This window comes from Corynebacterium kozikiae (assembly GCF_024580965.1).
GTDB classification, from domain to species: domain Bacteria; phylum Actinomycetota; class Actinomycetes; order Mycobacteriales; family Mycobacteriaceae; genus Corynebacterium; species Corynebacterium kozikiae.
The window spans coordinates 56,840-114,510 of record NZ_JANIKJ010000001.1 but is presented as its reverse complement, the minus strand read 5'-3'; the positions used below and the strand labels follow the sequence as shown (position 1 = coordinate 114,510).

The following is a 57,671-nucleotide window of genomic DNA, read 5'->3' as shown; positions in this document are numbered from 1 at the left end:
CGTGGACCTGCAGTATGTCCCGGAGCCGGAGAGTCTGCATGCGCAGGTGCGGCGCTTGGAGTCGGGCTGCTACGCGATCGTGAAGCCTGAAGCGACTGCGGGAGCGGGTGCGGGAGCTCGTATGAAGGTGCAGCAGACGCGATACTTCCGCCCGCAGTTCCCCGCGCAGCCCGTTCCCAAGGGCGCCGAGCAGGAAGTCTTTGACAGGATCGCACGCGCGCTGGAGGACAGCGTGGAAAAGCACATGCGTGCCGACGTCACCGTGGGGTCCTTCCTCTCCGGTGGCATTGATTCCACCGCAATTGCCACCCTGGCAAAACGCCACAACCCAAACCTCATCACCTTCACCACCGGTTTTGAGCGCGAGGGCTACTCCGAGGTGGACGTCGCTGCGGAATCCGCCGAGGCGATCGGCGTGGAGCACGTGGTAAAGATCGTTTCCCCCGAGGAATACGCCAACGCCATCCCCAAGATCATGTGGTACCTGGATGACCCGGTAGCCGACCCCTCACTGGTGCCACTGTATTTCGTGGCGCAGGAGGCCCGTAAGCGGGTAAAAGTGGTCCTCTCCGGCGAGGGTGCTGACGAACTCTTTGGCGGCTACACCATTTATAAGGAACCACTCTCCCTCGCACCCTTTGAGAAGATCCCCTCCCCACTGCGCCGCGGTTTGGGCCAGATTGCCAAGGTGTTCCCGGAAGGTATGCGCGGAAAGTCGTTGTTGGAGCGCGGCTCGATGACCATGGAGGAGCGCTACTACGGCAATGCTCGTTCCTTTAACTTTGAGCAAATGCAGCGCGTGATCCCCTGGGCCAAGCGTGAGTGGGACCACCGCGAGGTCACCGCACCGATCTACGCCCAGTCCAAACACATGGACCCCGTGGCCCGGATGCAGCACCTTGACCTGTTCACCTGGATGCGTGGTGACATCCTGGTGAAGGCGGACAAGATTAACATGGCGCACTCGCTGGAGCTGCGCGTGCCATTCCTGGACAAGGAAGTGTTCAAAGTGGCGGAGACCTTGCCTCACGACCTGAAGATCGCCAACGGCACTACCAAGTACGCCCTGCGGAAGGCCATGGAACAGATCGTCCCAGCGCACGTGTTGCACCGCAAGAAGCTGGGCTTCCCCGTGCCAATGCGGCACTGGCTGGCCGGCGACGAACTGTTTGGATGGGCGCAAGACACCATCAATGAGTCCGGCACCGAGGAAATCTTTGACAAGGCAGCAGTGCTGGCGATGCTCAACGAGCACCGCGACGGCACCTCCGACCACTCCCGGCGCCTGTGGACTGTGCTCGCGTTCATGGTGTGGCACGGCATCTTTGTGGAAAACCGCATCGATCCCCAGATTGAGCAACGCGACTACCCAGTGCGGCTGTAGCAGATACACACCAACGCCCCCTTGAGGCCCCATGGAGTTGGGGTCTGAAGGGGGCGTTGCTGTTTTTGGGCTTAGTTGAAGGAGTCACCGCAGGCGCAGGAGCTGCCGGCATTCGGGTTATCGATGGTGAAGCCCTGGGACTCGATGGTGTCCGCGAAGTCAATGCGTGCGCCGGTGAGGTATGGGACGCTCATCTTGTCTACCACCAGGCGGACGCCGCCAACGAGGTCCTCTTTGTCCCCATCCAGGGTGCGGTCATCAAAGTACAACTGGTAACGCAGACCTGCGCAACCACCGGGCTGCACGGCGATGCGGAGTGCAAGATCGTCGCGGCCCTCTTGGTCAAGCAAGGACTTTGCCTTCTGAGCTGCTGCGTCGGTAAGGATAACGCCGGTGTTCGTAGACGGTGCAGTCATTCTGTGCTCCTTTTGCCAGGTGATCTGGTGCTCCGAAATTGAAAACTGAAAAAAGAATTATGTGGTGCGAGTCTACCGCGCCATCGGACATGTTGCCCACAAGAGTGTTTATGGGCAACACCTAGGGGCTGCAACCAACAAACGCTTCGAGTTATTCCCAATCTGCTTCCCGTGCAGATTCCCAATCTGGGGCAGGAAACTTGTAGCCTATAGTGCGAGGAAATTAAGTATTGAACGAGCGAGCAGACAACGAGCGAGGCAAGAGCGTGTCCCAAACGTCATCGGATTCTTCTACTTCCGGAAATCCACAAGAGACTTCAAAGGCCTACACCCCCAAGAAGGGCAAGGCCACGCCAAGCCGCAAGCAGGCACAGGCGCAGCCAGGCACGTTTGAGTCCCGCTTCTCCCCCGGTGAGTCCTATGGTGATGTGCGCAAGCGCCGCAAGGAGCTCAAGGCCTCAATGAGCAGTGAGCAGTGGAAGGAATACAAGCGCGCCGAAAAGGAACGCCGCCGCTCCAAGCAGCGCGAGGCACAAGCCGCAATGGATCGCGGCGAAGAGCAATACCTCCTGCCCCGCGATAAGGGCCCGGAGCGCGCCTTCATCCGCGACTTTGTGGATTCCCGCCGCTACCTCAACAACATGGTGATGCCAGTGGCCATGGGCTTGCTCATCGTGATGCTCATCGGGCAGTGGGCGCCCACATTCGCCTCTGTGGTGTCCATGGTCGCTATGGGCCTTATCCTTTTGTTCTTCATTGAAGGCATCATCCTTGGCCGTCGCGCTGCAGCGGCAACCCGTCAGAAGTTCCCCAACACACAGGAAAAGGGCTTCGCTATGGGCTTCTACGCCTATGGTCGCGCCACCCAACCCCGCCGTTGGCGCACCCCGAAGCCACGGGTGAACCTTGGCGACGAGGTCTCCTAACCCATGAGCCAGCGCCCCCAGCATACGTTGGTGCTCGGCGGTGCCCGCAGCGGCAAATCTCAATTCGCGGAATCGTTGGTGCCGGTAAGTGGCTGCACCTACCTTGCCACCGCCCGGCCGTATCCGTCGGAGGACGGGGGGCAGTTCGACGCCGACTTCGCGGCGAGAATCGCAAGGCATGCCGCGCGCAGGCCAGCCAATTGGGTGCTCGACGAACACACGGACCTCATCGACGCCCTGAACTCACCCATCCCTGCCCACGGTAACCACCTATTTGTGGATGATCTGGGCACCTGGCTCACCCACAAATTGGACCTGGTGGGTTGGGAGGGCCAGCGGGGCCAATTCTCTGAACTCTTTGAGCAAGTGGTACGGGGAATTGCCAAGTGTGAATCTTCCCTCACCATCGTGTCTCCAGAGGTTGGGATGGGGGTGATCCCGGAACACCCTGCTGGCAGGCTGTTTCGGGATGAACTGGGCACACTGAACCAATTGGTCGCACAACAATGTGACCGGGTGCTGCTGGTGGTGGCGGGCCAAACCCTCACGCTGAAGAGCCCGTAACGGTCCGTCGGACTTTTCAGGCGCTAAAGTAGAGACGTTCTCAAGTTCTTCGTTACTTCACGTATTGGAGCGCACCGTTTCATGCAGCCTTCAGATTTTTTCCCAAAGGTCGAACGCCCCAGTCAGGAGGCGGAGAAGCAAGCCCGGCAATTCCAGCTCAACCTCACCAAGCCCACGGGTTCGCTGGCCCGCCTGGAGGATCTGGGGGTGTGGCTTTCCGCGTGCCAGGACCAAGTGCCGCCACGCAAGATCACCCGGCCGAGGCTGGTGGTGTTCGCCGGTGACCACGGTATTGCAACGAAGAACGTCTCTCCCTACCCCATTGAGGTTTCTATTCAGATGGCGGAGAACATTCGCCAAGGTGGGGCGGGAGTCAACGTCATTGCTAATCAGTCCGGAACGGGCGTGCGAGTGGCGGACATCTCCCTCAACCACGACGCCTGGGGGGATGAGCGCGTGAGCAAATCTTGTGGGTCGATTGACCGCGAGGACGCCATGACGGAGGAACAACTCATCCGCGCCATCGAGATTGGCAAGCGTATTGCCGACCAGGAAATTGATTCTGGCGCTGACCTCCTCATGGGCGGTGACCTGGGCATTGGAAACACCACTCCTTCTGCCGTGATCATTGGCTTGCTCACCAACCAGGAGCCAGTGGTAGTGACCGGCAGAGGTTCTGGCGTGGACGACGAAGGCTGGAAACGCAAAGTGGAAGCGGTGCGCGACGCCATGTTCCGCGCCCGCAAACACCGCGGCGACGTACTCACCATGATGCGCATGGTCACCAGCCCGGAACTCGCGGCAATGGCGGCGTTCATCGCCCAAGCTGCGGTGCGCCGCACCCCAGTGCTGTTGGACGGCGTGGTGGTCACTGCAAGCGCGCTGCTCGCAGAACAGATGGCTCCGGGCGCGCGCCGTTGGATGCAGGCGGGCCACCAGTCTGCGGAACCCGCACACCAATTCGCGCTGGAATACCTGGGTCTCACCCCGCTGCTCACCCTGGGCTTGCGTTTGGGTGAAGGATCCGGGGCGGCTGCGGCAGTGCCTTTGGTGAAGATGGGTGCGGACATCATGAACGACATGGCCACCTTTGAATCCGCCCAGGTCTCCGGCAAAGACGCGGTGCCAGAAGGCCGGATGTAGTGTCTGGCAAAGCGGGGTTTGTAGAAGGCGAGCACGGCCCAGCCATCCTGGAGGGCCCCGCCACTGCGCTGAGTTGGACCACCATTTTGCCCTTGCGCGGCGCCACGGCCTTTGACCGCACCACGGGCGCCCGAGTGCTAGCCAGCCTGCCTGTGGCAGGAATCGCACACGGTCTTGGGGCAACCACGATCGCGGGCACCGCAGCCTTCCTAGACACGCCCGCAATGCTCACGGCGGTGCTCATCACCGCGTTCATGGAGCTGTTCAGCAGGTTCATGCATCTTGATGGGCTTGCCGACGTAGCCGACGCCCTAGGTTCCTACGCCCCGCCCGCCCGCGCGAGGGAGATCTTGGCCGACCCCGCAACGGGGCTGATCGGCATGGCTTCAGCACTGCTTTCACTGCTGGCACAAATCGCCGGCATGGTAGCCCTGCTCGATCTGGGCTGGTGGTGGATGATGTGGGCGCCGGTGGTGTTGGCCCGGATCGCCGCGATGGTGAACTGCCACGCGCACTTTCACCCCATGTCCCCCAAAGGGTTCGGCGCCCTGATGGTAGGGACAGTCAAGACGTGGTGGATCGTGGCTTGGTCGCTGGCCTACCTTGCCGCGGCAACTCCCCTGGCTTTGGTGATGGGTGCGGGCGCTGGGGGCGTCGGCACGCTTGGTTGTGGCCTCGCTGTGCTGGGTCTGGCTGTGCTGCTCGCGCGGCACTGTGACCGCCGTTTTGAGGGCCTGAACGGCGATACCACCGGATTCATCATGCATCTGTGTGGTACCGCCGCGTGGCTGCTCATGGCCGTAGTAGCTGGAGTTATTGCGCAGGTATAAGGGTGTGCATCCAGCCGTGGGTGTCTTCCACAGAGCCGCGCTGAATGCCTGTGAGGATTTCGCGCAGTTCCATGGTGATTGGGCCGGCCTCGCCGCCGTGGATCGAAAACTCGCCGTGGTTGGAGAGCGCTCGGCCCACTGGGGTGATCACGGCGGCGGTGCCACAGGCGAAGGTCTCGCTCATTTCGCCGCTAGTGGCTTTTTGCTCCCACTCGGCGATGTCGATGCGGCGTTCCTCGGTGGTGTAGCCGCGGTCACGGGCAACCTGGAGGAGGGAATCCCTGGTGATGCCAGGCAGGAGGGAGCCGGAAAGCTCTGGGGTGACCACGTGCGCATCCGCACCTTCGCCGAGCACAAAGAACAGGTTCATCCCGCCCATCTCTTCCACGAACTTGTGTTGGATGGCGTCCAGCCAGACCACCTGATCGCAGCCCTTCTCCGCTGCCTGAGCCTGGGCGAGCAAGCTGGCGGCGTAGTTTCCGGCAAACTTCGCGTCACCCGTGCCGCCCGGAGCAGCGCGCACATAGTCCTCACACAACCACACGGAAACAGGCTTGACGCCACCGGAGAAGTAGGCGCCTGCCGGGGAGGCAATCACCATGTAGGTGTAAGAACTTGAGGGGTGCACGCCCAGCGTAGACTCCGTGGAAATCATGAATGGGCGCAGGTAGAGGGACTCCTCGCCGCCAGCCGCGGGTACCCACGCTTCGTCGATCTCCACCAACTGGCGTAGGGACTCAATAAACAGCTCCTCCGGAAGCTCCGGCATCCTGATTCGCGCTGCTGAACGCTGCAGGCGCTGTGCATTCGCCTCCGGACGGAATGTCTTAATGGAGCCATCTTCTTGGCGGTATGCCTTAATACCCTCAAAGATCGCCTGGCCGTAATGGAACACCGAAGTGGAAGGGTCAAGGCTTAGCGGAGCGTAGGGGCGAACTTTCGCATCATGCCACCCCTTCTCCTCCGACCACTCGATGCTCACCATGTGGTCCGTGAAGTACTGGCCAAACCCGGGGTTGGCCAGGATTTCCGCCAGGCGCTCCGGTGGTGTTGGGGAGGATGTGCGTTCTACAGAAAAGGGAAGTGAAGTCATGCAAATAAACGTACACCTGTAGCGCGACAGAAGATCAACTTGCCACATTTCAGTAGGCTTGCCTCAAGGCTGCGTTCCACACCCGGAACCGCATTCTTGTGTTCTTGTGTTTAGCAGAAAGGATCATTGCGTTGAGTCAAGCTTCTTCATCCCCAAAATCCGCAAATGTTGCGATGGGGGCACTTCCAGCCACCGGCGTTGCCACTGAGCTGGCGCTGGTGACCTCCACCAAGAAACTGCCGCAGGATCTCACCGCATTGCTCATCCCCGTTTTCAAGGGCGAGGACGGCCTTGAGCTCGCGGCGCCGGAGTTCTTCGACGAGGAAACCGCCATCGCCGTCTGGGAACTGCTCAGCGCGGTAGGCGCCACGGGCAAAGCACAGGAAGTCACGCGAATCCCCTCCGTTGAGGGTGTTGAGGCAGACTTCATCGCCGCCGTTGGATTGGGCTCGGATGAGGAGCTTGACGACGAAGCCCTTCGCCGCGCAGCCGGCGCCGCCGCCCGCGCTCTGAAGGGCACCAACCATGTGCTCACCACATTGGGAAGTTTTGGCCTCGCGGCAGCAGTGGAAGGCATTGGCCTCGGCGCATACCACTACGTGGGTCAAAAAAGCGCTGAATCAGTACACGATGCCCCGGTGGAAAAGGTGACCTTCTTGGTTACTGGTGACAAAGAAAAACTTGCCCGTGATAAGGAAGAATTCTCCCGCGCAAGCATCACCGTGCAGGCAGTGGCCACCGCACGCGACCTGGTGAACACCCCCTCCTCGCACCTCTACCCCGCCAGCTATGCGGAGTTCATCCAGGCCCTCGGCAAGGAACACGGAGTGGATGTGGAGGTGCTGGACGAAAAGGCACTGAAGAAGCAGGGCTTCGGTGGCATCTTGGCGGTGGGCACCGGCTCTGCCCGCAACCCTCGCTTGGTGCGCATGAGCTACTCCCCCGCCAAGCGGGCAAAGAAAGCACCGAAGGTTGCACTGGTGGGCAAGGGCATCACCTTTGACACCGGCGGCATTTCCATCAAACCGGCCGCCACCATGGACCACATGATTTCTGACATGGGCGGCTCCGCCGCTGTGGTGGCCACCGTTATCGCCGCAGCCCGCCTTGAACTCGGCGTGAACGTGACCGCGACCATTCCACTTGCAGAAAACATGCCCGACGGCGAAGCATATCGCCCAGGCGACGTGATCACTCACTACGGCGGCACCACTTCCGAGATTCTGAACACTGACGCCGAGGGCCGCCTGGTTCTGGCCGACGCCATGGCCCGCGCGAGCGAAGACGCCCCCGACTACCTCGTGGACGTGGCCACGCTGACCGGCGCACAAATGATCGCCCTGGGCACCCGGACTACCGGCGTGATGGGTGCAGAGGACTTCCGCGACAAGATTGCCGCCGTGGGCAACGCCGTGGGTGAAGGCGCGTGGCCAATGCCGATCCCTGAGGAAATCGCGCAAGACATGAAATCCCCCGTTGCGGACCTGCGCAATATCGGCACCAGCCGCTACGGCGGCATGATGGCCGCGGCGGCGTACCTCCAGGCATTTGTGGGCAAAGGCATTAAGTGGGCACACTTGGACATCGCTGGCCCGGCATTCAACACCAGCAGCCCATGGGGATACACCCCAGGCAGGGGTACTGGTGTGCCAGTGCGCACGTTTATAGAACTGCTCAGCCAGCTCGCTGGTGACGTCGAAAATGCCCCCAAAAAGTAGGGTCTGACTGGCCCTAGGACTCCTCGCCGCTGCGACGTTGCTCAAACTCGCGGCGGCGTTGCGCTTGTTCAGCGCGCTTACGCAAGATGCGATCCCGCTCGATCTTGGTGCGCATTCGCTGCGGGTAGCCGGTCTCCTCAACGTCATAGACCGGAACACCGAGGGTGCGGGCGATGACATCAATGCCCTTCGGGCCACCAATCCTGCGTCGCGTAAACTCGCCCGAGGCATCCACCAATACCACGGACATCTCATTGACCAGCGTCTCCGGCTCAATGTACGCCTCCACCAACGCATGATCACGAACCCAAGCCTTCAGGTAGGCCAGATCATGCTCGCGCACGGTCTCCCCTGGACCCCGGGCGGGCTTCAAGTTGGATCGCGGCGTTTTGCGGCCAAAGAGATTAAACACGGCCCCGATTCTAGCCACATCTTTGCGGGGTGAGGCAGCCGTAGCTCCCGACACCGCATCACAGAGTCGGGGGCAAAAGAGGGAAATATCAAGCAGGCATCCGGGGGAAGCGCTACCCTTTGGGAGTACGAACCTTTTGGACTACCCGATTCGCCCCACACCGCGGCGTATTAATTGCCACATTCCCAACTTGTGGCGGTAGTCTCTAGTGATACAAAGCAAATCGCGTGACTTACTAGGAGTTAAAACAACAATGGCACACTCCGTTGTGATGCCCGAGCTGGGCGAATCCGTAACCGAGGGCACGATCACCCAGTGGCTGAAGTCCGTTGGCGACACCGTTGAGGTAGACGAAGCCCTGCTCGAGGTTTCCACCGACAAGGTAGACACCGAGGTGCCATCTCCAGTAGCCGGCACCATCCTCGAAATCCGTTTCGAAGAAGACGACACCGTTGACGTGGGCGAGGTCATCGCCATCATCGGTGAGCCAGGAGAAGGCGGTGACACAACCGCGGCGGAGGAAACCAAAAGTGAGTCCGCTGAGCCAGCCGAGTCTGCTGAGCCAGCCGAAGCAGAAGAGCCTGCGGAGGCTGCTGCGCCGCCTGCTTCTTCCGGGAATTCCACCGACGTCGTGATGCCTGAGCTCGGCGAGTCCGTCACCGAGGGCACGATCACCCAGTGGCTGAAGTCCGTTGGTGACACCGTTGAGGTAGACGAGGCCCTGCTCGAGGTTTCCACCGACAAGGTAGACACCGAGGTGCCATCCCCAGTGGCCGGCACAATCCTGGAGATCCTTTACAAGGAAGACGACACCGTTGACGTGGGCGAGGTCATCGTGCGCATCGGTGAGCCAGGTCAGGGTGGTGCTGCTGCGAAGCCTGAGGCTGAAAAGGCTGAGGAGCCGAAGAAGGAAGAGGCAAAGCAGGAAGAACCCAAGGCTGCTGCCTCCGCTTCTGGTGCTGGCGCTGGTAAGTCCACCGATGTTGTGATGCCTGAGCTCGGCGAGTCTGTCACCGAGGGTACGATCACCCAGTGGCTGAAATCCGTTGGTGACACCGTTGAGGTAGACGAGGCCCTGCTCGAGGTTTCCACCGACAAGGTAGACACCGAAGTACCATCCCCAGTGGCCGGCACCATCCTCGAAATCCTCTACAACGAAGACGACACCGTAGACGTAGGCGAAGTTATTGCACGCGTTGGTGAGCCGGGAGATGGTGACGTCGAAAGTGCTCCAGCCCCAGCCCCAGCCCCAGCCCCAGCGGAAGCAGAAGCGGAAGCACCTGCCGCCGAAACCGAGGAACCGAAGAAGGAAGAGCCAGCGGAGAAGCCGGCAGAAAAGCCTGCTGCAAAGCCTGCAGCGTCCCAGCCTTCCGGCGACAACCTGCCTTACGTCACGCCACTGGTCCGCAAGCTCGCTGACAAGCACGGCGTGGATCTTTCCACCGTGAAGGGCACCGGCGTTGGTGGCCGTATCCGTAAGCAGGATGTGCTGGCTGCTGCTGGCGAAGGCGAGGCCCCAACCGCAAGCGCTGCTGCTTCCTCCGGTACCCAAACTGCGAACCCTCGCGCCAACTGGTCTACCAAGTCCGTGGACCCTGCAAAGGCTGAGCTGATTGGCACCACCCAGAAGGTGAACCGTATCCGCGAGATCACTGCTGCCAAGATGGTGGAGGCTTTGCAGACTTCTGCACAGCTCACCCACCTGCAGGAAGTGGACATGACCAAGATCGCGGAACTACGCAAGGCCAACAAGCCTGCCTTCCAGGAGAAGCACGGCGTAAACCTCACCTTCCTGCCGTTCTTCGTGAAGGCCACCATCGAAGCACTGGTCTCCCACCCGAACGTCAACGCGTCCTACAACGCAGAGACCAAGGAGATGACCTACCACGCAGACGTGAACGTGGCCATCGCCGTGGATACCCCACGCGGCCTGCTCACCCCTGTGATCCACAAGGCGCAGGAGCTGAGCCTCGTGGAGATCGCCAAGGCCATTGTTGAGCTCGCTGACAAGGCACGCAACAACAAGCTCAAGCCGAACGACCTCACCGGCGCAACCTTCACGATCACCAACATCGGCTCCGAAGGTGCACTGTCCGACACCCCAATCTTGGTACCACCACAGGCCGGCATCCTCGGCACCGCCGCAATCCAAAAGCGTGCAGTAGTGGTCTCTGAGAACGGTGCAGATGCAATTGCCATCCGCCAGATGTGCTACCTGCCATTCACCTACGATCACCAAGTAGTTGACGGTGCCGACGCAGGCCGTTTCACCACCACGATCAAGGATCGCCTGGAGACCGGCAACTTTGCCGATGAGCTCGAGCTCTAGGGTGATTTAAGGCCTAGGGCCGTGCGCGCCACCCCCGGGGATTGAGAACACATGTTCGAACAAATCCCTGGGGTGGCGCCTTTTTCATGGGCTTTTCATACCAACTTCCGATTGTGGAACAAACAGGGGTGATTATCGATGTGGCATGTCCGGGGTTAGTCCTATAATCGCGTGCAGAAACCAAAAGACCCGTACACCCATTTGGAGCGGAACAACTCATGTCGCTTTCCTCAGCATCAGCAAGCTACCTCAGCCGGCACATCGGCCCTGACCGCACAGAGCAGGAGGTGATGCTCAAACGCATTGGCTTTTCCAGCCTGCAGGACCTGGTAGCCGCTGCAGTCCCAGCGGACATCAAAGATGCCGAGGCCCCATACCTGGGCGAGGCTTTGAGCGAAGAGGAGTCTCTGGCAAAGCTGCGTCATTACGCCAAGCAGAACGTGGTGCTCAAGGCGTTTTACGGCCAGGGATTCTATGCCACCAACACTCCCCCAGTAATTCGCAGGAATGTTGTGGAAAACCCCGCGTGGTACACCGCCTACACACCGTATCAACCGGAGATTTCCCAAGGCCGTCTTGAGGCCCTTCTCAACTTCCAGACCATGGTGGCGGAGCTCACCGGACTCGAGGTAGCAAATGCTTCCCTCCTCGATGAAGCCTCGGCTGTCGCAGAAGCCGTGGGGCTCATGGCACGCACCAACAAGAAAGGCCACCGGGTGGTGCTTGACCAGCGCCTCCACCCACAAGTGTTGGCAGTGGCTGCGGAGCGGGCCCGCGCAACTGAACACGAAGTGGAAATCGCGGACCTCAGCCAGGGCCTTGTTGGCGATGACCTCATTGGCGTAGTGCTCGCCTACCCCGGCACCGAGGGCGACCTCATGGATATCCGCCCACTTATCGAGGACATCCACTCCCGCGGCGGCCTTGCCACCGTGGTCACCGACCTCCTCGCGCTCCAACTTCTCACCTCCCCCGGCGCGCTCGGCGCAGATATCGCGGTTGGTTCTTCCCAGCGCTTCGGCGTGCCGCTGTTCTTTGGTGGCCCTCACGCGGCTTTCATGAGCGTGCATGACAAGTTGAAGCGCCAACTACCCGGCAGGATCGTGGGCGTCTCCGTGGATGCTGCGGGCTACCCGGCGTATCGCCTGGCTCTACAAACCCGCGAGCAACACATCCGACGCGAACGCGCTACCTCGAATATCTGCACTGCCCAGGCATTGCTGGCAGTGTGCGCCTCCATGTATGCGGTGTGGCATGGCCCCGAAGGCCTGAAGCGGATTGCTCTGCACGTGCACGGGCTGGCCGGTGCCTTTGCTCAGGCGTTGAAGTCCAGCGACTTCTCGCTGGCGCATGAAGACTTCTTTGACACGGTCACCGTACTGACCCCCGGCAAGGCTCAGGAAATCACCGACGCCTTGGCCGAGCAAGGCTACCTGGTGCGCCCAATTGGCGCAGACAAAGTTTCCGTGGCCTTTGGTGAGTCCGCGAACGAGCAAGACGTGGTCACCCTCGCCGCTGCCTTTGGTGCCAAGGTTGAGGTGGAGGATGTGCGTGCAGCCGCTGAGCGCTCTTTCGTCCCCGAGACGCTCGCCCGCACCGAGGCCACACTCACCCACCCGATCTTTACTTCCGTGCACTCGGAAACTCAGATGCTGCGCTACCTGCGCAAGCTCGCGGATAAAGACCTCGCATTGGATCGCACCATGATCCCGCTGGGCTCCTGCACCATGAAACTCAACCCAACCGCGGGTATGGAACCCATCACCTGGCCAGAGTTCGCCAACATCCACCCATACGCCCCCGCGAGCCAGACCAAGGGCTGGCAGCTCCTCATCGAGGAACTGGAAGGCTGGCTTGCCCAGATCACCGGCTACGCAAAGGTGTCGGTGCAGCCTAACGCGGGTTCCCAGGGCGAACTCGCAGGCCTACTGGCAATCCGCCGCTATCACCTCTCTCGCGGTGACCATAACCGCGACATCGTGCTTATTCCGCAGTCCGCGCACGGCACCAACGCAGCCAGCGCCACCTTAGCCAACCTGAAGGTAGTTGTGGTTGCAACCGCCGCCGATGGCTCCATTGATGTGGCCGACCTCGATGCCAAGTTGGAAAAACACGGCGAGCACGTAGCTGGCATCATGATCACCTACCCCTCCACCCACGGTGTGTATGAGGACACCGTGCGCCAGGTGTGCGCAAAAGTGCATGAGGCCGGCGGACAGGTCTACATCGATGGCGCAAACCTGAATGCTCTGGCAGGAATCGCCCGCCCAGGACACTTTGGTGGCGACGTCTCCCACCTCAACCTGCACAAGACCTTCACCATTCCGCACGGCGGTGGCGGCCCAGGCGTGGGGCCAGTGGCAGTGGCCGAACACCTGGTGCCATTCCTGCCCGCGGACCCGGTAGCCACCGACCCAACAACGGCAATCGGCGCGGACTCTGGTGTCCCGATCTCCTCCACCCTCTACGGTTCCGCAGGCGTGCTTCCCATTTCCTGGTCCTACATCGCAATGATGGGCGGCGAAGGCCTCGCTCAAGCCACCGCCAGCGCAATCTTGGGCGCCAACTATCTAGCGCATGAGCTACGCGACTCCTTCCCAGTCCTCTACACCGGCGCACAGGACTTGGTTGCACACGAGTGCATCCTGGACCTTCGCGCACTGACTGACGCAACCGGAGTGAGCGCCGCCGACGTAGCCAAGCGCCTCATCGACTTCGGCTTCCACGCGCCAACGCTCTCCTTCCCCGTCGCAGGCACCCTCATGGTGGAACCCACCGAATCTGAGGACTTGGCGGAACTGGACCGCTTCATCGAGGCAATGCGCACAATCCGCGCAGAGATTGCGGAAATTGAGCGCGGGGAAATCGCGCACGACGATTCCGTGTTGGCCCACGCCCCATTTACCGCCGACGCCGTCTCGGCTGATGAATGGCCATACGCCTTCCCCCGCTCCAAAGCTGCGTACCCCGTGCCCGGGTTGCACCACACCAAGTACTTCCCACCGGTGCGCCGCCTTGATGAGGCATACGGTGACCGGAACTTCGCCTGCTCCTGCCCTCCACCGGAGGCATTCGAGTACCACGAAAACGACCCAGTGTAGGCCCAGACGCCCCAATTTTGAAAGGTATCCACATGACTGACGCTGCATCCCAGGGAGCGCTGCGCCGCTCCCCCTTGCACCAAGAACACGAGGCCCTCGGCGCTACCTTCACCCCCTTCGGACAGTGGGACATGCCACTCAAGTACGGCTCCGAGCTGGAGGAACACCGCGCAGTACGCACCACGGTAGGGCTTTTTGATCTCTCCCACATGGGTGAAATCAGGGTCACCGGCGCCCAGGCCGGCGAGTTCCTGGACTACGCGCTGATCTCGCAACTTTCCACCATCAAGGTGCACAAGGCGAAGTACTCGATGATCGTCAACGAACAAGGTGGGATCATCGACGACCTCATCTCCTACCGCCTCGGTGAGCAGGAATACCTAGTGATCCCAAACGCGGGCAACGCGGAGACCGTATTCGCTGCATTCAACGAGCGCGCCGCAGACTTCCGCGCACAGGGCAACGATGTGCAGGTGGCAGACGAATCCGCAGAGACCGCACTCATCGCCGTGCAAGGGCCACACGCGGAGGCGCTGCTGCTCACCCTCGCACCGGAAGCCCACCACGCAACTATCACCGACATGGGCTACTACGCCTGCGCACCCGCACACATCGCAGGCCACGACGTGCTGTTGGCCCGCACTGGATACACCGGTGAAGACGGCTTTGAGCTCTACATCGGCAACGCAGACGCCCCAGACCTGTGGCAGGCAATCTACACCGCTGGACAGGCAGAAGAGTTCGGTCTGAAGCCAGCGGGTCTCGCTGCACGCGACTCCCTACGCCTGGAGGCCGGCATGCCGCTGTACGGCAACGAACTCAGCCTGGATCACACCCCCTTCGATGCCGGCCTCGGAGTACTCATTGGCAAGAAGAAGGAAGGTGACTGGGTGGGCAAGCTCGCCCTCGAACATGCACCAGAAAGCGCCCGCGTGCTCGTTGGCCTCACCTCCCAGCAGCGCCGCGCAGCACGCGCAGGCGCGGATCTGCTGAATCAAGATGGCCAGGTGGTGGGCACGGTGACGTCGGGACAGCCCTCCCCAACTTTGGGCATTCCGGTGGCGCTCGCCTACGTTGACCGCGCGCTCAGTGAGCCCGGCACCGAGCTGATCGCCGACATCCGCGGCAAGCAATACCCGTTCACCGTGGTAGCACTGCCGTTTTACTCCCGCAGCAAGTAGCACAAGCGTTATCATTGCTTGCAGCACCAACCCGTTGCGCCAAAAGGCTCCGGCCTCATGGCGCAACGGAACAAGATTTGAAGAAAATTGATGAAAGGTAGTACGTCGCATGTCCCTTCCTGAGAACTTTGCCTACTCCGAAGACCACGAGTGGATCAACGCAACCGCCGAAGAAGCAGCCGGTAGCACCGTCAAGGTGGGCATCACCTCCGTGGCCGCCGACCGCCTGGGCGAGGTAGTCTTCGCAGAACTACCCGCCGTTGGTGACACCGTAGAAGCCGGGGAAACCTGCGGCGAAGTGGAATCCACCAAGAGCGTTTCTGACCTCTATTCCCCCGTCACCGGCACCGTCACCGCCGTCAACGAGGCAGTGCACGACGACTACGCCGTGATCAACAACGACCCATTCGGCGAGGGCTGGCTGTTCGAAGTCTCCGTGGAGTCCGTAGGCGAGCTCATGACCGCCGAAGAGTACGCAGAGGCAAACGGCGTCTAGCCTCGTCTCACAGCCCGCGCGGCGGAAACAAGTAGCAGGAGTATGTTGGTTGATATGACAGCTCCACGCGACCCCTTCTTCCCCAAGGAACTCTCTATCCGGGAACAGACCGCGCCACCTGAAATCCACTACCTCGGCGAGGTGGGATACCAGGAGGCATGGGACCTGCAAGCGGACTTGGCAGCCAAGCGGGCGGCGGGGGAAATCGGGGACCAAATCCTGGTCCTCCAACACCCCAGTATCTACACCGCGGGCAAGCGCACCCAGCCCGAGGACATGCCCACCAACGGCCTCGAAGTGATCACCGTTGACCGTGGCGGCAGGATTACCTGGCACGGGCCCGGGCAGCTCGTGGTGTACCCCATCATCAAACTCGCGCAACCGATCGACGTTGTGGACTACGTCCGGCGGATCGAGGAAGCCCTCATCCACGTGGTCCGGCAGGCCGGCATCCCTGACGCAGGGCGCGTGGACGGCCGCTCGGGCGTGTGGGTGCCCGGCAAACATGGGGCGCCGCACCGCAAAGTCGCAGCTCTGGGCATCCGAATAACCCGGGGAATTACAATGCACGGCTTGGCGTTGAACTGTAACAATACGCTCGAGTTCTACCAGCACATCATCCCCTGCGGCATCACGGACGCAGGGGTGACCACGCTGAGTGATGAGCTTGGGCGTGAAGTCACCGTGGAAGAGATGTCCGCCCCAGTGGTCAACACACTCTTGCGCACCCTTTCCGGTGAACTCCAGGTGGCGGACCACAGCTTTGACTCCGCCCCCGACCCCACAAAAGGCCTGCGCAAAAAGCAGGGTGTTTAGAAAGCCAGAAACAATAGGTAGGGTGCATACCGTGACTCAAGGACCTGAAGGACGCAAGCTCTTGCGCGTGGAAGCGCGCAACTCCGAAACCCCAATCGAGAGTAAGCCTCGCTGGATTCGCACCTCCGTGAAAACGGGCCCCGAATACCAGGACATGAAGAAGAAAGTCTCTGGTGCCAGCCTGCACACCGTGTGCCAAGAAGCTGGCTGCCCTAACATCCACGAGTGTTGGGAATCGAGGGAAGCAACCTTCCTCATCGGCGGTGCGAACTGCTCCAGGCGCTGCGACTTCTGCCAAATCAACACCGCTAAGCCAGAACCATTGGATACCGACGAACCACGCAGGGTTGCTGAGTCGGTTCGTGAAATGCAACTGAACTACTCCACCATCACCGGTGTGACTCGCGACGACTTGGAAGACGAGGGCGCCTGGCTCTACGCCGAGGTAGTCCGCAAAATCCACGAGCTCAACCCACACACGGGCGTGGAAAACCTCACCCCGGATTTCTCCGGAAAGGCCGACCTTCTCCAAGAGGTGTTCGAGGCCCGGCCAGAGGTGTTTGCGCACAACCTGGAAACCGTGCCGAGGATCTTCAAGCGAATCCGCCCGGCGTTCCGCTACGAGCGCTCCCTGGACGTGATCCGGCAGGCCCGTGACTTCGGTCTGGTTACCAAATCCAACCTCATCCTAGGCATGGGTGAAACGGTTGAAGAGGTGCAGTCCGCACTGCGCGACTTGCGCTCCGCAGGGTGCGACATCATCACCATCACCCAATATCTGCGCCCCGGCCCCCTGTTCCACCCCATCGAACGTTGGGTGAAGCCAGAAGAGTTCATCGAGCACCGAGACTACGCCTACGAACTCGGCTTCGGCGCCGTGATGTCCGGCCCACTGGTGCGCTCCTCCTACCGCGCAGGCAAGCTTTACGCGGAGGCACTCGAGGCGCGCGGCGAGCAACTGCCGGAGCACCTCAAGCACCTCGCCCAAACATCCCAGGGAAGCACCGCCCAGGAGGCGTCCACCCTGCTGGAAAAGTACGGCCCCTCCGAGGAGACCCCAGTGGTTGCCTCCACCGCCGGGCGCGGATAAGTGGCAATTGCGTGAGTGCGTGAGCAAAAGGTTAAGGTTATAGCCATGGCAGATGCGAAGAAACAGGCTGAAAAAGCCGCAAAGAAAGAGGAGCGCGCACAGAAGCGTGCCAGCCGCCGCAATACTTGGTCGCAGGTGTGGCAGGCGTTCCAGATCCAGCGCAAGCAGGACAAAGCGCTGGTCCCCATCATGCTGGCCTGCGTTTTGGGCACGGCGTTGGTGTTCTTCGGCATCGGCACCTTCTGGGGTGGCCGTTGGTTCATGCTGATCCTCGGCGCCGTGCTGGGTGCCACCATCGCAATGTGGGTGTTCTCCCGCCGCATGCAAAATGCCGTCTATAGCCAAGCCGAAGGCCAAGTGGGTGCCGCGGGCTGGGCGCTGGATAACCTGCGCTCCGGCTTCGGCGTTGCCTGGCGCACCAAGACCGGCCTGGACATGACCCCACAGATGGACGTGCTCCACCGCGTGGTGGGCGTGCCTGGCGTGATCTTGGTTGGCGAGGGCAACAAGAACCACCTCAAGCCACTCATCGCGAAGCAGCGCAACCGCCTGAAGAAGCTCGCACCAGGTGTCCCCGTTGAGGTCATCCACGTGGGCACCGAGGAAGGCGACGTTTCTCTGAAGAAGCTGCAATCCACGCTCATGAAGATGCCTCGCAACTACAAGAAAGATGAGGTCTACACCATCGCCGCACGCATCGAAGCGATGGACAACCTCCCCGGTGCCGGCGCCGGTGCCGCACTGCCCAAGGGTCCAATTCCAAAGGGCGCCAGGGTCTCCGGCATGAATCGCCGCGCCCGCCGCGTTAACGAGCGCAATAAGCGAGGCTAGACTCCACGGGGCTCACTAGCCACGAACAGTAGAGGTGCCGGTGGCCCGGTCATGAATTCCGCGGCCATCGGCATCAACCAATACTGCAGGGAAAATCAGCGCCGTACCCACGGTGCGCGCACACGCCCGCCAGAACCCAACGCGGGCGCTGGGCACGTCGATACGCGCCACCCCCATCCCCAGCAAAGCCTGGCCGGGTGTGCGTGCGAACAGCGTGACGCTCACGATGCCCAGGATAATAAACAGCATGTACACGATGGTGGACACCCCGCCGAGCGCCCCCGTGAACGCGTGGATGAGGTAGGCGAAGCCCAGGCAGATGGCCCAGTCGATGGCCACGCCGCACGCTCGACGCATTACCGACGCCAGCGAACCCGGACCCTCCTTCGGCAGCCCCAGTGCCTCGCCCGGCCAACGTGAAGGCTGGCCTTGGTCGAACTGTGCGGGGATCTGCGGGCCGTCAAGCCAACTGCGTTTAGGTTTGCTCATGGGTTCTCACTTTACCCAACTTCCCAAGGCTTTTCGACGCGCCCAAGGCCCACAGGTTTACGGGGGTTGAACTGGGAGTTTCGGGAGTCTCGGTGATTTTTTTGATAGCTCGATAGAAAATGAGTTACAATGCAATCACTCACGTGGGAATCGTGGCAACCATCAAGTTGGCCAGCCCCAAAGCGGCGCGGCCAATGCTTTTTACTTTTAGGAGACAATCGTGGCATTCAAGACCGCTGAAGATGTCATCAAGTACATCAAGGATGAGAATGTAGAGTTCGTCGACGTCCGCTTCACCGACGTCCCAGGCATTGAGCAGCACTTCTCCATCCCTGCACATATGCTCGACGAAGACGCCATCGAGGAAGGCCTCGCATTCGACGGCTCCTCCGTCCGCGGCTTCACCACCATCGACGAGTCTGACATGAACCTCCTGCCAGACCTCGCCACCGCGGTTGTTGACCCATTCCGCAAAGCAAAGACCCTCAACATCAAGTTCTTTGTCCACGACCCCTTCACCCGCGAGCCTTTCTCCCGCGACCCACGCAACGTAGCCCGCAAGGCCGAGCAGTACCTCAGCGCAACCGGCATCGCCGACACCTGCTTCTTCGGCCCCGAAGCCGAGTTCTACCTCTTTGACAAGGTCCGCTACTCCACCGAGATAAACGCCGGCTTCTACGAGGTGGACTCCAACGAGGGCTGGTGGAACCGCGGCAAGGAATTCAACATCGACGGTACCCCGAACCTGGGCGCGAAGACCCGCGTCAAGGGCGGCTACTTCCCAGTGCCACCATATGACCAGACCTTGGAAATCCGCGACGAGATGACCCGCAACCTGCTCAACGCAGGCTTCGAGATCGAGCGCTTCCACCACGAGGTGGGCACCGGCGGCCAGCAGGAGATCAACTACAAGTTCAACACCCTGCTCCACGCAGCCGACGACCTGCAGACCTTCAAGTACATCATCAAGAACACCGCATTCCAGAACGGCCAAGTTGCCACCTTCATGCCAAAGCCACTGGCTGGCGACAACGGCTCCGGCATGCACGCACACCAGTCCCTCTGGAAGGACGGCGTGCCACTGTTCCACGATGAAGCTGGCTACGCAGGTCTTTCCGACATCGCCCGCTACTACATTGGCGGTATCCTCCACCACGCAGGCGCTGTGTTGGCGTTCACCAACCCAACCCTGAACTCCTACCACCGTCTGGTCCCAGGCTTCGAGGCCCCAATCAACCTGGTGTACTCGCAGCGTAACCGCTCCGCAGCCGTGCGTATCCCAATCACCGGCTCCAACCCAAAGGCAAAGCGCATCGAGTTCCGCGCACCAGACCCATCGGGCAACCCATACTTCGGCTTCGCTGCCATGATGCTCGCCGGCCTCGACGGCATCAAGAACCGTATCGAGCCGCACGCACCAGTGGACAAGGACCTCTACGAGCTGCCCCCAGAGGAAGCAGCCTCCATCCCACAGGCACCAACCTCCCTGGTTGAGTCCCTCAAGGCACTGGAAGAGGATCACGAGTTCCTCACGGACAACGACGTGTTCACCGAAGACTTGATTGATACCTACATCAAGCTCAAGTACGACAACGAAATCACCCCAGTGCGCCTGCGCCCAACCCCACAGGAGTTCGAGCTCTACTTCGACTGCTAAACCCTAGGGCGCTGACCTTGGTAGCTGGCTTTGGCTGGCTCGGGCTGGTTTCCCCCTGGACGCCCGTCTGCTTCTCACATGCAGCGGTTGTCCAGGGGGTTTTGCTTTGTCTGCGTCCCGGAGGCGCCGACACCATTGCGACGGAAACCAGGACACCTTTACCCAAACCGTTGCGACAGATTACCGAAGGTGTCCTGAAAACCTACCCAATCATCGCCCAGACCTACCTATGAGCTCACACGTTCGGCCAAACGGCAGGATTGAAGCATTTTACGGTAGATCAATGAGCCTTTGAATCAGTCGAGACGGTGTGAGTGACTTGAAAATGCTTGGCAGAAGTTCGACACTGAACTGTTTTCCATCATGCACTGGAATTCGTCTTCGTAGGCGCGCCAGTGTTGTCGTCATTACAACAAGTGTGCAACCCCCAACTTTCGAATCAGGCGGCTGGATCTGAGTACCAAGGTCACTTGAACGAAAGTTTTCTACTGCTTTATTAAGAACCATAAACACCCTTTTGGGTATTTGCCGACTAGGAATACACCACCGGGTCGGTGAACAAATCCTTAGCCTGTCACGGGTGCTCCCCCGCGCTCAAGCCGGCAAAGTGTGAACATTAAGAGGGCACTGCGCGGCACCACCTCAGTGAACCAACTTGCTTTCGGACACCACCGGTGCGCACGTTAGTAGCGGATCAAGACCCCAGGAGCTTCACCGCGATTTACACCGCCGCCTGGCCTGTCTCAACTGGCTCCTTAACTCGCAACGGCGACCGGCAGACGGCCCACCGCCGACCCCGCCGTGACGGGCGTGTTCGACATGAAAGAAAGCAGCCCAAAGGGAACCCCAGAGGGAACTCAGTGAGGCATAATTGGAAGTCAGCTATACCTGCCACTACGGTGGCCACAACAACAGGAAACGTTTCTAACATGAGCACGATGAGAACTAGCCTTGCATCCCTTTTATTACTGAGCGGGCTGTTTTTGGGTGCCTGCAGTCAGGACACCATTGAGGACCTCAAAGGGCACCAGAAGGAATTCGCTGAGACCCTGCCATCCGGAGATCTTGAATCATTTCTGGATTTAAAGCCGGAACAACGCCCCGCCTTCATGGCCAACTATTCCTATCCTCTGTCGTCTCTCTCCAGCGAGGAGCATGAATTTTACAACTCCTTGAGTTACGCAGATCAGGAACAATTCCTTAAGAAAAGTCCCGTTGATCGCAAAAATTCCATGGAGATAGCCGAACGACAACGGGCTGAGGCAGCTGCAGCGGAATCCTCGCGCGCCCAAGCAGCCCGTGAGGCCGAGGCTTCTCGTGAGGCCGAGGCCCGTGCTCAACGAGAAGCCGAGCAAAGCCGTAATCAGGTAGAGCATCGCCAAACGCCTCAAGAACCCGTCCAGCCGGCAGCACCGCAACAACCTCCCCGTAACGACGGGCCGCCCCCACTTGAAGCAGTGACGATGGGCCCGTATGGCGGATGGATGGGGTGTGACCAAGTCCGGAGCTCGTGGCCTGTCGATAACAGCCCATGTTTCCAAGGCGCTGACGGTAACTATTACTTCAACACCCTGAGACAAGCGTCGCCCCAATAAGGCCTGCAACGAAATTGAGTCGTAGACTCCGTTGAACAAAGCGGCGGGTCGATCAGAAACCCCGCTATCGATAAGCGAACCCACGCATCCCCTTCGAAGATCTTCTGCCTTCAACTACAGAACTTCCATTCGCGGGGATCGGGCACGTTTAGCACCCCGTCGCACCCAGCTGCCAAGCGTAATATTGCCAACGCCTTAGAGAGGTAGCACTCCGCCATCCCTGCCGGTATCGGTTCGTACAGTGCCTTGGCTGCATCGATTTCGCGTGCACTAAGCAATACTCGCATTGCTTCCTCCGTTGCTGCAGCGAGTCTGTCTCAGCGCGGAAGGTTAGCGCAACACTAGAGGCGATGCTGTCTTGTATCACGTGAGCGATGTTGTTCACCCAAACGTTGCAGTGGAATCTGGCTCTGGCTTTTTCTGGTTGTTTTCCCCTGGACCTCCGACTGCTTCACACCTGCAGCAGACATCTAGGGGATTTCGCATTATCTGCATCCTGAAGCGGCCGACACCATTGCGACGGAAATCAGGACACCTTTGCACGCACCGTTGCGGCAGATTACCGAAGGTGTCCTGAAAACCTACCTATGAGCTCACACGCACGCCATCAAAGGCGGCTGGTTAGGCGGCCGGATCACACCAAGAAGCCTTGAACCGCAAGCATTGCTACAAGCACTCCCGTTGGTGCCGGCCTAGCGCTTTACGGCCTGTATTCGATTGCGCGGGCGCGCTACGTGCGGATGTAACTAGACGCTCAGCAGCGTGATGGCGGCGGTGGAGGCGATGGTGTTTTGAATGGCGTGCGCGATGGTGCTGGCCCAGAGGTTACGGTGGAACACGCGCAGCAGTCCGTAGCCTAAGCCGGCCACGAACAGGCCAGGCATCAGCCAAATCATGCCGTGCAGCACGGCGAAGACGAGGGCGCTCACAACAACCGCCGCGGTGGTACCCCAGCGAAGTTTCAACCAGTTCATCAGCATTCCGCGGATCCAGATTTCCTCAAACAGCGGCGTGGCTATCGCAATGCCCACGAAGGCAAGCAGCAGCAGGGCGGGATGGACAACAGCCAGCTCGGCGATGGTTTCGGTGTTGGAGGTGGTGGCGTCGTCGCTGGCCAGCGAGGTCACCACGGCCTGCACCGCCACCATGCACGCCAGGATGAGGGGGTACTGCCACAGCAGGTGCAGCAGGCGGGCTGTGGGTTTGTGATAGCCGACGTCAGAAAGCCGTAGCTGAAACGCGCGCAAAATCACCAGCAGCGCCCCGAGCATCAGCGTGGGCATCGCAAAGAGCACCAGCGCGACCACGGTCAGCGGATCGCCCACGTCACCAAACGCGAGCCTGGTCAGCACCACAACGCCCACGGTCAGCGCGGCAATCGCCGCGAAGCTTAACGACGCCCACAGCGTCACCTTCCCCCAAGGCAGTTGGGGAGGTGCAGCAGAAGGTTGGGGCTGCTGCGGTCCTGGTTGGAGAAGGTAAGGGTTGTGGTACAAAGCGTTGCCTTTCCTGTGTACTACGTGGCACCCCTACTCTACTGAGTGATCGCGACGGACCCCAGGACGTCCTCGGTGAGCTCCTCGGGAGTGCCGTAGGTGTAAGCGACGATCACATAGCCATCGGCGATAGAGGCGGTGGAATGAGCGCTGAGGTCGTCGGACCAACCGAACTTCGTGCCCAGCACGCCGGGCAGTTGAGCGGTGCCGAAGTCCTGGGGGTAGCCGTCGGCGGCGATGGGGCTCACTTGACTCAGCGCCTCCAAGATTGCCTGCCCGGTGGCATCATCTTGCACCAGGTGGATGAATCGAGCCAGGTCATTGGTGGTAGTGACCGTGTTACCCCAGTATCCGTTATAGGAAGTATCCCCCAGCCCGTAACGCTCGATCACGGCAGGGATCGCCTCGGGATATGTGGCGTCGAGCTCGTCGGCAATCGCGTCATCTGAGTAGCGCAACATCTGCAGCACTTGATCCTCGCTGCCTTCCACATGGAAGAGCACCCAAGCTCCGAGGAAGAGCTTTGCCTGTGAGAGGGCCGGGATCGGTTCTGTTGCGCCCTCGGTGGTGGCTACTTGGCCGTCGTCTTCCACGATGGAAATGATCGTGCGCGGATCAGGGGCCGCAACGATGGAGGCAAAGTCTGCGGAATCCGCCGTGGTGAACAGCTCAGGGGCTTGCGCGCCGAAGTCCTCGTGCGTGGCACTCAGCGTGGACTCCTGAGCAGGCGAACACGCAGCAACGGCGAACGCTGCTGCGATATACAGCACGGCAACGTTGGGCCGGAGCCGGGGCTTGAGGCGGTTCATCTGCCCCAGATTAGACGCCAAACAGCGATCCGGCGAAGTACGTGAGAATCAAACCCAAGGTGCCACCCACGACGAGGCGAAGACTCGAACGGGCCCGCGGCGTCTTTGCCAGGACCGCGGAGAGGTAGCCGGTGCAGCCCAGCGCGATGAGCGTGCAGGCCGCCACCACGAAGACCTTGGTGTCTGCGGGAGCAAACACTGCGGCGAGCAGCGGCAGCAGGGCGCCCAGGGTGAAGGAAATCGCGGAAGAAATTGCGGCCGCGATGGGACTGGTGAGTTCTTCTTCATCAATACCCAGTTCCAATTGCAGGTGAGCCGCCAGCGGATCGTTATTTTGGATCTCCCGCGCACCCCGATCTGCGGTTTCTGGCTCCATGCCGAGCTTCTCCAGAATCTCTGCCAGCTCGTGGATCTCCTCTTCCTTGTAATGCTCGAGCTCGAAGCGCTCCAGCTCCACCAGGCTGCGCTCGGAGTCGCGCTGGGCGGAAACGCTTACGTATTCACCGAGCGCCATGGAAATTGCACCGGCCACCAGGGCTGCCATACCCGCGGTCAGGGTGGCGCCACGATCCGAACCGGCGGCGATCACCGCGATCAGCAACGCGGCGACGGACACGATACCGTCGTTGGCACCGAGTACCCCGGCACGGATCCAGTTCAGTTTAGAACTCATGCCTTGTGCGTGTGGCTCAAAGCCCTGCTCTTTGGATCCTGTGAGTGCCATGAAAATCCCTTTGCTGTGGAAGATGGAAAGCCTCGAAGTTAGGGCTCTCTTGAGAACCAAGGTTTCCACATTACGGGGCATTTGAAAAGCAAAGTAAGGCTACAAAAACCAAGGTCAGGCTTAGTTTTTGGGGATCAGGCAGCAACGGAAAAACCCACCTCCAGCGGGAGGTGGGTTTTCAGATTGAGGATCGCTTCATCCTCTCTTACTTCTCTTCGTCCTTCTGGAAGGCACCGAGGACCTTGTCCTTCGCCTGCTCGAGCTTCTCGCCGGCGTTGGAGACTGCGTCCTTGATGTCCGCCTTGGTCTGGTCGGCGCGGCCTTCGTCGGCAATCTTTTCGTTGCCGGTTGCCTCGCCGAAGGACTCCTTTGCCTTGCCGCCGAGGTCCTCGAGCTTGTTGTTGAGATCAGACATTTGCTTGCTCCTTCTTCGTTGGCTTCTGCGTTAGCTAATTCGTGCGATGCGGTGTGCGCACTTTCGCACTTCCTCACCCACGGTAGAAGCAAAAGTTCTGCTTGGCACGGAATGCGGCAAAGCGTAACGCAATTGTGACCTGAGCAATGAGCGCGACTGCGCTAGAGGACCATCGCTGCGACCCAGCCGAACACCAGCAACGGGATGTTGAAGTGGAGAAAGGTGGGGATGACGGAGTCGCGGATGTGGTCGTGTTGGCCGTCTGCGTTGAGGCCGGAAGTGGGGCCGAGGGTGGAATCGGAGGCTGGAGAGCCGGCGTCGCCGAGGGCGCCTGCGGCACCGATGATGGCCACTGTTGCGGCGGGGCTAAAACCGAGAGCCATACACAGCGGGACGTAAATGGTGGTGATGATCGGCAGCGTGGAGAAGGACGAGCCGATGCCCATGGTGACGATCAAACCCACGAGCAACATCACGAACGCACCCAAGGCTTGGTTTTGGCCGATCAAGTTCGCGGAGGCATCCACGAGGGCTTCCACCTCGCCCGACTCCCGCATCACCGAGGCGAAGCCCTGGGCGGTGATCATGATGAAGCCGATCAGGGCCATCATCTTCATGCCTTGGCTGAACACGTCGTCGGCCTCACGCCAGCTCACGGCACCTGTGCCCAGCATGATGGCAAGGCCAATCAGGGAGCCGATGAGCAGGCCGTCGGCTTCAGAGTCCTGCGCCTGCAGCACCATCTGGATCACGAACACCGCCACGATCGCCACGAGCGAGACGATGAGCTTATACCGAGAAACCGGCTCATCCTCACCGGACTGCACGCCCACCGCACGGTTCTCATAGGTGCGCGGCTTGCGGTAGGAGATGAACACGGCGATGAGCAGACCGAGGAACATGCCCAGCGCGGGGATCCCCATGACCTGCAAGATGTTGAGGCCAGCGGTGCTCAGACCAGCGGCCTCGATGTTGGCCAGGAGGATGTCATTGAGGAAGATTGAACCGAAGCCAAGCGGGATCCACATGTAGGTGGTCACCAGGCCAAAGGCCAGCACGCAGGCGATCATTCGGCGGTCCAGGTGCAGACGGTTCATCACGCCCAGCAGTGGCGGGATCAGCAGCGGGATGAAGGCGATGTGCACCGGGATGAGGTTCTGGCTCATGATGGACATTGCCAGCACACCGAGCACGAGCAGCCACTTGGTGGCGGCAACGGTGCGACGCTGGGTGGTGGGGTCGTCCACGCCGATGCGGCTCATGATGGCCTCGGCGAGCAACTTAGGCAGGCCGGCGCTGGCTACAGCCATGGCGAAGGCGCCAAGCAGGGCGTAGGAAAGGGCAATCTTGGCGCCGCCAGAAAGGCCATCTTGGAAGGCCACCATGGTGGACTCCAAACCGATTCCACTGGCAAGGCCACCAACGAGGGCACCGATGAATAGGGCAAGGACTACGTGGACTCGTGCGAGGGCCAGGATGAGCATGACCAGCACGGCAAGAAGGACAGCATTCACCCAAGATAAGTTACGCACCTGACCGCACGCCCGCGAAACTCACCTGGGGAACGAGCGGCGCTTGGCGGCGTCGAAACCTGCCCTAAACTGCAAGTTCCCGCATTTTGACGTGGTGAATCTCACGCCACGGACGCTCTTTTGATTCCCAAAATATTCAGCGGATTCTCGGCGGCGAAGTGCAGTTCATGACCTTCGGCGACATGCCGGGCAACGACGCCTCCATCGCAGAACTGATCATGCACTCCGAGCTGCGTATCGACGGCAAGCCTGTGCTGTTTGCCTCCGATGTTCCCGAGGAGATGGACGTTACCCCAGGTGACGATACGCCGCTGTCCCTCACTGGTTCCGCAGCCGAAGATGGCGAGGCCCTCACCGCTCACTGGAACGGCCTGAAGGAAATCGCTGAGACCGTGCAGGTGGAGCTCGCGCAGGCACCCTGGGGTGACTCTTTTGGCATGCTCACCGATAAGTTCGGCACCCGCTGGATGATCAACATCATCGCTGCGCGCTAACCGCGCGTTTTACTCTTCGGTGACCTCATAGGAGCGGTGGATTTTCTGGGTTGCCTCCCACCATGTGGTGCCGCGCAGGCGCGCCTGGTGGGCGTCAAAGGCCTCTTGGTCGCGAAACCGCTCCTCTACTTCAAAGACCAGCAGATCTGCGCTTTGGGTCACCGTAAACTTGAGGCAGCCCGGTTCAGCTCGGGTAAGCCGCGTGTGCTCGGGGAGGTTGAAAAGCACCGCCGCAGCCTCTTGTTCGTTTGCGCAGACAAGCTGGCCTCGGACGGCAATGTTCGTGCTGCTTTCTTGCATTTTGGGGGCCCTTCCTCATTCCGTGTGCGCGTGAATAAAATTCCCGTGCCCGTTTGGGTGGCAATCTTAGTCAGGGAGGACGGCTGGAGATTTATTCACAAAAACTGTTCCCTGAAAGGTATCAAACTATGAAATAGGTCACAATTACTTTCTATTGGCCAGCAGTTTTAGGGTTACCTCACTTTACCGCAGTATTGGAAACCTGTTGAGTTATAGATTGACGCAGAGTAGCCAAGAGTGGCCCAGAGAGTGGCCCAGAGTAACTCGATGATCTGCATGTACTGACCAACAGAATCCAAGAGGTGATCATGAACAAACAGGGCTTGTACAACCCTTCGTTTGAGAAGGACGCGTGTGGCGTTGCGTTCGTTGCAGACATGTATGGACGCGCAACGCGTAGCCTCGTGGACAAGGCCATCCAGGCACTCGTGAACCTTGACCACCGAGGTGCCGCCGGCGCAGAGAAGAACACCGGCGACGGCGCAGGCATCCTCCTGCAAATCCCCGACCGCCTCTACCGTTCCGTCGTGGACTTCAAGCTGCCCGCCCAGGGCTCCTACGCCACCGGCATCGCCTTCCTGCCAAAGGCCCGCATGGCCATGCTGGACGCCAAGCGCGAGATCGAAGCCATCGCCCGCGAGGAGGGCGCCGAAGTTCTCGGCTGGCGCGAAGTCCCCATCGACCCGTCTGACCTCGGCGAAATGGCACTCGACGCCATGCCACACTTCGAACAGGTCTTCATCACGGCCACCGACGCCGAAGGCAACCAGCTCTCCGGTATCGACCTAGACCGCGTGATGTTCTTCGTGCGCAAGCGCTGCGAGCGCGAGCTGGGCACCAAAAACGGCGAAGACACTGTGTACTTCCCCTCCCTTTCCGCGCGCACCATCGTGTACAAGGGCATGCTCACCACCCCTCAGTTGGCGGCTTTCTACCCTGACCTGCGCGATCAACGCATGGAAACCGCAATCGCGCTGGTGCACTCCCGCTTCTCCACCAACACCTTCCCCGCCTGGCCGCTTGCGCACCCTTACCGCCTGGTGGCACACAACGGTGAGATCAACACCGTGCGCGGCAACGAAAACTGGATGCGCGCACGCGAATCGCTCATTCAGTCCGAAAAGCTGGGCCCCCTGGATCGCGTACTGCCCATCTGCACCCCAACTGGCTCGGATACCGCGCGTTTGGATGAGGCCCTCGAACTGCTCCATCTTGGCGGCCGCGACCTCCCGCACGCAGTCATGATGATGATCCCGCAGGCCTGGGAGCACGCGGACAACATCGACCCGAAGCTCCGCGACTTCTACGAGTACCACTCCTGCCTCATGGAACCCTGGGATGGCCCCGCAGCCGTGGCATTTACCGACGGCACCCTGGTTGGCGCCACCCTGGACCGCAACGGCCTGCGCCCCGGACGCATCTGGATCACCGATGATGGCCTTGTTGTGATGGCATCCGAAGCGGGTGTGCTGGATATTGACCCGAAGCACGTCGTCAAGCGCACCCGCGTGCAGCCTGGCCGCATGTTCCTAGTGGACACCGCCGCGGGCCGCATCATCGAGGATGAAGAAATCAAGCGTGAACTGGCCACCGCCGCACCATATGGTGAGTGGATCCGCGAGAACTTTGTGCACCTGGAACACCTCCCGCAGACCCGCTACGACTACATGCCGCACAACCGCGCGGTCCTGCGCCAGCGCGTCTTCGGCATCACGGAAGAAGACGTGGACCTCATCGTGCGCCCCATGGCGCTGGAGGCCGCCGAGGCAATCGGATCCATGGGCTCCGACACCCCGATCGCTGCCCTGTCCGCGCGCCCGCGCATGCTCTACGACTTCTTCGCGCAGCGCTTTGCCCAGGTGACCAACCCCCCACTGGACTCCATTCGCGAAAAGCCCGTGACCTCCATGTTCACGCTGCTGGGCGCGCAGTCCGACGTGCTGCACCCAGACGCTGAAGCAGCCCGACGTATCCACCTGGATCGTCCCGTGATTGACAACCACGAGCTGGCAACCCTCATCCACGCCAATGACGACGGCCAGTGGCCAGCATTCGGCGCAGCGGTAATCTCCGGCCTTTACCCCGTGGCACACCACGGCGCCGGCATGCGCGAGGCCATCGCCCGCGTGCGCCGCGAAGTCTCCAAGGCAATTGCCGAGGGCAAGACCATCATCGTGATCTCGGACCGCGAATCCGACGAACGCTACGCACCGATCCCATCCCTGCTGCTCACCTCCGCGGTGCACCAGCACCTGGTGGCCGAGCGCACTCGCACCCACGCCTCCCTGGTGATCGAGTCCGGCGACGCCCGCGAAGTCCACCACCTGGCCATGCTCATCAGCTTCGGCGCAGATGTAATCAACCCCTACATGGCCTTTGAAACCATCGACGAGCTGCGCATGGCCGGCCAACTCGGCGAGCTCACCCTGGACCAGGCCTGCACCAACTACATCACCGCCGCCACCTCCGGCGTGCTCAAGGTGATGTCCAAGATGGGTATCGCCACCGTCGCTTCCTACCGCGGCGCGCAGCTTGCCGACGTTACCGGCCTCCACCAGGACCTCCTGGATGAATACTTCGGTGGCATCCCCTCCCCAATCTCCGGTATCGACTTGGAAGATGTTGCCGCAGACGTGGAGGCCCGCCACCGCAGCGCCTTCCTGCCGCGCCCCGAAGAGCACGCGCACCGCGCACTGGACTTGGGTGGTGAATACAAGTGGCGCCGCGAGGGTGAATACCACCTTTTCAACCCAGAGACCATCTTCAAGCTGCAGCACGCCACCAAGACTGGCCAGTACGCCATCTTCAAGGAGTACACCCAGAAGGTGGATGACCAGTCCAAGCGCCTGGCCACTATCCGCGGCCTTTTTGAGTTCGCCCCAGACCGCGAGCCAATTTCCGTGGACGAGGTGGAGCCAGTGGCGGACATCGTCAAGCGCTTCTCCACCGGCGCCATGAGTTACGGCTCCATCTCCGCCGAGGCCCACGAGGTGCTGGCGATCGCCATGAACCGCCTCGGCGCCATGTCCAACTCCGGCGAGGGCGGCGAGGACGCAAAGCGCTTTGCCGTGGAGCCAAACGGTGACTGGAAGCGCTCCGCCATCAAGCAGGTGGCCTCCGGCCGCTTTGGTGTGACCAGCCACTACCTCTCCAACTGCACGGACATTCAGATCAAGATGGCCCAGGGCGCAAAGCCAGGCGAGGGTGGCCAGTTGCCACCGAACAAGGTCTACCCTTGGGTCGCCGAGGTGCGCATCACCACCCCAGGCGTGGGACTGATCTCCCCGCCACCGCACCACGACATCTACTCCATCGAAGACCTGGCACAGCTCATCCACGACCTCAAGAACGCCAATCCAGACGCCCGCATCCACGTGAAACTCGTTGCAGAGCAGGGCATCGGCGCCGTGGCTGCAGGCGTTTCCAAGGCACACGCTGACGTGGTTCTTGTGTCCGGGCATGACGGCGGCACCGGCGCTTCCCCGCTGACCTCCCTGAAGCACGCTGGTGGCCCCTGGGAGCTTGGCCTTGCGGAAACCCAGCAGACCCTGCTGCTCAACGGCCTGCGCGACCGAATCCGCGTGCAGTGCGACGGCCAGTTGAAAACCGGCCGCGACGTGGTGATTGCAGCCCTCCTCGGCGCAGAAGAGTTCGGCTTTGCCACCGCTCCGCTGGTGGTTGAGGGCTGCATCATGATGCGCGTATGCCACCTGGACACCTGCCCCGTGGGCATTGCCACCCAGAACCCTGAGCTGCGCAAGAAGTTCACGGGCCGGGCAGAGCATGTGGTCAACTTCTTTACCTTCATCGCCGAGGAAGTGCGTGAATACCTGGCTCAACTGGGCTTCCGTTCCATCGACGAAGCCGTGGGCCAAGCCCAGGTGCTCAAGATGGCTGAGGAAACCGCAACCGCACGCGCGGGCAAGCTGGACCTCAGCCCGATCTTCCACCGTGTAGAGTCCCCGCACTTCCGCAACCAAAACCTGCGCTGCACCAGGACGCAGGAGCATGGCCTGGAAAAGGCGCTGGATCACCAGATCATCGCGGACACCCAGCTCACCATCGACGCCGCCGCGGCCAAGAACTCCGCGAATGCGCCGCAGTGGATGGCTGCGGGTGAAAACCCCACCATTTCCCTGCACTACCCCATCACCAATGTGAACCGCTCCGTGGGTACTATGACCGGCTCGAGGGTGACCCGCGCCGCGGGCGCACAGGGCCTGCCGGAGGACACCCTGCACCTTTCCTTCACCGGTTCCGCAGGCAACTCTTTTGGTGCTTTCATCCCTCGCGGCATGACGCTGGACCTGGAAGGCGACGCCAACGACTTCGTGGGCAAGGGTCTCTCCGGCGGACGCATCGTGGTGCGCCCAAGCGCGGATGCGCCAAAGCAGCTCAAGCACAACCCGGACATCATCGCGGGCAACGTGGTGGGCTATGGCGCAACCAGTGGCGAGCTGTTCATCCGCGGTGCCGTCGGCGAGCGTTTCTGCGTGCGCAACTCCGGCGCAACGGCGGTAGTTGAAGGTATTGGCAACCACGGCTGCGAGTACATGACCGGCGGCAAGGTTGTGGTGATCGGTGAGGTCGGTGAGAACTTCGGTGCCGGCATGTCCGGTGGCGTGGCCTACCTGCTAGACACCGGAAAGGTGACCGAACGCCTGAACAAGGACGTGGCCAACGGCGTGGAAGAACTCACGGACACTGACATCGAGTTCCTGGAGCACATCCTGGCCGAGCACGCCCGCCGCACCGGGGCAACCACTACGGTGCAGCCGCAACAATTCATCAAGATCCTGCCAGCGCCGTACCGAAAGGTGCTGGATGTAATCGACGTGGCAACCCGCGAGGGCCGCGACATCAACGAAGCAATCATGGAGGCAGTGAACTGATGGCTGATCCACACGGTTTTCAAAAGTTTGACCGCGCCGAGCCGGCACACCGCCCTGTGCCTCTGCGCTTGATGGACTGGCGCGAAGTGTACGAGAAGGCCCCAAACGGCCAGATCGAGCAGCAAGCAACCCGCTGCATGGACTGCGGCGTGCCCTTCTGCCACGAAGGCTGCCCACTGGGCAACATCATCCCCGAGTGGAATGACCTCGTGCGCCAAGACCGCTGGCAGGAAGCATTCGACCGCCTCCACGCCACCAACAACTTCCCCGAATTCACCGGCCGCCTGTGCCCCGCCCCCTGCGAAGGCGCCTGCGTGCTCGGCATTTCCGACGATGCCGTCACCATCAAGAACGTTGAGCTGGCCATCGCCGAGCGCGGGTTCGAGGAAGGCTGGGTAACCCCAATCAAGCCATCCCTCGACACAGGCATGAAGGTGGCAGTGGTGGGCTCCGGGCCCGCTGGCCTCGCCGCGGCGCAGCAGCTCACCCGCGCTGGACACAAGGTGACAGTCTTTGAGCGCGACGACCGCATCGGCGGGCTCATGCGCTACGGTGTGCCCGAGTACAAGATGGAAAACAAGTGGATCGACCGCCGCCTTGAGCAGATGCAGGCGGAGGGCACCGAGTTCCGCACCGGCGTCTCCCCCACCGCGGCGGACCTTGCCGGCTACAACGCCGTGGTGTTGGCAACCGGCACCCCCGTGGCCCGCGACCTGCCTGTTGAAGGCCGCGAGCTTGAGGGCATCTACCCCGCGATGGAATACCTCACCCTCCAAAACCGCGTGTGCGAAGGCGATGAAGACGTGCCAGTGATCGACGCCAAGGGCAAGAAGGTGGTCATCATCGGCGGCGGCGACACCGGCACCGACTGCTTTGGCACCGCGCTGCGCCAAGGCGCAGCGAGCGTGACCCAGTTCGACATCCGCCCCCGCGCACCGAAGCACCGCGCCGCCTCCACCCCATGGCCGATGTACCCACTGCTCTACCGCACCGCCACCGCCCACGAAGAGGGCGAGTACGTGATCACCGGTGACGAATCCGCAGCAGAGATCGAGGCCCTGGGCCTGGCCAAGCGCGCACCCGGCGACGCCCTGGGCGAGCGCATCTACAACGTGAACACCGTCTCTTTCCACGGCGAAAACGGCCGCGTGACCTCTCTGCGCGGCAATGAGGTCAAGGTGGTAGACGGCAAGCGCGTGCCCATGGAGGACACCGACTTCGAGATCGACGCCGACCTGGTGCTCATCGCCCTGGGCTTCAGCGGCGCCGAGCGCTCCGGTGTAATCCACGAGCTCGGCGTGGCCTTCGATGAACGCGGCCGCATGGTCCGCGATTCCGAATACCGCGCCCAGGTCAAGCCCCTGTTCCCAGGGTTCAAGCCAAAAGTGTACGTAGCCGGCGACAACGGCCGCGGCCAATCACTGATCGTGTGGGCCATCGCCGAGGGGCGCGCTGCGGCAGCAGCCGTGGACGCCGACCTCATGGGTGAAACAGCACTCCCCGTCGCCGTCACTCCGCACACTCAACCGCTGAGCATTTAGCTCATTGGTCCTGCCTTGCTGCCTCGCTGCCTTGCGGCGCTTGGGGCCCTGTAGCCTGGGGCCTTGGGCGCGTCGGCAATTCAGCGCAAGCGATCGCGCTTCTGGAAACCGAGGCGCGGGGCGAAGCCAGCAGGGCGGCGGAGATTTGCGACGGCGTCACCGATGACGAGGCGGAAACGGGGCTTCATCGGTGGCATTTGCATGACGGAGAACCAGCCGACATCAGTGGATTCATCATCGCCGACGCGCGCAGTGGGGTCCCCGATCACGCGGCAGCGCACGGCGGTGTCCATGTAAAAGGTGACGTCGCCGTTCGGGTACTCCACTGGACCCACCGCCCCCACCCCGAGCAGCGCCTCCACCTGCACGTGCACCCCGGTTTCCTCCAGGACCTCGCGCACCGCGGCGGCGTGAGGCTCCTCACCGGGGTCAACGATTCCCGTCACCGGGGTCCACTCGCCGTTGTCTGCGCGCTTCACCAACAACACCTTGGGAACCTCAGAAATCGGCGCGCCTGGCGGCACGTCTTGGAGCACCACCGCCGTCACCCCTGGCAACAACAGCGGGTCATTGCCCACCTTCTCACGCAGCTTCAGCACAAAATCGGGGGTGGGCATAGGGCGATCCTTCGTTTCTCATTGGGGTTTTGACCGAATCCATCCTAACGCCTGATGCGCACCTGCCGTGTTGAGCTTCACACGCGCTGCGCTAGGGGCGGCGAGGAGAGCCGGTATCCTAAACCCATGGTCCCAACAGACATTCAAATCCCCGGGTTCTCTCTAGATCACCAGCACGAAGTTGATCACTACTACATCTTTATTGGCAACCCCATCGACGCCAATGTCTGGTGGATTACCGTACTCTCCGTTTTTGGCATCCTTTGTGGCGCCGTGGGCTTCCTCGCCGCACTCGCCACTGCATTTGGTGTCAACGCGACGCGCCCCATCGCCGGCCTCCTCGGCTGGCTCGGGCTGTTGAGCACCGGCTTCATCACCTTGTTCATCCCCACCTACATCAACCAACAATTTCCCGACGCCAACGTATGGTGGTACTCCCTCAAGGGCTACTGGATCTTCCACTCCCCCGCGACCTGGCTCGTCACAGGCGGCTTTGTGGCCTCCGTGCTCGCGCTTCTCATCTGGGGCACGAAGAGGAAGCGGTAGGTCAGCGGTTGGTCAAGGGGCTGGAGGGTTTAGCCTGGTTAGGTGGCGCGCCGGTTTTGTGCGAGCGACGGAAACCAGGACACCTTTTTCAATTCCGTGCACTGCCGAGTGCGAAGGTGTCCTGAAAACCTACCCTGGGGCATGCACGCCAACCTCCGTCACCTACCAACGACGGAAACCAGGACACCTTTTTCTATCCCGTGCACTGCCGAGTACAAAGGTGTCCTGAAAACCTACCCGCGCCAAAACCGCGGTCTACGCACAAACCAAGCGCGTACTAGCCGGAAATGGATTCCTCGATGTAGCGCTTGACGGCCTCGGCGTCGTTGGGCATGTCCTTGACGATGCGGGGGCCGTCGAGGATGTCCTTGAAACGCTCGGGTACCTCGGGGAATGAACCGATGGCTTCTTGGATGGTGTCGGCGAACTTAACTGGCAGGGCTGTTTCCAGGCAGACGATTGGGGTGTCCACCTCGTCGAGCCAGCTTTGGGCAACTTTGATGCCGTCGGCGGTGTGAGGGTCCACCAGGACGCCGAACTCGTCCTTGATAGCCTTGATGGTGGCAAGCCGGTCGGCGTGGGTAGATGAGCCGGAGAGGAAGCCGTATTGCTGTGCGGCGGCGGGGAAGGCGGTGTCGTCGGTAAGCGAGAAGCCACCCTGCTTGACCTGGGTGCCGAAGAGATCGGCGGTGCGGGAGGCGTCGCGGCCGAGGAGGTCGAAGATGAAGCGCTCAAAGTTGGACGCCCTGGAGATGTCCATTGAGGGGCTGGAGGTTTCGAAGGTTTGGGCGGAGGTGCGCACGCGATAGTGGCCGGTGCGGAAGAATTCGTCCAGCACGTCGTTTTCGTTGGTGGCCACGATGAGGCGGTCGATCGGCAGGCCCATTTGCTTGGCAATGTGACCAGCACAAATGTCACCGAAGTTGCCAGTTGGGACGCTGAAGCTCACCTTCTGCTCATTGGAGTCCGTCACCTTCAGCCAGCAGTTGATGTAGTACACCACCTGCGCCATGAGGCGCGCCCAGTTGATGGAGTTCACCGCGCCGATGCTGTTGCGTGCCTTGAACTCTGCGTCCGCGGAGACGGCCTTTACTACGTCCTGGCAGTCGTCGAACACGCCGTCCAGGGCGATGTTGAAGATGTTCGGGTCATCCAGGCCAAACATTTGCGCCTGCTGGAAGGGAGTCATGCGATCCTTTGGGGTGAGCATGAACACCTTGATGCCCTCGCGCCCGCGCATGGCGTATTCCGCGGAGGAGCCGGTGTCGCCGCTGGTAGCGCCCAGAATGTTCAGCGTGGCACCGCGGCGGGCAAGCTCGTATTCGAACAGCTCGCCCAGGAGCTGCATGGCCATGTCTTTGAAGGCCGCGGTTGGGCCCTCGGAGAGGTGGCCGATGTAAAGCTGGTCGTTGAGCCTGGTCACCGGCACAATTTCAGCGCTCGAGAACTTCTCCGTGGTGTACGCGCGAGCAGCAATCGCCTCAAGATCTGCCTCCGGGATGTCCGTGACAAACAGCTTGAGCACCTCCGCGGCGAGCTTGGCATAACCTGAGCTGCCACTACTCGCGAGCAGTTCGCGCCAACGATTCAGCGTGGCGTCATCCAACTGCGGGTATTCCTCCGGCAGGTACAGGCCGCCGTCGGGCGCCAGGCCACCGAGCAGAATGTCTGTAAAATTCGCAGGAGTTGCTTGGGAATCGCGAGTAGAAATGTATTTCACCCGATCCACCTTAATAGATGCACACCAGCGCAGCACACCCCAAGCAGGCAGGGGTGTTGCGGAGGCGAAGCGTTTATACTCTTTGTTTTGAACCAAATTCTTTTGTCCTTTTTGTTCTCCACCGAAAAGAGTTCACCGTGCACCTGCCCCGCCTCCGTAGTGAGCAACTCACCTTCGCAGAGCAGCCAAAGAAGGTGTGGGCCAAGGGTGCGGCAGGTGTTGCGGCGTGCGTTGTGGGCTGTGCTGGTCTCGTCGGATGCTCTTTCGCGGAGGAAGCTCCGTCGCCTGCAACGAGTACCGCGCCGACCAGCACAACCTCTCTGGCACCTACCACCTCTGCCGCGCCGCATGTGAACGAGGGGCAGGCGCCGGTGGGCGTGGGGACATTCCGAATGGACGGCCCTGCGGCAATCACCAACGCGACCTATGACTCCATGCCCTATGTGCTCCCGCTGAACCCGGCGGGGCCGCAGGACACGATGGTGCGCTGGGTGGAAGGCTGGGGACAATCGCCCACCACCGCCGAGGCCGGCACCACCTATGTGCTGGGGCACGCCTGGGGGCAGGCGCCGCTGGTATTCAACCCGATTTCGGAGCTGGCCACTGCGAACGTGAACTTCAACGCCCCAGAAGTGATCAGTGGCGTGGGCGGTGTGCAGGTTTCGCGCTACCCTACCGCGGTGCTCAACGGCTCGCGGATCACCATGGCGGATGCCAGCGGTAATGCGCGCGAGTGGATCGTGGACGGGACGTACCTGATTGACAAGTACGAGGCCATCGACGACACCTGGCTGGTAGACGAGCACATCCCCGGGCGCATCGTGCTCATCGCTTGCTCTACCGACGGCTCCGCCGACCTTGGCTTCAACGTGATCGTCCACGGCCACCTCACTGATGAGCGCAACGCCTGATCGCCTGAGGTGGAAGGCGGTGACCATTTGGTTCGCTGCCACCTGCGTCTACATCCTGGCAATCACGGGCCGCACCAGCTTCGGCGTAGCCGGGGTGGCGGCAATGGACCGCTTCCAGGTGGATGCCAACGCGCTGGCGGTGTTCACCACTTTGCAGATCGGCGTGTACGCGGCTTCCCAAATCCCGATGGGCCTTGCCATCGACCGCTTCGGCCCCAAAAAGATGCTGCTCATCGGCGCACTCATCATGGGCCTCGGCCAGATTCTCCTCGGCTTCGCGCCGAGCTACGGGTGGGCACTCGCCGCCCGCGTGCCCATCGGCATGGGTGACGCCACCGCGTTCCTCTCCGTCCTGCGCATCATCCCCGAATGGATCCCCGCCAAACGAGCACCCGTATTCCTGCAGTTCACCACCGCATTAGGGCAGTTCGGGCAGGTGCTTTCTGCGATACCCTTCTTCTTGGTTCTGCAGGCGCCGTGGGGCGGGTGGCCACAGGCGTTCGTTGGGCTCGGCGCGGTGGGCATCATTAACGCGTTCGCAGCGGGGCTGCTCATCTCAACCTCGCACACGCCGCCAGCCAGCGGGCAGCGGATGCTCACTCACTTGAAGGCGAACCTGCGGCAGGTGGTGCGGTCCCGGGTAGTGTGGCAGGCCTTCTTCGTGCACTGGGTGGGTGTTGCGCCGAGCGCCATCTTCCTGCTGCTGTGGGGTGCGCCGTTGATGAAGCTCGGCATGGGGTTGGCGCCTGCCGACGTCGCCTTCGCTTTCAGCGTCCAGACGTTCGCTGGCGCGCTCGCCGCCCCAGTGCATGGCTGGATTTCCTCCCGCGCGGGGCTTCGTCGCGGCGACGTTGCAGTGCTCGCCGCTGGTGCCAGCTTGGTGTTGTTGCTGTGGTTTTTCGCCACCGAAACCCCGCGCGGCGTGGCGGCGGTGACCTTCATGCTGATCGTGCTCGCGATGTTGGTGCCGGCTTCCAGTTTTGGCTTTGACACCGTCCGCGAACGCATGCCCCTCCCCGTGCTGGCCACCGCCACCGGGTTGGCGAACATGGGTGGGTTCACTGCCACCGTGATCGGCTCACAAGCGCTCGGGTGGCTGCTGGTGCAGCACAACCCCGCAGGCACCTACTCCTGGCCGGACTTCCGATTTGCCTGGCTCGCTGTGGGCGCCGTGATTGTGGCTGGCATGGCCGGGTATGTGGTGGCCAGAGCCGGAGAAGCCGGAAGGCGCGGCGCTTGGGCTAAATGAGTGGCTAGTGAGGAGGGTTGTTCACTGAGTTTCGCACCTCTAGCACGCGGTCGAGCAGCCACTGCAGGGATTGTCCATCAGGTTGGAAACCACGGTCTGAGCTGGGTTTGCGAGCGCTGTGCGCGGTGTTCGTAGAATGTGCTGTTTTATTGGGATTCGTTGGGTTTGCTGCGATGCGCAGGGTTGCGCCTTCGAGGTGGAGTTCGGTGCTCCCCGGTGTGCCGGTGGCCTCCACCGCCTGGATGAAGGTTTGCAGGTCAGCAAGGGTTGCCTGGGAGAGATCCAATGAGAGTTCGATAGCCATTGTGCTTCCTTCGTGGTGGTCGGGCTGCGTACCCTTTCCAAGGCTAGGCGCGGTGCTGCTTGCCGTCACTGGGGGATCTCCCCCATTTCACCCTGGTATTTCTAGTATTCGTGGGGCGATACCTCTTCTCCCCAGAACACCTGGTCCACCACTTTGCGGGCGCGGCGGGTGACCTTGAGGTAGTGGTCCAGGAATTCTTGGGACTGGTTTGGGTCCCAACCGGCGGCGCCAGCTACCGCGGCCAATTGGGGCCCTGGCTGTGGGAGTTGATCTACGCGCTTTCCGCGCACCAACACAATGGAGTTGCGGGCCTCGGTGGCGGTGAGCCAGGCCTCGGTGAGGATGTCCACTTGGGTGGCAGGCAGGATTCCGGCCTCACCGATTGCCTCCAGGACCTCCAAAGTTGAAGTGTTTTGCAGTTGGGGGTACTCGTGGGCGTGTTCCAGGGTGAGCAGTTGCACCGTCCATTCAATGTCCGTGAGTGCTCCCCTGCCCAGCTTGGTGTGCGTGTTGCGGTCGGCGCCGCGGGGAAGGCGCTCGTTGTCCACGCGGGCTTTCATGCGGCGCACCTCTTTGATGGTGGCCGCGCTGGTGCCTTGGGCTGGGTAGCGGAAGGTATCGATCATCTTGAGGAAGCGCACGCCGAGGTCGCGGTCGCCTGCAACGTCGGTGGCGCGAAGCAATGCCTGGATTTCCCAGATTTCGCCCCAGCGTTCGTAGTACTGCTTGTAGGACTCCAGCGTGCGCACCGCCGCACCCGAGCGCCCTTCAGGACGCAGGCCCAAGTCCACTTCCAGTGGTGGGTCGCCCGAAGGCGTGGCCAGGCGGGTGCGCAGGCCCTCGCACACACTGATGGCCCACTTCACGGCATCGTTTTCGGCAACGCCTTCGGCGGGATCGCACACGAACATCACGTCGGCGTCCGAGCCATAGCCAAGTTCCGCGCCCCCTAGGCGGCCCATGCCAATCACGGCTATGCGCGCCAGTGGTTTGTCCACGCCGAGTTCCTTCAGCGAAGCTTTGACCTCCGCCCGGATTGCGGCCTCCAACACCGCGTTCCACACGTTGGAAAGGCTTTCGCAGACCTCACGGGTGCCCATCAGGCTCAACAGGTCAGCCGCGGCCACGCGGGCAAGCTCGTTTCTGCGCAGCGAGCGAGCCACGTTAATCGCCTTCGTGGGGTCGTTTTGCCTACCGGCGGCGGCCACTAGGGATTTGGTGATCGTGTCTGAGGAGCGTTCCAGAAGTTTGGGGCCGGTGGCGCCGTCGCCGAGCAACTTGACCACGTCCGGGGTGGAAATAAACAGGTCAGCAGCATATGGAGAGTTGCCCAAAATAGTCATGAGGCGTTGGGCCACGATTCCCTCATCACGCAGCATGCGCAGGAACCAAGTGCGGTCCTCGGCCGCCTCGGAGAGCTTGCGGTAGTTGAGTAAGCCTGCGTCTGGGTCAGCCGTGTTTGCCAGCCACTCCATGAGGATCGGCAGCAAGAGCGCCTGGATTTTGGCCTTTCGCCCACTGCCTGCCGCAAGAGCCTTGAGGTGCTCAAATGCACGGTCGGGGAAGCGGTAGCGCAGGGCTTTCAGTTGCAGCTTCGCCGCCTCGGGACTGAGGTTGATGGTGCCGGCATCGAAGTTCACCACCGAGTTGAGCAGTGGGCGGTAGAACAGCTTTCGGTGCAGGCTCGAGATTTGCAGGCGGACCTTGCGAAGGGTGTCATCCAAAGCCTGCTCAGAAGACGCCAGTTTGGAACTCTTCATTCCGGAGGCGCGGGCCAACCACCGAAGATTCTTCGCATCGGACTCTTGCGGAAGGGTATGTGTGCGCTTGACCTTTTGGAGTTGGAGACGGTGTTCCAGCAGACGCAGAAATTCATATGCGCGCACCAGCTCAGAGCCGTCTTCGCGGCCGACGTAACCGCCCGCCACCAAAGCCTCAAGTGCATCCACTGTGGCTAGCACCCGCAGGGTTTCGTCGGAACGCCCATGGACGAGCTGCAGGAGTTGCACAGCGAATTCGACGTCGCGCAGGCCGCCCTCGCCCAGTTTCAGCTCCCGTATTTTGAGCTTTTCCGGCACGTTGTCCAGGACGCGGCGGCGCATGGCTTGGACGTCGTCTACGAAGGATTCTCGCTGGCTGGCTTCCCACACCATGGGGCCGATGGCTTGGTGATAGGCCTGACCCAGGGGCATATAGCCGGTCATCGGACGGGCCTTGAGCAGGGCCTGGAACTCCCAGGTGTCTGCCCAGCGTTTGTAGTAGGTGACGTGGGATTCCAGAGTTCTTGTGAGCGCGCCGTGCTTGCCCTCTGGGCGCAGTGCCGCATCCACCTCGAAGAAGGCGTTGCAGCCGATGCGAATGAACTCACCGGCCAGCCTGGTGCCGCGGGCGGTTACTGGCTCGGCAACGAAGATAACGTCCACGTCCGAGATGTAATTGAGTTCCCTCGCGCCGCACTTGCCCATGGCGATGACCGCGAGACGAGAGTCGATTGGTGCGTCCCCATAGACGGTGCGCACGGCCACGGCCAAGGCGCTGGTGAGCGCCGCATCGGCGAGGTCCGCGAGGGCATGGGTGACAACCCGGAAGCTCACGGCGGGCTGGCCTTGACGGCGGGGATCGTCAAGGAACGTGCCGGCCAGGTCCACTGCGGCGATGCGCATCAGCAGGTTGCGGTAGGTCTTGCGCAGAACCTGCTCGGCCTCAGCGCCGGATCGGGAAGGCCCGGCACGGTATGTGCCGTGGCTGCGGAGGTCTGCAGAAGCTGGATCTGGGTTGGGGTCTGGATCTGGTTCTGGGGCACCGAACCCTTCTCCATCTGCTTCCCCTTCCGGCACCAATTCCCCCGCTGGCTCCGCCTCGATGGCGCTGAGCAACTCTTTGAACATATCCGCTCGGGTGGGGATGGGTTTGCTGATTTCCCGCCACAGGTGTGGATTGGCCACAAGGTGGTCGCCCAAGGTTGCGGACCCACCGAGGAGGGAAAACAGGCGGACTCGGAAGGTGAGGTCGCTGCGGAGCTGAGCGTCGAGCTCGGCGCGTTCAGCGTCATCAACGGTTTGCATGAGGCGGATGAGGGTGTTGAGGGCGAGGTCTGGGTCACCTACGCCGGTGAGGCCCCAGAGCAAGTCAATGCTTTCTGTGTTCCACCACCCCAGCCACTCCAGGTCCTGGTGTGCGTGCATACCGTTGAGGCCCAACGCGCCAATGGTGGGAAGTGTTGTGCGCGCGCTGTTGCTGTGATTGCTCATTGTGCTGCTCCTGACTGCAAACTCTCTCACCCTCTCCAGGCCTTGCCAACCCTTAATAGTCCCTTAATAGTCCAAGTTGGTTGCCAATTCCCAAGGGGTGATTTGCTGCTGGTAGTCGTGCCACTCACGCCACTTGTTGCGTAGGAAATACTCAAAGACGTGCTCGCCGAGGACCTCCGCCATGAATTCTGATTGCTCCATCTTGCGTAGCGCCTGGTCCAGGCTGGTGGGCAAGTCTTGGTAGCCCAGTGCGCGGCGTTCGCGCACTGAGAGCAGAGCTACGTCTTCTTCGGCGGGCTCTGGAACTTCATAGCCCTCCTTAATGCCCTTCAAACCGGCGCCGAGGAGCACAGCAAAGGCAAGGTAGGGGTTGCAGGCGCTGTCCGGCAAACGCACCTCCACCCGCCGTGACTCCGCCTTGCCAAGGCGATAGGTGGGGATTCGTACCAGCGCGGAGCGGTTGGATACACCCCAGGTGGCGGAGGTGGGGGCCTCATTGCCAAAGAGGATGCGCTTGTAGGAGTTGGTCCATTGGTTGGTCACGGCCACGATTTCGGAGGAATGTGCCAAGATACCTGCTACAAACTGCTTTGCGGTGGTGGAGAGGCTGAATTCCTCGTCGGGGTCATGGAAGGAGTTGATGTCTCCTTCAAACAAGGACATGTGGGTGTGCATGGCCGACCCAGCGTATTGCTGGAATGGTTTGGGCATGAAGGTGGCGCTCACCCCGTTGTGCATGGCGATTTGCTTCATCACGTAACGGAAGGTCATCACGGAATCCGCCATGGTGAGGACGTCGGCGTAGCGGAGGTCGATCTCCTGCTGGCCGGGGGAGGTTTCGTGGTGGGAGAACTCTACCGGGATGCCCATGGATTCCAGGGCGAGCATGGCTTGCCTGCGGAAGAAGGGTGCTGCGTTCTGGGTTGCCTGGTCAAAATAGCCGCCGTTGTCTGTGGGGATGGGCGGCTGGCCGTCGGTATCCAGGGACTTCACCAGGTAGAACTCGATTTCTGGGGAGACGTGGCACTCGAAGCCTTCGTCTGCCGCCAAGGAGGCTTGGCGGCGCAGCACTTGCCGGGGGTCTGAATAGGAGGGCTGGCCATCGGGCGTGAGGATGTCGCAGAACATCCGGGCGGTTTGCAGAGGCGAATCGTCATCATCAAAGGGCAAGATCTGGAATGTGGAAGGATCCGGCATGGCAATCGTGTCTGCCTCAGACACGCGGGAAAAGCCCTCAATCGAGGAACCGTCAAAGCCAATGCCCTCTTCAAAGGCACTTTCCAGTTCAGCCGGGGCTACGGAAACGGACTTCAATCTGCCCAAAATGTCTGTAAACCACAGGCGCACGAACTTGATATCTCGTTCCTCAATGGTGCGCAGCACGTATTCCTGTTGTGAATTCATACCCACAACGATAGGCAACACCTCGGACACGCACCGCAATTTGGGGGCTAGCCTGCGAAAATTACCCTATTCTTGCCCCAGTTTTGTCTCCTTGTTCTCTAGCCGGAATCAGGGGGCAATGCTAGAACTGTTGTATGGCCACCAACGCACAGTCCCAGCACGTGGAGCTCGAGCTGAAGTTCGCTCCCAACCCGGCGGATCCGCACGCCGACCTGCCGGATTTCAACCAGCTTGAAGGTGTGGCCCAGGTGGGAAAGCCGGTTGTCCACCACCTTTCCGCGCTGTACTTTGACACCGAGGATCTGCGCCTCACCAGAAATAAGATCACGCTGCGCCGGCGCCTGGGCGGCAAAGACTCCGGCTGGCATGTGAAGTTGCCGCAAAGCATGGGGCGCCTGGAGCTGCACACCCCGTTGCAGGACGAGCTGGACACCGACGCCGTACTGAGCATGGCGCAGAGCAGCAAATACGAGGTGCCGGACGTGGTGCGCGCCCATGTCCGCGCCATCGTGCGAGGCCTGGAGCTGGTGCCTATCGCCAGGGTGGACAATGAGCGCCACGAAATCCTGCTGGAAAACACCCAAGGCCAAGCAATCGCGGAGATCAGCGACGACCACGTCACCGCCACCTCCTACCTCCCCGGAGGTAGCACCACCGAATGGCGTGAATGGGAGGCAGAAGCCACCGAAGCCGCAATGGAACTCGGTGTGGCCGAGGAAATCCTCAACCAGGCGCGCGAAGCGCTGCTCAACGCTGGAGCGGTGCCCTCCCAGAGCCCCTCGAAGTTGGTGTCCGCCTTGGGCGCGTCGGAACGCAATGCCCCGCACCCTCCGGGTCTGGCTGAGCTGGAGGACCCTGCGGCGCAGTCGGTGCTGGAGTCGCTCGCGCGGAACGTGGAGACGATTGTGCAGATGGATCCCAAGGTGCGCCGCGACGAATGGAACTCCATTCACCAGATGCGCGTTGCTACCCGTGAGCTGCGCAGTCACCTCAGCGCATTCGCGGACATGTTCGCACCCGGTGCCACCAGTCGCCTGGACGAAGCCCTCAAACAGCTCGCCGCGATCCTCGGCAAGGCACGCGACGCCGAAGTCATTCGCGACAAAGTTGCGGGATGGCTCGAGCAGTCCCCCACCCCGGCGATTGACGACGCGGCGAGCGCCGCACTTCGGGCACAGTTGCAGCGCGACTACCTGCGAGCACATGACAGGGTTGTGCGCACCCTTGACGACGAGCGCTACCTCACCTTGCTGAGCTGGCTCGAGGCCTTCCTGAGCGACCCGCCGCTCGCTGAGGCTGAAGGGGGTGAAGTTGCTGTGGACGGGGACGCGGATGGGAAAGCTGACGTGGCTGAGCTGACCACCTTCGCGCTACTCCCCAAGCTAGAACGCAGCTACAGGAAGGCAGCCAAGAGGTTCACTGAGATTGCTGACTTCACACACATTATGGATGCTGCTGAAAAAGGTTCCTGGGGCGGCAACGTCAGTGACTTTGAAGAGGGCTTCCACACCCTGCGCAAATCTATTAAGAAGCTGCGCTACGTCACAGAGGCCGTGGGAGAAGCGGCGCGCTCGGAAGGCTACGCCAAGAAACTGCCCATCGGGGACCTGTACTCGGTGTGCAAGCGCGCGCAGACATCACTCGGGGAATTCCAGGACAGCGTGACCATCCGGGATACGCTCGCGCGCAAGGCGAAGATCGCTGCGCGCCACGGCGAAGACACCTTCGCCTACGGCGTGTGCTACCAGCACTACCGTGAGCTGGGTGTGCAGCAGATGCGCGAGGCTTTTGCCGACTTCCAACTCATCGAGGCACAATACGACCAACTGATGCACGCCGCGAAGAAGCAGCAAAAGAAGCAGGCCAAAGCTGAAGCAAAGGCAGCGAAGGCGGCGAAAGAAGCAAAGAAGCGGAAGAAGAAGGGCTAGTCTCGGGGCTAGTCTTCATCCTCGTATTGCTCGTCGTAGGCATCAGCCGCCTCGTTGCGCTGCTGCGCGATGTCAAGTGCGCGCTCGGCTTCTTCCTTAGATGCGTAGGGACCCATGCGCTTGTCAAAGCCTGAAACCTTGCCTTGCTCCACCTGCTTGGTTTCAGGGTTGTAGTACCAATCGCTCATGGCAAATGCCTCCTTGGAGTGTGTTGGAGTGTGTTGGGTGTGGAAACGCTGTGGGCACCAGTGTAGGAGAGGCCACCGGGTGCGTGCAGAATTTTTTGGCGCGTGGAGCCGTGACCGGGCCATCGGCTACACTCAACACTGTTTTGCGCGCTGCGCCCCCAATACATTAAAGGAGTGGCATTCATGCCTGTGTGGCCAGATTCGGGACCAATCCACAACCCCTCCTACAACCTCGTGGAAATGGCAGAAAAGGTCCACAAGGCCACCTTCGCCAGCTTCCAGGCCGCGGCATCCGCGCCAGGGACGTGGGCGCTGCTCGGTGAGCACACGGACCACGCGGGCGGCATCGTGCTCGCCTACCAAACCAAGTTCCGCACCGCGGTGGTACTCTCCCCACGCCTGGATGATGCAATCTCGCTGACCTGCTACCGCGTGGGTGACTTCCAGCAGCTTCAAGCCCAGCAATCCGCTGCCCCAGAACCCGTGAAGGTTGGCTCATTTCGCGCGGAGCTGGACACCTCAATGCATGCGGATACACCGCTGACAAGCGAAGATCCCGCGGCAAGGATCGCAAACCTCATTGCCACGATGGTGCACCGGCAAATGCTTTCCCGCGAAACCCACGGCTTTGACATCACCGCGCTCAGCGACATCCCCTCGGGCGCCGGCCTCGGCGAAGAAGCCGCGCTGGAAGCAGCGGTGGTGCTCGCACTAACTGCACACTTGGACGACGCCGACACCCCACCCCAACTCGCACGCTTCGCCGAGGCCTGTGCAAGCGCAAGCGCCACCACCCCAGCAGAAAAGCTCCAGCCTTCACAATTGCGGTTCCGCTACACCACAGCGCTGCGGGGCACCGGCAATTCGCTCAACATCATCGACTACGCCGATCACTCCATCTCCCCCGCTCCAGGCCCTGTTGAGTTCCTGCAGATGGTGCCTGTGGTGGTGATCCCGCCGAGCTACGCCGCACAGCATGGCGAGCTGGCGCGTCGGCAAGCATTCATCACCGAAGCCGCCAAGGCATTCGCCGCTGAGAGCCTACGCCTACTCCCCGACGCCACCCCGCGCGTCATGGACTGGCTGAGCGCCGTACACTCCGTCCACGGCACCGAAGGCTCCCCCACCCTGGACGAGGCACGCGACTGGCTCACCTTCGTGGAAACCGAAACGCAGCGCGCAACTAAGGCCGTGCGGGCAATCCGCTCACGGCGCCCCGAGGAACTCCCCGCGATCCTCGACGCCTCCCAGGCAGCGCTGGCCTCGGAGTATGGGGTCTGCGGTGCCGACGCGCCCCTGGCCGAACTCCTCAAGGTCCGCGGCGCGTTTATCGCCCGCAGCCTGGAAGCCGGCGCAACAGGCGCGGTTGTAGCACTTGTGCGCGACTCTCAGTTGAAAAACTTTATTGCCGACCTCAACGAAGACGGCCTCAACCTTATTGTGCTGGACAGTGGGTTGCCCGCCGCAGTCGCCCTCAGCGAGCAGGCAGAGTAGGCGGGCCAGCAGTAAACGTCACGCTTCGGCTCTGCGGGTCAGCCTCCACCAGGCGCACCTGCACTTGACTGCCCGCAGCGAGCTGACCTTCACAAGTGGCCATCACCGGCGGGGTGTGCAGCAGCACCTGGGCACGCTTGCCATTGCTGCTGAGCACCACGGCGTTGAAGATCTCACCAACCGACTCCTGCAACACCGACGCCTCCGTGAGGTCCAAGCACGCCCGATCCACCGCACTGGCGAGCTGGCCGGTACGCCGCATCGTGGCAATCGCCTCATCGAGCCCCTCCTGCGCCCACTCAGGAACAGGAGCACCAGCACAAATGCTCAAACAAAACTCGGTTGCGTAGCGGTCGATCAGCCTGCGAAGCGGCGCGGTGACGTGACTGTAGAAGCCGCCCACCCCGGCGTGTAGCTCGGCGCCGTGTGTGCTGAGGTTTTGGTAGTCCGAGCCCCGCAGCAAGCCCTGCGCCACCCGCATCAGCGCGAGACCTTGCGGGGTATCCACGTTGAGCTCGTCGATAATTTGCGTGATCGGCATGTCCTGCGCACCTGCTACTCCCAGGGCGCGGGCTTCGGCGCGGAACTCCTGGACCGCATCGGCAGTGGCAGCAGGCAGCGTGCGCAACACGCCAACGCCCGCTTGAGCCATCATTTGGCCCGCGCACATTCCCGCGAGCAGCGAAATCTCTGAGTTGTAGTCCATGCTCCGGTAGCGTGGCTCCACCACCAGGTGCGCCTTGCCGTCGGTGATCTCCACGCGCTGCGCCGGCAGCCGCAAATTGATCGCCTCCCTGCGCAAATGTGAAGCCTGGCGCAGCTTGCCCACCTCCTCAAGGTGCACAATCGCCTCGGGGAGCTCATCAGTCCGCAACCAGCCTTCCACCTGCTCATAGGTGAGTTGCGCCCGCGAACGAATCGTGGAGCGCTCCACCTGCACGCCCCGCACCTCGCCTTGAAGGTCCAGGTCAATGCTCCACAGCACCACCGGCCGCAGCTCCTGCGGGAGCAAACTCGCCACGCCTTCCGAAATGGCTTCGGGGTGCAGCCGGGCGGCGCCGTCGGGCAAGTAGATGGTTTGGCCCCGCTCAAACGACGCGGCCCGGACCGCAGGTGCCCGGCCGAACTCCGCGAACGCGGGGACGTCTGCAATCGCGTACAGCACCTTAAAGCCATCCGGCAACTTCTTGATGAATACCGCCTGGTCCAGGTCCTTGGAGCCGGGTGGGTCGATGGTGACAAAGGGGATGTCCGTATGGTCGGCGCGGCGATCTGCCGGTGGCAGGCCCTCGGCCGCCAGGCGTTCGGCCTCCTTGCGGGCTACCTCCGGAACCTGGCGCTGCACGCCAAACTCCTGGGCAATGGGCTCAAAATCAAGCGCGGCTGCGTAGAGCTTCATGTGGACGATCATGCCACGACCCCGGAACATTTGCCGGCGGGTATGCGGGAATGAGCTGGCCTATAAGCCGGATTCTGTGCCTCCCGAAGGCGGCGGCGATCATCCATCTAGGGCCACCATTGCTGGAGGCCTCAAGCAGCTACCCTCATGCCTCGGGCGAGCAGCCCTCAAACGCATGTGCACGCATACCGTGTGGTACGCCCTTCTGCCTTGCTCCAGGTGGGGTTTACCGAGCCAGGCCAGTCACCTGACCTGCTGGTGCGCTCTTACCGCACCCTTTCACCCTTACCTTGGGAAAACCCAAGGCGGTTTCCTTTCTGTGGCACTATCCCGCGGGTCGCCCCGGGTTGCCGTTAGCAACCACCTTGCTCTGTGGAGTCCGGACTTTCCTCGACCCCCGCCTGGCGCTTCAGCACCAGGTACGGGCGGCCGCGATCACCCAGCCAGCTCATTCCGAGCTCTAAGAATACCGCAAGTGAGCGGTATCATTCACACAGCGCACGCACGTTGGGCCGTCAGGGTAGAACTCCACAATGGAAATTGAGGCGAGGTCTAGGTGCAAGCTGTGGTACACGCTCGCCGGCGCACCGAGCCCCATCCGGATCAGGGACTTGATCGGAGTGACGTGGCTTACCACCAGCACGTTCTTCCCTGCGTGGCGTTCCATGAGCTGCTCAAACCCTCGCTTGACCCGGCGGAAGCTCGCCTGCAAGGACTCACCCCCTGGCGGCGCGACCTTTGGGTCCTGCAACCATTGCGTGTGCAACTCCGGGTCGCGCTCATGCGCCTGTTGGAACGTCAGCCCTTCCCAGGCGCCAAAGTCCAGCTCAATAAGTTCCTCGAGCGTTTCCACGTCCTGGGCTTCAAATCCTAAGGCCTCAGCGGCGTAGTGCGCGGTCTGCTGGCAGCGCTCGAGCGGCGAGGACACCACTGCGTTAATGCCACCGCGCGCGCCCAGCACCTTCGCCGCCGCCTTCGCCTGCTGCTCCCCTACCTCGCTCAACGGCGGATTGGAGCGCCCACTGTACTGGCGCTTTGCGCTCATTTCGGTTTGGCCGTGGCGCAGAAGGATCAACCGCAATGGTGCACCGGTTGCCCCATTCCAGGTAGTTGGGCACGTTTCATGTTGTTCCTCCGCCGCGGCCTGGGACGTGCCGGTGCCCGGGGTGTCGGAGGAAGAGGCGGTGGAGGAGGCGGGGACGTCGGAAGGGGACCTGTTTTCGCTGCTCTCCAGAACGCCTTCGGGGGCGCCGCGGAGCAGGGCGTCCATGGCTTTGTTGGCGAGTTCATCGGCGAGCTTGTTCTTCGCGCGCGGCACCCACTCGAACTCCACGCTATTGAATTGCCGCACCAGCTCTTGGCACTTGAGCGCGAGTTCTTTCATGTCCGGGTGCTTGATCTTCCAGCGGCCTGCCATCTGTTCCACAACGAGCTTGGAGTCCATGCGCACCACAATGTCTGTGCCGCCCAGCTCGCGGGCCTTGATGAGGCCCTGGAGGAGGCCGTGGTACTCAGCCACGTTGTTGGTGGCGCGGCCCACCACATAGCTCACTGTGGCCAGCGGTTTGCCGGTGGCGTCGAGGACCACGCTGCCCGAACCCGCCGGACCCGGGTTGCCGCGAGAGCCGCCATCGGCTTGGATCATCAACTTCATTGCGCCACCTTAAGAACGTGAAAAGACCAGGTAGGAGCTACAATCGGGGCATTGGGGCAGCTCGTTCGCCGGGGTGCGCTTGATGGCGCTGATATCTGCAGGTGGCAACACAATGAAGCAACCGCCACAGGAACGCCCATTGAACTCGGCCACGCCCACGCCATTGATTGCGCGCTCCTCGTCGAAGGCCGCAACCGCCTCTGCAGGCAATGCCGCGCGAAGCTCCTCAATGCGTGCCGCGGGGTCCTCCTGCGCTTCATCATTGGTGCCCAGGGCATCGACCGCGCGCTGCGCCGCCTCTACCTCGCGGCGCGCCTCATCGAGCTTTGCCCCATGGAAATCCACATTCTGGCGCAGGGCATGCAGCTCATTGTGTGCCTCCTGCATTTCACCAGTGAGGTTATTGATGCGCGAGGTTGCCGCGGCAACGTCATGCTGCAAATCCCGGCGCAGCTCCGGGTCCGTGGCCGCACGCAACTGCTGGGTGCTATCCGACAAACGGCGCCGCAACTTCCGCTCATCCTCCTGGATGCGCAGCACCTCCAGCTCCATGTCATCCACAGCCATCTGCGCACTGGAAACACCCTGCTCAGCCCGCACAAGCTTAGCCTGGAGCCGCTCCAGCAACACCACTTCCTCTGGCTTCTTTTGGGCCACGTTCACAGACTGCGCCCTGGTCAAGTTCGCAAGCTCGAGCAAGAGCCCCTGGGTGGCTGGGTCAAGAGTGAGTGCCATGAGCTAAAGTGATCCTTTCTCCAAGCAAAAACGCTAGGTTCCTACTGTACTCGCGGGTGCGCGGAAATAGTCCACGGGTCGGTGCGAATCCCCAGGACCTCCACCTCAACCTCAGGACACGCCTGTGCCACCACCTCGGAAGCCTGGCTGGTCCACGGAAACTCGCTAGCCCAGTGCGCGGTGTCCACCACGAACGGTCCCCCGGCGCGCAGGTGCTCATCCACGGGGTGATGGCGCAGGTCAGAGGTCACATACACATCCACGCCCAGCTTGGCCGCCGCGCTAAGGAAGCCATCCCCGGAACCGGAGGACACAGCGATGTGATGCACCATAGCGTCAGGGTTGCCCGCAGCGCGCACGCCCCAGGCGGTCTCTGGCAAGGCGTCGGCTACCTGCTGCACAAAGTCGGCAAAGCGCATGGGCTGAGGCAACTCCCCCACCCGGCCGAGACCGAACGCGGTGTCCAGGTCTTCGGTGGGCTCCATTGCCACCACATCGAACGCCGGCTCCTCGTAAGGGTGTGCATCGCGCAGTGCAGCGAGAATTGCTTTGCGGCGCTTCGGTTCCGCAACAAACTCCACGCGCACCTCCGCCACCTCCTCATGGCGCCCCTGCTGCCCGATCGTGGGATCCGCTTGCGCCAAAGGGGTGAACTCGCCGCGCCCCTCGACGTTGAACGCGCATTCCTTGTAGTTGCCAATGCTGCCGCCGCCCGCGTCGAAAAGCGCCCTCTTCAACGCCTCTGCCTGCTGCTTTGGCACCTGCACGCCCCATTTTTCCAGGGAATCGAGCTTGGGCATGATCGGCCGCCCGGAGCTGATGCCCACGAGCTCCGCGAGGCGGTCATTCACCCCAGGCCGCGCCGAATCCGCGTTCGTGTGCGCCGCGAACAGCGCCACGCCGGCACGGATCAGGGTGTGGATCACGCGTCCCTTCGGGGTATCTGCAGCTACCGACGTCACCCCGCGCAACAACAACGGATGATGCACCACTAACATGTCAGCGCCGCACGCCACAGCCGCCTCGGCGACCTCAAGCGTGCAATCCAACGCGAATGCAACTTTGCGCACGGGTGCCTCGGGGTCCCCGCAAATCAACCCCACGGCATCCCAGCTCTCTGCCAGGTGCGGCGGGTACGCCTGCTCAAGCGCGCGGCGGATGTGTTCGACGGTTGTTGTTGGCATGTTGGTCCCTACTGTTGGTTTCTGATAGCTGTGATTGCCGTGATTGTTGTGATTGCTGTGATCAGGGCGCTGACCTGCTCCTTCGAGCGCACCGCGAGGCGCCAAAATTCGCGCCCGAGCCCCGGGAACGTGTCACAGCGACGCACACTGATCCCATGGGCGCGCAACTGCTGCCGCACCTGTTCCGCCTGCTCAGGAGGCCACGGGGTGCGCAGCAGCATAAACGGTACCTGCGGATGCCCGGGGCTCGCCTCAGCAAACCCGAGGTCCTGAAGCCGGGCAAGCTGCTCGCGGCGCTCTGCAGCCACCTGCGTGCGGATTCCGACGAGTTCCTCCTCCCCATGCTCCGCCACTGCCAGGGCCGCCGCGATCTGCACGGTGCCCATCGGCCAATGGCTGCGCCCGCGCATGAGCTCGGCGAGGGTCTCCGGCGTCCCGATCGCATACCCAAGCCGCAGACCCGCGATGCCCCAGGTCTTCGTGAGGCTGCGCAGGACCAAAATGTTGGGGTCGCGCGCGGCTCGCTTGGCCAGCGAAGGGACTGAATCCACCATGTCCAGAAAAGCCTCATCGACCACCAGCAATTTCGCCCCAATGCCTGCGAGCGCCGCCTCCTCAAAGACCACCCCTGTTGGATTTGTGGGGTTGCCGATCACCACCATTTTCTCCGCTGCGTTGAAACCGATAGGCAGGCTTGCGAAGGGCGGATCAAGAACCAGCAGCTCAACGTCCATGCCGACTTCCTCACACACATGCTGCGGCTCCGAAAACCCAGGATGCACCACCGCCGCCGCTGCAATCCCTCGACCAGCAGCAAGCTGCGGCAGTCGTGCAAAGCCCTCCGACGCCCCCGCCAACAACACAACGTTCTCTGCAGCCACACCATGCACCCTGGCCAGCGCCGCCTCCGCCCGCCGCAACTCCTCAGCCCCCGGATAGGCCGCGATCCCCTCCAGCGCCTCCACCATCGCAGCCTTCAGCCACTGCGGCTGCGACCCCGCAACGTTCACCGCAAAGTCATGCTCCATGCCCCGTGCATCGACGTCACCATGTAGCCGCATCCGCGCGACGCTATCGGGAGAACTCATGCCGCCGATTCTAAAGCATGGGTTGGCGGAGGCTCAGGCTTTGGGGCTTGGGGCTTGAGGCTTGGGGCTTGGGGCCTTGGGGCTTGGTTGCGACGGAAACCAGGACACCTTTGAAGTAACCGTTGCAGGCTGGAAACAAACGTGTCCTGAAAACCAACCCTTCCCACCCAAACCCCAACGCCCACACCCAACCACAACGGAAACCAGGACACCTTTGCCCAAACCACACCGGCCAAACCCAAAACGTGTCCTGAAAACCAACCCTTCCCACCCAAACCCCAACGCCCACACTCAACCTCGACGGAAACCAGAACACCTTTGCCCAAACCACACCGGCCAAACCCCAAACGTGTCCTGAAAACCAACCCCTTCTATGCTTGAAACCCATGAGCACCCTTCTGATTGACGTCGATGGCACGCTCATCGACTCTTACCCCGGCATCCGGGCGGCGTTCGAGGCGTCAATGGAAGCTGTAGGGCATCCGTTGCCCGATGAGGAATTCCTGCGCCGCGTCTCGGGCCCGCCAATCGAGGAGAGTTTCGCCGCCCTCGGCTTCACCGCCGAGCAGATAACGGCCGCAAGCAAGGCCTTCCGCGCGAGCTACGATTCCACCGGCTGGCGCGATTGCGCACTGTTTCCCGGCTGGGAAGAAACGCTTGAGCAATGGAAACGCGAAGGTAAAACACTGTGCACGGCCACGAGCAAAGGCGAGGTGATCGCACGTCGAATGCTTGAGCACCTCGGGGTGGCGCACCTGTTCGATGTCATCGGTGGTGCGGATCGCAGCGTCGGCAGGGAGGCAAAAAGCGACGTCATCGCGCACGTCCTGCGCCAGCTCAAGCAGCTCAATCCACCCAGCAGCCCCACTGGCTCGGTGCTCATGATCGGTGACCGCCACCACGACGTCGTCGGCGCTGCTGCCCACGGCATCCGCACTGTGCTTGTGCGCTGGGGCCACGGTTATCCCCAGGAGTGGGAACAGGCGTATGCTTTGGCGCAGTCCATGGATGAACTGAAAGGAATTGTTCGTGACCAGCTCGGCTAGCGCTTCCCAACTTCATGTGGTCTTTGTGTGCACCGGCAACATTTGCCGCTCGCCGATGGGTGATGTGATTCTGCAATCGAAAATCGAGGACGCCGGGCTGGAGGGCCAGGTGCGCGTCAGCTCCTGCGGCCTCGGCGGTTGGCATGTTGGGGAGGGCGCGGATCGCCGGGCTGTGGAGGAGCTTCGCTTCGCAGGTTACGACGGCTCCAGGCACCGCGCAGCCCAGGTGAGCGCCGCTGACAAGGCGGCAGATCTTGTGATCGCAATGGATCAGGGGCACCAGCGTGAACTGCTGCGTTCGGGGTTTGAGCCGCAGAAGGTGCGCTTGTTGAAGTCGTTTGATCCCAACGCCGTTGGCCAAGACGTGGAGGACCCCTACTACGGTCCCCCGGAGGGCTTCCGGCAGGTACGCAAGGAGATCGAGGCGGCCATGCCGGAGTTGTTGGCGTGGATCGAGCAGCGCCTCCAAGAGGCCTAGAGGTCTAGGGAGTCTAAGCGGTCATGGAAAATCTGAAGGTCTTCCTCAAACCCGGATGGGTGTTCACCATTTTGCTGGTCGTGGCGTTTTCTTACTTGGCGTTCACGGTGCTTTCCCCGTGGCAGCTCGGCAAGGATCGGCAGATCGTTGAGCGCAATGACCACGTGGAACGCGCCTTCGAGGTAGACCCGGCGGCCTTTGCGGAAATCTTCAGCACCACCGGCGCCATCCAAGGCGACAACGAGTGGATGCGGGTCCAAATCACGGGCCGCTACCTGAGCGACCAAGAAACGTTGCTGCGCCTGCGGCCGGTGGAGTCCACGCCGGCGTATCAGTCGCTGGTACCCTTCGAGCTCAATTCGGGGGAAGTCATGCTGGTCAACCGCGGTTTCGAACCGGATGAAGCCGGCAGTGCGCCCCAGATCGCGCCGGCACCTGGGGGCGAGGTCTCCATCGTGGCGCACGCCCGCAAAAACGAAGTGTTGCCGCAAACGCCCCCCATGGAAGCCGACGGCTACACCCAGGTTTACGGCATCAACACCGAGCAAATCGCCCAGCTCACAGGCAGCGACCTCGGCCAGGATTACCTCCTGCTCGCCGAGGGCCAACCCGGCGCCCTCAACCCCATCCCGATCCCCAAACTCGACCGCGGCAACCACCTCTCCTACGGCTTCCAGTGGATCGCCTTCGGCATCATGGCACCGCTCGGCATGGGCTACTTTATCTACGCTGAGCTGCGCGAACGCCGCCGCGTGCGGGAGGAGCAGGAGGAGCTTTCGCTTTCCGACGCCGCCAGCGCCCCAGCCCCCACCCAAGCAGGCGTCCAGCGGGTCACACAGCAAGCCACCCGCAGCCGCTACGGCAAATCCAGGAGCGATAAGCTGCGCAACCGCGAAATCCGCAGGGATAACTTCTAGGCTCGTTTGGCTCGCATCCACATCCCGCCAGCCACTGCCGCACCCACGGTGAGCTGCACTGCGCGGCTGAGACGCACGGCCTTGCGCACGTCGGAAATCGTGGGGCTTTTGCCGGTGCCCATGACCGGACGCATTTCAACCCCATAGGAGTACTCGGTGCGCCCGCCGAGCTGGACACCGAGAGCCGCGGCCGCCGTAGCTTCCACGGGGCCTGCGTTGGGGCTGGGGTGGCAGGGGGCGTCGTGGCGCCATGCGCGGAGTGCCTGCTTGCCGCGGCCGAGGCTGGTGGCGATCCCGAGGTGCGTGAGGGCGGTGGCGCGGGCGGGGATGAAGGCGAGGGCGTCGTCGAGTTTTGCGGCTGCGAAGCCGAAGTTCTGGTAGCGCTCGCTACGGTAGCCGACCATCGCATCCAGCGTATTCACGCAGCGATGCAGCACCACGCCGGGCGCGCCGGCGAACGCCCAGATGATGGGGGCGATGGCGGCGTCGGAAGTGTTCTCCGCAAGCGATTCCACGGTGGCCCTTGCCATCCCCTCGGCGTCCAGCAGCGCCGGGTCGCGCGAACATAGCCACGGCACCAACTCCCGCGCCTCCTGCTCCCTCGCAGACTCCAACGCCGCCGCCATCTTCATCCCCGTACGCTCCAGCGTGGTCCCGCCCAGCGCCGCCGCCACACTCACAGCCAGCGCCGCATTCGGAGCCTTGCGCGCGGCCCAGCACGCAGCGGCCACAGGCGGGGCCACAGCAGCAACGACGTACACAGCGCCGCGCAGCTTCGTGTCCGCGTACAGCTTGCGCTCCAGCCAGGCGGCGTAGGCTCCGTAGAGAGCCACGGGGTGCCAGGGGGTGAGGGGGTCGCCCAAAACGCGATCAGCGGCCAAACCCAGGATTAAACCTGTGGGTTTGACCGCTTGACTGCTATACATTGTGCGCCCTGACGGGCTCGAACCGCCGACCTGCTGGGTGTAAACCAGCTGCTCTCCCAGCTGAGCTAAAGGCGCGCATCAGCACCACGCAAGCGTGACTGCTGAAGAAAAGATAACACGCCACCGAGACGAAACACAAAACGAAAGTTCAGGGCGTTTTTGTGCACTACTTGCCGGAGCGCTGCACCAGGCAGGAACCCTGCCAATTGCCAAGACGCTCGGCGCGGGTCTGCACCAAACCAGCGAGCTGCGCAGACTCCGCGATCTCGCCAGGCTCCAATGCGCCTTGCCTGCCGGCACCAGGGGTCAGCAACCAAATTCGACCAGCATCCGCGAGCGGACGGACAGCATCCACGAG

The 57,671-nt window shown here is 61.8% G+C and carries 48 protein-coding genes, 1 tRNA gene, 1 other RNA gene and 1 pseudogene (2 of these 51 running past the window's edge); 26 read left to right on the top strand and 25 right to left on the bottom strand.

Annotated elements, in window-relative coordinates:
* Positions 1-1,384: the 3' portion of an asparagine synthase (glutamine-hydrolyzing) gene (asnB, locus tag NQ018_RS00510; RefSeq protein WP_257057451.1), read on the top strand. It extends 569 nt beyond the left edge of the window; only the last 1,384 of its 1,953 coding nucleotides appear in the window; its start codon lies beyond the left edge, outside the window; the stop codon is at positions 1,382-1,384.
* A 71-nt stretch (positions 1,385-1,455) separates the two neighbouring features.
* Here asnB and NQ018_RS00505 read toward each other — a convergent pair whose 3' ends face one another.
* A complete protein-coding gene (locus NQ018_RS00505) occupies positions 1,456-1,800 on the bottom strand; it encodes a HesB/IscA family protein (protein WP_257038006.1) in 345 nt (114 codons plus the stop codon).
* A gap of 230 nt (positions 1,801-2,030) precedes the next feature.
* Here NQ018_RS00505 and NQ018_RS00500 point away from each other — a divergent pair, with 230 nt between their 5' ends.
* From NQ018_RS00500 to NQ018_RS00485, 4 genes are all read left to right on the top strand, one after another.
* Entirely contained in the window at positions 2,031-2,726 is a 696-nt protein-coding gene (locus NQ018_RS00500; RefSeq protein WP_257057450.1) for a DUF3043 domain-containing protein, read from the top strand.
* Between the two features lie 3 nt (positions 2,727-2,729).
* On the top strand, positions 2,730-3,290 hold the full coding sequence (locus tag NQ018_RS00495) for a bifunctional adenosylcobinamide kinase/adenosylcobinamide-phosphate guanylyltransferase (protein ID WP_257057448.1): 561 nt from the start codon (positions 2,730-2,732) through the stop codon (positions 3,288-3,290).
* An 81-nt stretch (positions 3,291-3,371) separates the two neighbouring features.
* Positions 3,372-4,433 (top strand): nicotinate-nucleotide--dimethylbenzimidazole phosphoribosyltransferase, encoded by a 1,062-nt coding sequence (gene cobT / locus NQ018_RS00490; protein ID WP_257057447.1) that lies wholly within the window; start codon positions 3,372-3,374, stop codon positions 4,431-4,433.
* Positions 4,433-5,263: an adenosylcobinamide-GDP ribazoletransferase gene (locus NQ018_RS00485; protein ID WP_257057446.1), complete on the top strand. Its 831-nt coding sequence runs from the start codon at positions 4,433-4,435 to the stop codon at positions 5,261-5,263. The genes cobT and NQ018_RS00485 overlap by 1 nt, the downstream gene beginning before the upstream one ends.
* On the opposite strand, the gene NQ018_RS00480 is transcribed toward NQ018_RS00485, so the two are convergent.
* The gene (locus NQ018_RS00480) at positions 5,247-6,356 is read right to left on the bottom strand and encodes a branched-chain amino acid aminotransferase (RefSeq protein ID WP_257057445.1); all 1,110 of its coding nucleotides are present in this window, start codon (positions 6,354-6,356) and stop codon (positions 5,247-5,249) included. The genes NQ018_RS00485 and NQ018_RS00480 overlap by 17 nt on opposite strands.
* Positions 6,357-6,529: 173 nt before the next feature.
* On the opposite strand from NQ018_RS00480, the gene NQ018_RS00475 reads away from it, so the two are divergent.
* Positions 6,530-8,074, top strand: coding sequence for a leucyl aminopeptidase (locus NQ018_RS00475; protein WP_257057444.1), 1,545 nt, complete (start codon positions 6,530-6,532; stop codon positions 8,072-8,074).
* Between the two features lie 13 nt (positions 8,075-8,087).
* Here NQ018_RS00475 and NQ018_RS00470 read toward each other — a convergent pair whose 3' ends face one another.
* Positions 8,088-8,486 (bottom strand): oxidoreductase, encoded by a 399-nt coding sequence (locus NQ018_RS00470; protein ID WP_257057443.1) that lies wholly within the window; start codon positions 8,484-8,486, stop codon positions 8,088-8,090.
* A 253-nt stretch (positions 8,487-8,739) separates the two neighbouring features.
* Between NQ018_RS00470 and sucB the strand changes: the two genes are divergently transcribed.
* The 7 genes from sucB (at position 8,740) to NQ018_RS00435 (ending at position 18,330) form a co-directional block, all read left to right on the top strand.
* Complete coding sequence (gene sucB, locus NQ018_RS00465; protein WP_257057442.1) at positions 8,740-10,815, top strand: 2-oxoglutarate dehydrogenase, E2 component, dihydrolipoamide succinyltransferase; 2,076 nt, start codon at positions 8,740-8,742, stop codon at positions 10,813-10,815.
* 218 nt (positions 10,816-11,033) lie between these two features.
* Complete coding sequence (gene gcvP / locus NQ018_RS00460) at positions 11,034-13,916, top strand: aminomethyl-transferring glycine dehydrogenase (RefSeq protein WP_257057440.1); 2,883 nt, start codon at positions 11,034-11,036, stop codon at positions 13,914-13,916.
* 32 nt (positions 13,917-13,948) lie between these two features.
* A complete protein-coding gene (gene gcvT / locus NQ018_RS00455; RefSeq protein WP_257057438.1) occupies positions 13,949-15,097 on the top strand; it encodes a glycine cleavage system aminomethyltransferase GcvT in 1,149 nt (382 codons plus the stop codon).
* 109 nt (positions 15,098-15,206) lie between these two features.
* Positions 15,207-15,593: a glycine cleavage system protein GcvH gene (gene gcvH, locus NQ018_RS00450; protein WP_257037996.1), complete on the top strand. Its 387-nt coding sequence runs from the start codon at positions 15,207-15,209 to the stop codon at positions 15,591-15,593.
* Positions 15,594-15,647: 54 nt separating this feature from the next.
* Positions 15,648-16,409 carry a lipoyl(octanoyl) transferase LipB gene (gene lipB / locus NQ018_RS00445; protein WP_257057433.1) on the top strand — a complete coding sequence of 254 codons (762 nt, stop codon included), beginning with the start codon at positions 15,648-15,650 and terminating at the stop codon, positions 16,407-16,409.
* A gap of 31 nt (positions 16,410-16,440) precedes the next feature.
* Positions 16,441-17,499: a lipoyl synthase gene (gene lipA, locus NQ018_RS00440; RefSeq protein ID WP_257052143.1), complete on the top strand. Its 1,059-nt coding sequence runs from the start codon at positions 16,441-16,443 to the stop codon at positions 17,497-17,499.
* Positions 17,500-17,544: 45 nt separating this feature from the next.
* A complete protein-coding gene (locus tag NQ018_RS00435) occupies positions 17,545-18,330 on the top strand; it encodes a DUF4191 domain-containing protein (RefSeq protein WP_257057430.1) in 786 nt (261 codons plus the stop codon).
* A gap of 15 nt (positions 18,331-18,345) precedes the next feature.
* Here NQ018_RS00435 and NQ018_RS00430 read toward each other — a convergent pair whose 3' ends face one another.
* The gene (locus NQ018_RS00430) at positions 18,346-18,819 is read right to left on the bottom strand and encodes an RDD family protein (protein WP_257052147.1); all 474 of its coding nucleotides are present in this window, start codon (positions 18,817-18,819) and stop codon (positions 18,346-18,348) included.
* Between the two features lie 220 nt (positions 18,820-19,039).
* Here NQ018_RS00430 and glnA (NQ018_RS00425) point away from each other — a divergent pair, with 220 nt between their 5' ends.
* Together glnA (NQ018_RS00425) and NQ018_RS00420 are read left to right on the top strand one after the other, a co-directional pair.
* A complete protein-coding gene (gene glnA, locus NQ018_RS00425) occupies positions 19,040-20,476 on the top strand; it encodes a type I glutamate--ammonia ligase (RefSeq protein ID WP_257057428.1) in 1,437 nt (478 codons plus the stop codon).
* Between the two features lie 929 nt (positions 20,477-21,405).
* Positions 21,406-22,071, top strand: a complete 666-nt coding sequence (locus NQ018_RS00420; RefSeq protein WP_257057425.1) for a hypothetical protein — start codon at positions 21,406-21,408, stop codon at positions 22,069-22,071.
* 746 nt (positions 22,072-22,817) lie between these two features.
* Here NQ018_RS00420 and NQ018_RS00415 read toward each other — a convergent pair.
* The 5 genes from NQ018_RS00415 to NQ018_RS00395 all read right to left on the bottom strand — a co-directional run bounded on the left by NQ018_RS00415 (position 22,818) and on the right by NQ018_RS00395 (position 27,029).
* Complete coding sequence (locus tag NQ018_RS00415) at positions 22,818-23,567, bottom strand: CPBP family intramembrane glutamic endopeptidase (protein ID WP_257057423.1); 750 nt, start codon at positions 23,565-23,567, stop codon at positions 22,818-22,820.
* Positions 23,568-23,605: 38 nt separating this feature from the next.
* Entirely contained in the window at positions 23,606-24,376 is a 771-nt protein-coding gene (locus NQ018_RS00410; RefSeq protein ID WP_257057421.1) for a class A beta-lactamase-related serine hydrolase, read from the bottom strand.
* 10 nt (positions 24,377-24,386) lie between these two features.
* Positions 24,387-25,100 carry a VIT1/CCC1 transporter family protein gene (locus tag NQ018_RS00405; RefSeq protein WP_257057419.1) on the bottom strand — a complete coding sequence of 238 codons (714 nt, stop codon included), beginning with the start codon at positions 25,098-25,100 and terminating at the stop codon, positions 24,387-24,389.
* Positions 25,101-25,305: 205 nt separating this feature from the next.
* On the bottom strand, positions 25,306-25,515 hold the full coding sequence (locus NQ018_RS00400; protein ID WP_257057417.1) for a CsbD family protein: 210 nt from the start codon (positions 25,513-25,515) through the stop codon (positions 25,306-25,308).
* Between the two features lie 161 nt (positions 25,516-25,676).
* A complete protein-coding gene (locus NQ018_RS00395) occupies positions 25,677-27,029 on the bottom strand; it encodes a Na+/H+ antiporter family protein (protein ID WP_257057414.1) in 1,353 nt (450 codons plus the stop codon).
* A 176-nt stretch (positions 27,030-27,205) separates the two neighbouring features.
* Here NQ018_RS00395 and NQ018_RS00390 point away from each other — a divergent pair, with 176 nt between their 5' ends.
* On the top strand, positions 27,206-27,541 hold the full coding sequence (locus tag NQ018_RS00390) for a VOC family protein (RefSeq protein WP_257057411.1): 336 nt from the start codon (positions 27,206-27,208) through the stop codon (positions 27,539-27,541).
* A gap of 9 nt (positions 27,542-27,550) precedes the next feature.
* On the opposite strand, the gene NQ018_RS00385 is transcribed toward NQ018_RS00390, so the two are convergent.
* Positions 27,551-27,841, bottom strand: coding sequence for a putative quinol monooxygenase (locus NQ018_RS00385; RefSeq protein WP_257057410.1), 291 nt, complete (start codon positions 27,839-27,841; stop codon positions 27,551-27,553).
* Positions 27,842-28,149: 308 nt separating this feature from the next.
* Between NQ018_RS00385 and gltB the strand changes: the two genes are divergently transcribed.
* Together gltB and NQ018_RS00375 are read left to right on the top strand one after the other, a co-directional pair.
* Positions 28,150-32,733: a glutamate synthase large subunit gene (gene gltB, locus NQ018_RS00380; RefSeq protein ID WP_257057408.1), complete on the top strand. Its 4,584-nt coding sequence runs from the start codon at positions 28,150-28,152 to the stop codon at positions 32,731-32,733.
* Positions 32,733-34,274, top strand: coding sequence for a glutamate synthase subunit beta (locus tag NQ018_RS00375; protein ID WP_257057406.1), 1,542 nt, complete (start codon positions 32,733-32,735; stop codon positions 34,272-34,274). Before gltB ends, NQ018_RS00375 begins: the two co-directional genes overlap by 1 nt.
* Positions 34,275-34,354: 80 nt before the next feature.
* Here the strand turns inward: NQ018_RS00375 and NQ018_RS00370 are convergent, their stop codons facing one another.
* A complete protein-coding gene (locus NQ018_RS00370) occupies positions 34,355-34,891 on the bottom strand; it encodes an NUDIX hydrolase (protein WP_257057404.1) in 537 nt (178 codons plus the stop codon).
* A gap of 126 nt (positions 34,892-35,017) precedes the next feature.
* On the opposite strand from NQ018_RS00370, the gene NQ018_RS00365 reads away from it, so the two are divergent.
* Positions 35,018-35,437, top strand: a complete 420-nt coding sequence (locus NQ018_RS00365) for a hypothetical protein (RefSeq protein ID WP_257057403.1) — start codon at positions 35,018-35,020, stop codon at positions 35,435-35,437.
* Positions 35,438-35,714: 277 nt separating this feature from the next.
* On the opposite strand, the gene thrC is transcribed toward NQ018_RS00365, so the two are convergent.
* Positions 35,715-37,157, bottom strand: a complete 1,443-nt coding sequence (gene thrC / locus NQ018_RS00360) for a threonine synthase (protein WP_257057402.1) — start codon at positions 37,155-37,157, stop codon at positions 35,715-35,717.
* 233 nt (positions 37,158-37,390) lie between these two features.
* Here thrC and NQ018_RS00355 point away from each other — a divergent pair, with 233 nt between their 5' ends.
* Both NQ018_RS00355 and NQ018_RS00350 read left to right on the top strand, forming a co-directional pair.
* A complete protein-coding gene (locus NQ018_RS00355; protein WP_373566876.1) occupies positions 37,391-38,068 on the top strand; it encodes a sortase family protein in 678 nt (225 codons plus the stop codon).
* Positions 38,069-38,087: 19 nt separating this feature from the next.
* A complete protein-coding gene (locus NQ018_RS00350) occupies positions 38,088-39,317 on the top strand; it encodes an MFS transporter (RefSeq protein ID WP_257057397.1) in 1,230 nt (409 codons plus the stop codon).
* Positions 39,318-39,321: 4 nt separating this feature from the next.
* On the opposite strand, the gene NQ018_RS00345 is transcribed toward NQ018_RS00350, so the two are convergent.
* From NQ018_RS00345 to glnA (NQ018_RS00335), 3 genes are all read right to left on the bottom strand, one after another.
* Positions 39,322-39,621, bottom strand: a complete 300-nt coding sequence (locus NQ018_RS00345; RefSeq protein WP_257057395.1) for a Cgl2226 family protein — start codon at positions 39,619-39,621, stop codon at positions 39,322-39,324.
* 101 nt (positions 39,622-39,722) lie between these two features.
* A complete protein-coding gene (locus NQ018_RS00340; RefSeq protein WP_257057392.1) occupies positions 39,723-42,872 on the bottom strand; it encodes a bifunctional [glutamine synthetase] adenylyltransferase/[glutamine synthetase]-adenylyl-L-tyrosine phosphorylase in 3,150 nt (1,049 codons plus the stop codon).
* A gap of 63 nt (positions 42,873-42,935) precedes the next feature.
* Complete coding sequence (gene glnA, locus NQ018_RS00335) at positions 42,936-44,276, bottom strand: type I glutamate--ammonia ligase (RefSeq protein WP_257037971.1); 1,341 nt, start codon at positions 44,274-44,276, stop codon at positions 42,936-42,938.
* 134 nt (positions 44,277-44,410) lie between these two features.
* Between glnA (NQ018_RS00335) and NQ018_RS00330 the strand changes: the two genes are divergently transcribed.
* Complete coding sequence (locus NQ018_RS00330; RefSeq protein WP_257057389.1) at positions 44,411-46,204, top strand: CYTH and CHAD domain-containing protein; 1,794 nt, start codon at positions 44,411-44,413, stop codon at positions 46,202-46,204.
* Positions 46,205-46,212: 8 nt separating this feature from the next.
* Here NQ018_RS00330 and NQ018_RS00325 read toward each other — a convergent pair whose 3' ends face one another.
* Positions 46,213-46,392, bottom strand: coding sequence for a hypothetical protein (locus NQ018_RS00325; protein ID WP_257057386.1), 180 nt, complete (start codon positions 46,390-46,392; stop codon positions 46,213-46,215).
* 183 nt (positions 46,393-46,575) lie between these two features.
* Here NQ018_RS00325 and NQ018_RS00320 point away from each other — a divergent pair, with 183 nt between their 5' ends.
* Complete coding sequence (locus NQ018_RS00320; RefSeq protein ID WP_257057384.1) at positions 46,576-47,886, top strand: galactokinase family protein; 1,311 nt, start codon at positions 46,576-46,578, stop codon at positions 47,884-47,886.
* On the opposite strand, the pseudogene NQ018_RS00315 reads toward NQ018_RS00320, so the two are convergent.
* The 6 genes and pseudogenes from NQ018_RS00315 to NQ018_RS00290 all read right to left on the bottom strand — a co-directional run.
* Positions 47,883-49,285: pseudogene (locus NQ018_RS00315) on the bottom strand (RNB domain-containing ribonuclease); the annotation flags it as partial. The gene NQ018_RS00320 and the pseudogene NQ018_RS00315 overlap by 4 nt on opposite strands.
* 47 nt (positions 49,286-49,332) lie before the next feature.
* An RNA gene (rnpB, locus tag NQ018_RS00310) (RNase P RNA component class A) lies at positions 49,333-49,736 on the bottom strand.
* A gap of 9 nt (positions 49,737-49,745) precedes the next feature.
* Complete coding sequence (locus tag NQ018_RS00305; RefSeq protein ID WP_257057380.1) at positions 49,746-50,939, bottom strand: bifunctional RNase H/acid phosphatase; 1,194 nt, start codon at positions 50,937-50,939, stop codon at positions 49,746-49,748.
* Between the two features lie 9 nt (positions 50,940-50,948).
* Positions 50,949-51,674, bottom strand: coding sequence for a zinc ribbon domain-containing protein (locus tag NQ018_RS00300; protein WP_257057378.1), 726 nt, complete (start codon positions 51,672-51,674; stop codon positions 50,949-50,951).
* Positions 51,675-51,715: 41 nt separating this feature from the next.
* Positions 51,716-52,858, bottom strand: a complete 1,143-nt coding sequence (locus tag NQ018_RS00295; protein WP_257057376.1) for a Nif3-like dinuclear metal center hexameric protein — start codon at positions 52,856-52,858, stop codon at positions 51,716-51,718.
* Between the two features lie 8 nt (positions 52,859-52,866).
* On the bottom strand, positions 52,867-53,946 hold the full coding sequence (locus NQ018_RS00290; protein ID WP_306428834.1) for an aminotransferase class I/II-fold pyridoxal phosphate-dependent enzyme: 1,080 nt from the start codon (positions 53,944-53,946) through the stop codon (positions 52,867-52,869).
* A gap of 386 nt (positions 53,947-54,332) precedes the next feature.
* On the opposite strand from NQ018_RS00290, the gene NQ018_RS00285 reads away from it, so the two are divergent.
* From NQ018_RS00285 to NQ018_RS00275, 3 genes are read left to right on the top strand one after another with little or no spacing between them, the layout of a single operon-like run.
* A complete protein-coding gene (locus tag NQ018_RS00285) occupies positions 54,333-54,992 on the top strand; it encodes an HAD hydrolase-like protein (protein WP_257057374.1) in 660 nt (219 codons plus the stop codon).
* Positions 54,976-55,470 (top strand): low molecular weight protein-tyrosine-phosphatase, encoded by a 495-nt coding sequence (locus tag NQ018_RS00280; protein ID WP_257057372.1) that lies wholly within the window; start codon positions 54,976-54,978, stop codon positions 55,468-55,470. Before NQ018_RS00285 ends, NQ018_RS00280 begins: the two co-directional genes overlap by 17 nt.
* Positions 55,471-55,493: 23 nt before the next feature.
* Positions 55,494-56,387, top strand: a complete 894-nt coding sequence (locus NQ018_RS00275) for an SURF1 family cytochrome oxidase biogenesis protein (RefSeq protein WP_257057370.1) — start codon at positions 55,494-55,496, stop codon at positions 56,385-56,387.
* Here NQ018_RS00275 and NQ018_RS00270 read toward each other — a convergent pair.
* The 3 genes from NQ018_RS00270 to NQ018_RS00260 form a co-directional block, all read right to left on the bottom strand.
* The gene (locus tag NQ018_RS00270; RefSeq protein WP_257057368.1) at positions 56,384-57,268 is read right to left on the bottom strand and encodes a CobD/CbiB family cobalamin biosynthesis protein; all 885 of its coding nucleotides are present in this window, start codon (positions 57,266-57,268) and stop codon (positions 56,384-56,386) included. The genes NQ018_RS00275 and NQ018_RS00270 overlap by 4 nt on opposite strands.
* 47 nt (positions 57,269-57,315) lie before the next feature.
* Positions 57,316-57,388, bottom strand: a tRNA-Val gene (locus NQ018_RS00265).
* 91 nt (positions 57,389-57,479) lie between these two features.
* Positions 57,480-57,671, bottom strand: partial view of a DUF3052 domain-containing protein gene (locus NQ018_RS00260; protein ID WP_257053192.1) — the 3' end only. 234 nt of this gene lie beyond the right edge of the window; the window shows 192 of its 426 coding nt (coding positions 235-426); the start codon falls outside the window, past its right edge — the gene reads right to left on this strand; the stop codon is at positions 57,480-57,482.

Excerpts from the sequence above, each read along its gene's own strand:
- cobT (WP_257057447.1), top strand. The coding sequence starts at position 3,372 with ATGCAGCCTTCAGATTTTTTCCCAAAGGTCGAACGCCCCAGTCAGGAG.
- NQ018_RS00475 (WP_257057444.1), top strand. The coding sequence starts at position 6,530 with ATGGGGGCACTTCCAGCCACCGGCGTTGCCACTGAGCTGGCGCTGGTG.
- NQ018_RS00345 (WP_257057395.1), bottom strand. The coding sequence starts at position 39,621 with ATGGCTATCGAACTCTCATTGGATCTCTCCCAGGCAACCCTTGCTGAC.
- sucB (WP_257057442.1), top strand. The coding sequence starts at position 8,740 with ATGGCACACTCCGTTGTGATGCCCGAGCTGGGCGAATCCGTAACCGAG.
- NQ018_RS00430 (WP_257052147.1), bottom strand. The coding sequence starts at position 18,819 with ATGAGCAAACCTAAACGCAGTTGGCTTGACGGCCCGCAGATCCCCGCA.
- NQ018_RS00305 (WP_257057380.1), bottom strand. The coding sequence starts at position 50,939 with ATGAAGTTGATGATCCAAGCCGATGGCGGCTCTCGCGGCAACCCGGGT.
- NQ018_RS00420 (WP_257057425.1), top strand. The coding sequence starts at position 21,406 with ATGAGCACGATGAGAACTAGCCTTGCATCCCTTTTATTACTGAGCGGG.
- NQ018_RS00405 (WP_257057419.1), bottom strand. The coding sequence starts at position 25,100 with ATGGCACTCACAGGATCCAAAGAGCAGGGCTTTGAGCCACACGCACAA.
- NQ018_RS00495 (WP_257057448.1), top strand. The coding sequence starts at position 2,730 with ATGAGCCAGCGCCCCCAGCATACGTTGGTGCTCGGCGGTGCCCGCAGC.
- NQ018_RS00370 (WP_257057404.1), bottom strand. The coding sequence starts at position 34,891 with ATGCCCACCCCCGATTTTGTGCTGAAGCTGCGTGAGAAGGTGGGCAAT.
- NQ018_RS00400 (WP_257057417.1), bottom strand. The coding sequence starts at position 25,515 with ATGTCTGATCTCAACAACAAGCTCGAGGACCTCGGCGGCAAGGCAAAG.
- NQ018_RS00295 (WP_257057376.1), bottom strand. The coding sequence starts at position 52,858 with ATGCCAACAACAACCGTCGAACACATCCGCCGCGCGCTTGAGCAGGCG.
- gcvT (WP_257057438.1), top strand. The coding sequence starts at position 13,949 with ATGACTGACGCTGCATCCCAGGGAGCGCTGCGCCGCTCCCCCTTGCAC.
- NQ018_RS00300 (WP_257057378.1), bottom strand. The coding sequence starts at position 51,674 with ATGGCACTCACTCTTGACCCAGCCACCCAGGGGCTCTTGCTCGAGCTT.
- NQ018_RS00480 (WP_257057445.1), bottom strand. The coding sequence starts at position 6,356 with ATGACTTCACTTCCCTTTTCTGTAGAACGCACATCCTCCCCAACACCA.
- NQ018_RS00365 (WP_257057403.1), top strand. The coding sequence starts at position 35,018 with ATGGTCCCAACAGACATTCAAATCCCCGGGTTCTCTCTAGATCACCAG.
- gcvH (WP_257037996.1), top strand. The coding sequence starts at position 15,207 with ATGTCCCTTCCTGAGAACTTTGCCTACTCCGAAGACCACGAGTGGATC.
- NQ018_RS00290 (WP_306428834.1), bottom strand. The coding sequence starts at position 53,946 with ATGAGTTCTCCCGATAGCGTCGCGCGGATGCGGCTACATGGTGACGTC.
- NQ018_RS00340 (WP_257057392.1), bottom strand. The coding sequence starts at position 42,872 with ATGAGCAATCACAGCAACAGCGCGCGCACAACACTTCCCACCATTGGC.
- NQ018_RS00435 (WP_257057430.1), top strand. The coding sequence starts at position 17,545 with ATGGCAGATGCGAAGAAACAGGCTGAAAAAGCCGCAAAGAAAGAGGAG.
- NQ018_RS00505 (WP_257038006.1), bottom strand. The coding sequence starts at position 1,800 with ATGACTGCACCGTCTACGAACACCGGCGTTATCCTTACCGACGCAGCA.
- NQ018_RS00325 (WP_257057386.1), bottom strand. The coding sequence starts at position 46,392 with ATGAGCGATTGGTACTACAACCCTGAAACCAAGCAGGTGGAGCAAGGC.
- NQ018_RS00385 (WP_257057410.1), bottom strand. The coding sequence starts at position 27,841 with ATGCAAGAAAGCAGCACGAACATTGCCGTCCGAGGCCAGCTTGTCTGC.
- NQ018_RS00275 (WP_257057370.1), top strand. The coding sequence starts at position 55,494 with ATGGAAAATCTGAAGGTCTTCCTCAAACCCGGATGGGTGTTCACCATT.
- NQ018_RS00285 (WP_257057374.1), top strand. The coding sequence starts at position 54,333 with ATGAGCACCCTTCTGATTGACGTCGATGGCACGCTCATCGACTCTTAC.
- gcvP (WP_257057440.1), top strand. The coding sequence starts at position 11,034 with ATGTCGCTTTCCTCAGCATCAGCAAGCTACCTCAGCCGGCACATCGGC.
- lipB (WP_257057433.1), top strand. The coding sequence starts at position 15,648 with ATGACAGCTCCACGCGACCCCTTCTTCCCCAAGGAACTCTCTATCCGG.
- NQ018_RS00410 (WP_257057421.1), bottom strand. The coding sequence starts at position 24,376 with ATGAACCGCCTCAAGCCCCGGCTCCGGCCCAACGTTGCCGTGCTGTAT.
- NQ018_RS00330 (WP_257057389.1), top strand. The coding sequence starts at position 44,411 with ATGGCCACCAACGCACAGTCCCAGCACGTGGAGCTCGAGCTGAAGTTC.
- NQ018_RS00375 (WP_257057406.1), top strand. The coding sequence starts at position 32,733 with ATGGCTGATCCACACGGTTTTCAAAAGTTTGACCGCGCCGAGCCGGCA.
- glnA (WP_257037971.1), bottom strand. The coding sequence starts at position 44,276 with ATGAATTCACAACAGGAATACGTGCTGCGCACCATTGAGGAACGAGAT.
- NQ018_RS00320 (WP_257057384.1), top strand. The coding sequence starts at position 46,576 with ATGCCTGTGTGGCCAGATTCGGGACCAATCCACAACCCCTCCTACAAC.
- gltB (WP_257057408.1), top strand. The coding sequence starts at position 28,150 with ATGAACAAACAGGGCTTGTACAACCCTTCGTTTGAGAAGGACGCGTGT.